Source organism: Streptomyces sp. NPDC052040, assembly GCF_044548405.1.
GTDB lineage: Bacteria > Actinomycetota > Actinomycetes > Streptomycetales > Streptomycetaceae > Streptomyces.
The window spans coordinates 1-55,963 of record NZ_JBIUBV010000019.1 but is presented as its reverse complement, the minus strand read 5'-3'; the positions used below and the strand labels follow the sequence as shown (position 1 = coordinate 55,963).

53 protein-coding genes, 2 tRNA genes, 1 other RNA gene and 2 pseudogenes (1 of these 58 cut by a window edge) are annotated in these 55,963 nt (G+C 70.9%); 33 read left to right on the top strand and 25 right to left on the bottom strand.

The window, feature by feature from the left end; all coding sequences use genetic code 11:
* From ACIHAA_RS28055 to ffs, 4 genes are all read right to left on the bottom strand, one after another.
* Window positions 1–688 carry the beginning of a hypothetical protein gene (locus ACIHAA_RS28055; RefSeq protein WP_399822035.1) on the bottom strand. It extends 1,184 nt beyond the left edge of the window, so the window shows 688 of its 1,872 coding nt (coding positions 1–688); the start codon lies at window positions 686–688; its stop codon lies off the left edge, out of view.
* Window positions 689–1,117: 429 nt separating this feature from the next.
* A complete protein-coding gene (gene purD, locus ACIHAA_RS28050) occupies window positions 1,118–2,383 on the bottom strand; it encodes a phosphoribosylamine--glycine ligase (RefSeq protein WP_399821941.1) in 1,266 nt (421 codons plus the stop codon).
* A gap of 139 nt (window positions 2,384–2,522) precedes the next feature.
* The gene (locus ACIHAA_RS28045; protein WP_399821939.1) at window positions 2,523–4,943 is read right to left on the bottom strand and encodes a DNA polymerase III subunit gamma and tau; all 2,421 of its coding nucleotides are present in this window, start codon (window positions 4,941–4,943) and stop codon (window positions 2,523–2,525) included.
* Window positions 4,944–5,045: 102 nt separating this feature from the next.
* Window positions 5,046–5,142: signal recognition particle sRNA small type (ffs, locus tag ACIHAA_RS28040), an RNA gene on the bottom strand.
* Between the two features lie 98 nt (window positions 5,143–5,240).
* Between ffs and ACIHAA_RS28035 the strand changes: the two genes are divergently transcribed.
* A tRNA-Ser gene (locus ACIHAA_RS28035) sits at window positions 5,241–5,328 on the top strand.
* A gap of 320 nt (window positions 5,329–5,648) precedes the next feature.
* Here the strand turns inward: ACIHAA_RS28035 and ACIHAA_RS28030 are convergent.
* The 5 genes and pseudogenes from ACIHAA_RS28030 to ACIHAA_RS28010 form a co-directional block, all read right to left on the bottom strand.
* Window positions 5,649–5,840 carry a mobile element transfer protein gene (locus ACIHAA_RS28030; protein ID WP_399822033.1) on the bottom strand — a complete coding sequence of 64 codons (192 nt, stop codon included), beginning with the start codon at window positions 5,838–5,840 and terminating at the stop codon, window positions 5,649–5,651.
* A 143-nt stretch (window positions 5,841–5,983) separates the two neighbouring features.
* A pseudogene (locus ACIHAA_RS28025) lies at window positions 5,984–6,088 on the bottom strand (SpdA protein); the annotation flags it as partial.
* A gap of 173 nt (window positions 6,089–6,261) precedes the next feature.
* The gene (locus tag ACIHAA_RS28020; RefSeq protein ID WP_399821937.1) at window positions 6,262–6,675 is read right to left on the bottom strand and encodes an arsenate reductase ArsC; all 414 of its coding nucleotides are present in this window, start codon (window positions 6,673–6,675) and stop codon (window positions 6,262–6,264) included.
* A complete protein-coding gene (gene arsB / locus ACIHAA_RS28015) occupies window positions 6,668–7,765 on the bottom strand; it encodes an ACR3 family arsenite efflux transporter (protein ID WP_399821935.1) in 1,098 nt (365 codons plus the stop codon). Before arsB ends, ACIHAA_RS28020 begins: the two co-directional genes overlap by 8 nt.
* The gene (locus ACIHAA_RS28010) at window positions 7,762–8,169 is read right to left on the bottom strand and encodes an ArsR/SmtB family transcription factor (RefSeq protein ID WP_399821934.1); all 408 of its coding nucleotides are present in this window, start codon (window positions 8,167–8,169) and stop codon (window positions 7,762–7,764) included. Before ACIHAA_RS28010 ends, arsB begins: the two co-directional genes overlap by 4 nt.
* Before the next feature lie 79 nt (window positions 8,170–8,248).
* On the opposite strand from ACIHAA_RS28010, the gene ACIHAA_RS28005 reads away from it, so the two are divergent.
* The gene (locus tag ACIHAA_RS28005; RefSeq protein ID WP_399821932.1) at window positions 8,249–8,719 is read left to right on the top strand and encodes an ArsI/CadI family heavy metal resistance metalloenzyme; all 471 of its coding nucleotides are present in this window, start codon (window positions 8,249–8,251) and stop codon (window positions 8,717–8,719) included.
* A gap of 317 nt (window positions 8,720–9,036) precedes the next feature.
* On the top strand, window positions 9,037–11,805 hold the full coding sequence (locus tag ACIHAA_RS28000) for a SpoIIE family protein phosphatase (protein WP_399821930.1): 2,769 nt from the start codon (window positions 9,037–9,039) through the stop codon (window positions 11,803–11,805).
* Window positions 11,806–11,845: 40 nt separating this feature from the next.
* Here ACIHAA_RS28000 and ACIHAA_RS27995 read toward each other — a convergent pair whose 3' ends face one another.
* The 5 genes from ACIHAA_RS27995 to ACIHAA_RS27975 form a co-directional block, all read right to left on the bottom strand.
* The gene (locus tag ACIHAA_RS27995; RefSeq protein ID WP_399821928.1) at window positions 11,846–14,224 is read right to left on the bottom strand and encodes a copper resistance protein CopC; all 2,379 of its coding nucleotides are present in this window, start codon (window positions 14,222–14,224) and stop codon (window positions 11,846–11,848) included.
* 125 nt (window positions 14,225–14,349) lie between these two features.
* Window positions 14,350–15,114 carry an SDR family NAD(P)-dependent oxidoreductase gene (locus ACIHAA_RS27990; protein WP_399821926.1) on the bottom strand — a complete coding sequence of 255 codons (765 nt, stop codon included), beginning with the start codon at window positions 15,112–15,114 and terminating at the stop codon, window positions 14,350–14,352.
* Window positions 15,111–15,590: a cupin domain-containing protein gene (locus ACIHAA_RS27985; protein ID WP_399821924.1), complete on the bottom strand. Its 480-nt coding sequence runs from the start codon at window positions 15,588–15,590 to the stop codon at window positions 15,111–15,113. The genes ACIHAA_RS27990 and ACIHAA_RS27985 overlap by 4 nt, the downstream gene beginning before the upstream one ends.
* A gap of 10 nt (window positions 15,591–15,600) precedes the next feature.
* Entirely contained in the window at window positions 15,601–16,215 is a 615-nt protein-coding gene (locus ACIHAA_RS27980; protein WP_399821922.1) for a GNAT family N-acetyltransferase, read from the bottom strand.
* The gene (locus ACIHAA_RS27975; protein ID WP_399821920.1) at window positions 16,205–18,493 is read right to left on the bottom strand and encodes a penicillin acylase family protein; all 2,289 of its coding nucleotides are present in this window, start codon (window positions 18,491–18,493) and stop codon (window positions 16,205–16,207) included. The genes ACIHAA_RS27980 and ACIHAA_RS27975 overlap by 11 nt, the downstream gene beginning before the upstream one ends.
* A gap of 138 nt (window positions 18,494–18,631) precedes the next feature.
* Here ACIHAA_RS27975 and ACIHAA_RS27970 point away from each other — a divergent pair.
* The 4 genes and pseudogenes from ACIHAA_RS27970 to ACIHAA_RS27955 form a co-directional block, all read left to right on the top strand.
* Window positions 18,632–19,219 (top strand): annotated as a pseudogene (locus ACIHAA_RS27970) (HhH-GPD-type base excision DNA repair protein); the annotation flags it as partial.
* Window positions 19,220–19,363: 144 nt separating this feature from the next.
* Complete coding sequence (locus ACIHAA_RS27965) at window positions 19,364–20,044, top strand: HdeD family acid-resistance protein (RefSeq protein WP_399822031.1); 681 nt, start codon at window positions 19,364–19,366, stop codon at window positions 20,042–20,044.
* Between the two features lie 190 nt (window positions 20,045–20,234).
* Window positions 20,235–20,573, top strand: coding sequence for a hypothetical protein (locus tag ACIHAA_RS27960; RefSeq protein WP_399821918.1), 339 nt, complete (start codon window positions 20,235–20,237; stop codon window positions 20,571–20,573).
* Window positions 20,574–20,624: 51 nt separating this feature from the next.
* Entirely contained in the window at window positions 20,625–20,771 is a 147-nt protein-coding gene (locus tag ACIHAA_RS27955; protein WP_399821916.1) for a hypothetical protein, read from the top strand.
* Between the two features lie 92 nt (window positions 20,772–20,863).
* Here the strand turns inward: ACIHAA_RS27955 and ACIHAA_RS27950 are convergent, their stop codons facing one another.
* Window positions 20,864–22,459 (bottom strand): helicase HerA-like domain-containing protein, encoded by a 1,596-nt coding sequence (locus tag ACIHAA_RS27950; protein ID WP_399821914.1) that lies wholly within the window; start codon window positions 22,457–22,459, stop codon window positions 20,864–20,866.
* A 105-nt stretch (window positions 22,460–22,564) separates the two neighbouring features.
* Here ACIHAA_RS27950 and ACIHAA_RS27945 point away from each other — a divergent pair, with 105 nt between their 5' ends.
* Both ACIHAA_RS27945 and ACIHAA_RS27940 read left to right on the top strand, forming a co-directional pair.
* A complete protein-coding gene (locus ACIHAA_RS27945; RefSeq protein ID WP_356693026.1) occupies window positions 22,565–22,858 on the top strand; it encodes a type II toxin-antitoxin system VapB family antitoxin in 294 nt (97 codons plus the stop codon).
* A gap of 132 nt (window positions 22,859–22,990) precedes the next feature.
* Window positions 22,991–23,632 (top strand): LytR C-terminal domain-containing protein, encoded by a 642-nt coding sequence (locus tag ACIHAA_RS27940; RefSeq protein ID WP_399821911.1) that lies wholly within the window; start codon window positions 22,991–22,993, stop codon window positions 23,630–23,632.
* A 59-nt stretch (window positions 23,633–23,691) separates the two neighbouring features.
* Here ACIHAA_RS27940 and upp read toward each other — a convergent pair whose 3' ends face one another.
* Window positions 23,692–24,327 (bottom strand): uracil phosphoribosyltransferase, encoded by a 636-nt coding sequence (gene upp, locus ACIHAA_RS27935; protein ID WP_399821908.1) that lies wholly within the window; start codon window positions 24,325–24,327, stop codon window positions 23,692–23,694.
* Between the two features lie 171 nt (window positions 24,328–24,498).
* On the opposite strand from upp, the gene ACIHAA_RS27930 reads away from it, so the two are divergent.
* The 8 genes from ACIHAA_RS27930 (at window position 24,499) to ACIHAA_RS27895 (ending at window position 29,201) form a co-directional block, all read left to right on the top strand.
* Window positions 24,499–24,684, top strand: coding sequence for a hypothetical protein (locus ACIHAA_RS27930; RefSeq protein ID WP_399821906.1), 186 nt, complete (start codon window positions 24,499–24,501; stop codon window positions 24,682–24,684).
* 285 nt (window positions 24,685–24,969) lie between these two features.
* On the top strand, window positions 24,970–25,506 hold the full coding sequence (locus tag ACIHAA_RS27925) for a hypothetical protein (RefSeq protein ID WP_399822029.1): 537 nt from the start codon (window positions 24,970–24,972) through the stop codon (window positions 25,504–25,506).
* A gap of 66 nt (window positions 25,507–25,572) precedes the next feature.
* A complete protein-coding gene (gene tadA, locus ACIHAA_RS27920; RefSeq protein ID WP_399822026.1) occupies window positions 25,573–26,001 on the top strand; it encodes a tRNA adenosine(34) deaminase TadA in 429 nt (142 codons plus the stop codon).
* Between the two features lie 68 nt (window positions 26,002–26,069).
* Window positions 26,070–26,157 (top strand) — tRNA-Ser (locus tag ACIHAA_RS27915).
* 204 nt (window positions 26,158–26,361) lie between these two features.
* Complete coding sequence (locus tag ACIHAA_RS27910) at window positions 26,362–26,538, top strand: hypothetical protein (RefSeq protein ID WP_399821904.1); 177 nt, start codon at window positions 26,362–26,364, stop codon at window positions 26,536–26,538.
* 46 nt (window positions 26,539–26,584) lie between these two features.
* Entirely contained in the window at window positions 26,585–26,878 is a 294-nt protein-coding gene (locus ACIHAA_RS27905; RefSeq protein ID WP_399821903.1) for a Dabb family protein, read from the top strand.
* A 223-nt stretch (window positions 26,879–27,101) separates the two neighbouring features.
* Window positions 27,102–28,043 (top strand): RNA polymerase sigma factor SigF, encoded by a 942-nt coding sequence (locus ACIHAA_RS27900; RefSeq protein WP_399821898.1) that lies wholly within the window; start codon window positions 27,102–27,104, stop codon window positions 28,041–28,043.
* 246 nt (window positions 28,044–28,289) lie between these two features.
* Window positions 28,290–29,201, top strand: coding sequence for an RNA polymerase sigma factor SigF (locus ACIHAA_RS27895; RefSeq protein WP_399821896.1), 912 nt, complete (start codon window positions 28,290–28,292; stop codon window positions 29,199–29,201).
* A gap of 427 nt (window positions 29,202–29,628) precedes the next feature.
* On the opposite strand, the gene ACIHAA_RS27890 is transcribed toward ACIHAA_RS27895, so the two are convergent.
* Window positions 29,629–29,823: a hypothetical protein gene (locus tag ACIHAA_RS27890; RefSeq protein WP_399821894.1), complete on the bottom strand. Its 195-nt coding sequence runs from the start codon at window positions 29,821–29,823 to the stop codon at window positions 29,629–29,631.
* A 245-nt stretch (window positions 29,824–30,068) separates the two neighbouring features.
* Between ACIHAA_RS27890 and ACIHAA_RS27885 the strand changes: the two genes are divergently transcribed.
* From ACIHAA_RS27885 to ACIHAA_RS27870, 4 genes are all read left to right on the top strand, one after another.
* A complete protein-coding gene (locus ACIHAA_RS27885; RefSeq protein ID WP_399821892.1) occupies window positions 30,069–30,572 on the top strand; it encodes a MarR family winged helix-turn-helix transcriptional regulator in 504 nt (167 codons plus the stop codon).
* A gap of 21 nt (window positions 30,573–30,593) precedes the next feature.
* The gene (locus ACIHAA_RS27880; protein WP_399821890.1) at window positions 30,594–33,152 is read left to right on the top strand and encodes an MFS transporter; all 2,559 of its coding nucleotides are present in this window, start codon (window positions 30,594–30,596) and stop codon (window positions 33,150–33,152) included.
* A 111-nt stretch (window positions 33,153–33,263) separates the two neighbouring features.
* Complete coding sequence (locus ACIHAA_RS27875) at window positions 33,264–34,085, top strand: YceI family protein (RefSeq protein WP_399821888.1); 822 nt, start codon at window positions 33,264–33,266, stop codon at window positions 34,083–34,085.
* A 51-nt stretch (window positions 34,086–34,136) separates the two neighbouring features.
* Window positions 34,137–34,610: a PPOX class F420-dependent oxidoreductase gene (locus ACIHAA_RS27870; RefSeq protein ID WP_399821886.1), complete on the top strand. Its 474-nt coding sequence runs from the start codon at window positions 34,137–34,139 to the stop codon at window positions 34,608–34,610.
* A gap of 154 nt (window positions 34,611–34,764) precedes the next feature.
* Here ACIHAA_RS27870 and ACIHAA_RS27865 read toward each other — a convergent pair whose 3' ends face one another.
* From ACIHAA_RS27865 to ACIHAA_RS27840, 6 genes are all read right to left on the bottom strand, one after another.
* Window positions 34,765–35,535 (bottom strand): TetR/AcrR family transcriptional regulator, encoded by a 771-nt coding sequence (locus ACIHAA_RS27865; protein WP_399821884.1) that lies wholly within the window; start codon window positions 35,533–35,535, stop codon window positions 34,765–34,767.
* A 128-nt stretch (window positions 35,536–35,663) separates the two neighbouring features.
* Window positions 35,664–37,925: a glycosyltransferase family 39 protein gene (locus tag ACIHAA_RS27860; protein ID WP_399821882.1), complete on the bottom strand. Its 2,262-nt coding sequence runs from the start codon at window positions 37,923–37,925 to the stop codon at window positions 35,664–35,666.
* The gene (locus ACIHAA_RS27855) at window positions 37,922–39,442 is read right to left on the bottom strand and encodes a glycosyltransferase (RefSeq protein WP_399821880.1); all 1,521 of its coding nucleotides are present in this window, start codon (window positions 39,440–39,442) and stop codon (window positions 37,922–37,924) included. The genes ACIHAA_RS27860 and ACIHAA_RS27855 overlap by 4 nt, the downstream gene beginning before the upstream one ends.
* Window positions 39,443–39,456: 14 nt before the next feature.
* A complete protein-coding gene (locus ACIHAA_RS27850; protein ID WP_399821878.1) occupies window positions 39,457–41,121 on the bottom strand; it encodes an ATP-binding protein in 1,665 nt (554 codons plus the stop codon).
* Window positions 41,118–41,858 (bottom strand): response regulator transcription factor, encoded by a 741-nt coding sequence (locus ACIHAA_RS27845; RefSeq protein ID WP_399821876.1) that lies wholly within the window; start codon window positions 41,856–41,858, stop codon window positions 41,118–41,120. Before ACIHAA_RS27845 ends, ACIHAA_RS27850 begins: the two co-directional genes overlap by 4 nt.
* 159 nt (window positions 41,859–42,017) lie before the next feature.
* Window positions 42,018–42,902, bottom strand: a complete 885-nt coding sequence (locus ACIHAA_RS27840; RefSeq protein WP_399821874.1) for a DUF2797 domain-containing protein — start codon at window positions 42,900–42,902, stop codon at window positions 42,018–42,020.
* A gap of 172 nt (window positions 42,903–43,074) precedes the next feature.
* Between ACIHAA_RS27840 and ACIHAA_RS27835 the strand changes: the two genes are divergently transcribed.
* The 9 genes from ACIHAA_RS27835 (at window position 43,075) to ACIHAA_RS27795 (ending at window position 52,044) form a co-directional block, all read left to right on the top strand.
* Entirely contained in the window at window positions 43,075–43,896 is an 822-nt protein-coding gene (locus ACIHAA_RS27835) for an alpha/beta fold hydrolase (protein WP_399821872.1), read from the top strand.
* Between the two features lie 56 nt (window positions 43,897–43,952).
* Entirely contained in the window at window positions 43,953–44,666 is a 714-nt protein-coding gene (locus tag ACIHAA_RS27830) for a GntR family transcriptional regulator (RefSeq protein WP_399821870.1), read from the top strand.
* Window positions 44,667–44,863: 197 nt separating this feature from the next.
* On the top strand, window positions 44,864–46,093 hold the full coding sequence (locus ACIHAA_RS27825) for a helix-turn-helix domain-containing protein (RefSeq protein WP_399821867.1): 1,230 nt from the start codon (window positions 44,864–44,866) through the stop codon (window positions 46,091–46,093).
* A gap of 280 nt (window positions 46,094–46,373) precedes the next feature.
* Window positions 46,374–46,589, top strand: a complete 216-nt coding sequence (locus tag ACIHAA_RS27820; protein WP_399821865.1) for a hypothetical protein — start codon at window positions 46,374–46,376, stop codon at window positions 46,587–46,589.
* 227 nt (window positions 46,590–46,816) lie between these two features.
* On the top strand, window positions 46,817–47,638 hold the full coding sequence (locus ACIHAA_RS27815; protein ID WP_399821863.1) for a hypothetical protein: 822 nt from the start codon (window positions 46,817–46,819) through the stop codon (window positions 47,636–47,638).
* A gap of 15 nt (window positions 47,639–47,653) precedes the next feature.
* The gene (locus ACIHAA_RS27810) at window positions 47,654–48,013 is read left to right on the top strand and encodes an ASCH domain-containing protein (protein ID WP_399821861.1); all 360 of its coding nucleotides are present in this window, start codon (window positions 47,654–47,656) and stop codon (window positions 48,011–48,013) included.
* Between the two features lie 449 nt (window positions 48,014–48,462).
* The gene (locus tag ACIHAA_RS27805) at window positions 48,463–49,635 is read left to right on the top strand and encodes a dsDNA nuclease domain-containing protein (RefSeq protein WP_399821859.1); all 1,173 of its coding nucleotides are present in this window, start codon (window positions 48,463–48,465) and stop codon (window positions 49,633–49,635) included.
* Window positions 49,628–50,152: a hypothetical protein gene (locus ACIHAA_RS27800; RefSeq protein WP_399821857.1), complete on the top strand. Its 525-nt coding sequence runs from the start codon at window positions 49,628–49,630 to the stop codon at window positions 50,150–50,152. Before ACIHAA_RS27805 ends, ACIHAA_RS27800 begins: the two co-directional genes overlap by 8 nt.
* Entirely contained in the window at window positions 50,149–52,044 is a 1,896-nt protein-coding gene (locus ACIHAA_RS27795; RefSeq protein ID WP_399821855.1) for a hypothetical protein, read from the top strand. The genes ACIHAA_RS27800 and ACIHAA_RS27795 overlap by 4 nt, the downstream gene beginning before the upstream one ends.
* 105 nt (window positions 52,045–52,149) lie before the next feature.
* Here the strand turns inward: ACIHAA_RS27795 and ACIHAA_RS27790 are convergent, their stop codons facing one another.
* Window positions 52,150–52,620 (bottom strand): NUDIX domain-containing protein, encoded by a 471-nt coding sequence (locus tag ACIHAA_RS27790; RefSeq protein WP_399821852.1) that lies wholly within the window; start codon window positions 52,618–52,620, stop codon window positions 52,150–52,152.
* Window positions 52,621–52,622: 2 nt separating this feature from the next.
* Window positions 52,623–53,366, bottom strand: coding sequence for a helix-turn-helix domain-containing protein (locus ACIHAA_RS27785; RefSeq protein WP_399821849.1), 744 nt, complete (start codon window positions 53,364–53,366; stop codon window positions 52,623–52,625).
* Between the two features lie 107 nt (window positions 53,367–53,473).
* On the opposite strand from ACIHAA_RS27785, the gene ACIHAA_RS27780 reads away from it, so the two are divergent.
* The 3 genes from ACIHAA_RS27780 (at window position 53,474) to ACIHAA_RS27770 (ending at window position 55,310) form a co-directional block, all read left to right on the top strand.
* Window positions 53,474–53,716 carry a hypothetical protein gene (locus ACIHAA_RS27780; protein ID WP_399821847.1) on the top strand — a complete coding sequence of 81 codons (243 nt, stop codon included), beginning with the start codon at window positions 53,474–53,476 and terminating at the stop codon, window positions 53,714–53,716.
* Window positions 53,717–53,960: 244 nt separating this feature from the next.
* Window positions 53,961–54,404: a hypothetical protein gene (locus tag ACIHAA_RS27775; protein ID WP_399821845.1), complete on the top strand. Its 444-nt coding sequence runs from the start codon at window positions 53,961–53,963 to the stop codon at window positions 54,402–54,404.
* A gap of 69 nt (window positions 54,405–54,473) precedes the next feature.
* Window positions 54,474–55,310 (top strand): protein kinase, encoded by an 837-nt coding sequence (locus ACIHAA_RS27770; protein WP_399821843.1) that lies wholly within the window; start codon window positions 54,474–54,476, stop codon window positions 55,308–55,310.
* Window positions 55,311–55,963 lie beyond the last annotated feature (653 nt).

The window sequence follows — 55,963 nt, the reverse complement described above, 5'->3', positions numbered from 1 at the left end:
TGCCCGCCACGACCGGGGCGAGGACGGCGCGCAGCTCACCGACCCGCATCCACCACAGGAACGGCGAGCCTATGACCAGCACGGGCGCGGTCGGGGCCCGGTGGGACCGGGACGGGGCCAGGCCGCGTATGCCCCGGCCGGTGTTCGTGCCCCGGCCGGAGTTCGTCCCTCGGCCGGTGTTCGTCCCTCGGCCCGAGTGTGTGCCCCGGGCGGAGTGTGCCCCCGGGCTGGAGGGTGCCCCCTGCCCGGAGTGTGTTCCCTCTCCGCCGCGGGTCGGCGGGGAGTGGGCGCGGTGGGTGCGGTCCTCCAGCCAGCTGTCGCAGTCGGGGGTGAGGGCTATCGCGGAGGGCGCGGGCACGTCCAGGCGGTCGGCCAGGTCGCGGACCATCCGGTAGAGGTCGGGGGCCGACTCCTCCGCGATCGGGACCGTCGGGCTGACGGCGGGCCGGGCGCGGGCCACCAACAGGGCGAAGGCGGCGGCACAGAGCAGGACGAGGGCGGCGAGGGCGGTCGTGATCCAGCGGGCGATGTCCCAGTGGCGGCCGGGGAGGTGGCCGGTGGCGCCGCCGACGAGCAGCACGACGGCGACGGCGGCCGGGAGCAGGGCGACGGCCAGTGCCCTGCTGCGGATCCGCAGCACGGCCAGCGCCCGTGCGCGCGCGGCCTGCGCGCCCGCCTCCACACCCATACCGGTCACGACCGGACGTCACCCCCTCTGTCCCGCCTCTGTACAGCCCGCTTCCGCCCGGCGCCCCATGCGCCGTAACGGCTTTCGTCGTGTCCGCCGGGGACCTCGCCGCCGGACGACCGTGCGTTGCTCACTCCCCCACTGTGGCACCCCCCACTGACATCGCAATGCCGGTGGGCCAAGTGCCGGAACGGCTTGCGCCGCACACTAGTTGGGGCCCCGGCCGCCGTCAGCCGGATGGGTCACCGGTCACTCGATGGAATGGCTTTGGGGAAAGCTGGATGACGTGGGACGGGCGCCACGTTCCGGGGACGTGGACCAGTACGGAGGGCCTGGCACGGGGGTCACCCCCGTGCCAGGCCCTCGGATGCTCGGCCGTTCGAATGTTCGACTGCTCGGCTGTTTTGGCCCTGGATGTTTGGTGGCGGCTCAGCTCCGGCTGCCGGAGTCCTCCGCCGCCCGGGCCGCGATGTCCGTACGGTGCTGGGAGCCGTCGAGCCGGATGCGGGCCACTGCCGTGTAGGCGCGGCGGCGGGCCGCGGCGAGGTCCGGGCCGGTGGCCGTGACGGAGAGCACGCGGCCGCCCGCGCTCACCACCGCGTCGCCCTCGCGCCGGGTGCCCGCGTGCAGGACGTAGGCGTCCGGTGCGTCCTCGGCCGCCACCTCGTCGAGGCCGGTGATCGGGTCGCCGGTGCGCGGGGTGCCCGGGTAGTTGTGGGAGGCCACGACCACGGTGACCGCCGCGTCCTCGCTCCAGCGCAGGGGTTCGACATCGGCGAGGGTGCCGTTCGCCGCGGCCAGCAGCACCCGGGCGAGCGGGGTCCTGAGCCGGGCGAGCACGACCTGGGTCTCCGGGTCGCCGAAGCGGGCGTTGAACTCGATCACCCGCACACCGCGCGAGGTGATCGCCAGGCCCGCGTAGAGCAGCCCGGAGAAGGGCGTGCCGCGGCGGCGCATCTCGTCCACCGTCGGCTGGAGAACGGTCCGCAGGACCTCGTCCACCAGCTTCGGGTCGGCCCACGGAAGCGGCGAGTACGCGCCCATGCCGCCGGTGTTCGGCCCCTCGTCGCCGTCCAGGGCGCGCTTGAAGTCCTGCGCGGGCTGGAGCGGGAGAACCGTCTCACCGTCGGTGACGGCGAACAGGGACACCTCGGGACCGTCGAGGAACTCCTCGACGACCACCCGCTCGCAGTGGGCCGCGTGTGCCCTCGCGGTGTCGAGATCGGCGGTGACGACGACGCCCTTTCCGGCGGCGAGGCCGTCGTCCTTGACGACGTAGGGGGCGCCGAAGGCGTCGAGCGCCTCCTCGGCCTCATCGGCGTTCGTGCAGACGTACGAACGCGCGGTGGGAACGCCCGCCGCCGCCATCACGTCCTTGGCGAACGCCTTGGAGCCCTCCAGCCGCGCGGCCTCCCGGGAGGGGCCGAAGACGGGGATGCCGGCCGCGCGCACGGTGTCCGCGACACCCGCGACGAGCGGGGCCTCGGGGCCTACGACGACCAGCCCGGCGCCGAGTTCCGCGGCCAGCGCGGCCACGGCGTCTCCGTCGAGGGCGTCGACCTGGTGGAGTTGGGCCACCTCGGCGATGCCGGCGTTGCCGGGGGCGCAGTGCAGCGCGGTGACGTCGGGGTCGAGGGACAGGGAACGGCACAGGGCGTGTTCGCGGGCACCGCTGCCGATGACGAGGACCTTCACGAGGTCAGCCTAACGGGACGCCGGACCGGACCCTTGTGGGGGCCACCGAAGGGAGGCGGGACCAGCGTTTGTCGCTTCCTCCAAGAAGGGCCATCGGTTCTCCGGGATGGGCCCGGGAGCGGCCCCATCCCGGTGCGCGTCACTCGTTGGAGAACTCGTCCACGACGGTGGCGCCCAGCTCCCGGACGATCAGGTCGTGCCCGGAGAGGGCCGACTCGTCGAGGTCGGGGTCGTCGTCCTCCGGCATGTCGTCCTCGGGGGCGACCACATGGCGGGGCGGTGCGGAGGGCTCCGTCGGGGCCGGGCGGGACGGCGCCGGGGACGCCGACGTGGGACGCGCGGCCGGGGCCGACCCCGACTGCTGGGGTGCGGGGCCCGGGGCGGACGGTGCTCCGCCGCCATGGCCACCGGTGCCGCCGCCGTAGCCGCCGCCTCCGTAGCCGCCGCTTCCGCCGCCGTAGCCGCCGGGGCTGCCGCCACCGGGGCTGGGGGTGCCGCCGCCGAAGCCGCCGGAGGCCGGTGGGGCCGAGCCGCCCGACGGGTCGACGATGGCCTCGATCTTCCACTGCACGTTGAACTGCTCGGCCAGGGCCTGCCGCAGGACGTCCTCGCTGCCGCTGCTCAGGAAGTTGTCCCGGGCGCCGGGGTTGACGAAGCCGACTTGCAGGGTCGTCCCGTCGAAGCCCGCCACCTGCGCGTTCTGGCTCAGCAGGATCCAGGTGAAGCGGCGGCGGTTCTTCACCGCCTCCAGGATGTTCGGCCACAGCATGCGGGGGTCGAGACCACCCGCGGCCGGGGAGGCTGCCGCGGAAGCGGCCGGGGCCGCCGCTGCGGGAGCCGCGGGTCCGGGGGCGGGCGCGGACTGAGCCTGGGCCTGTGCCCCGCCCGCGGACGCCGCGGTGGGCCATCCTCCGGGCCGCCGGCCACTGCCCGCGGCCGAGGCGGTGGGCCAGGCACCGGGTGCGGCAGCGGTCTGCGGCTGCGCAGGGGCGGCCTGGGGCTGAGCGGGGGGCTCCTGCTGCGCCGGAGCGGTGGGGGGCGTCTCCTGGGCCACGGGCTGCGGGGGGGCGGACTGCGGAGCGGCAGGCTGCGGGGCCGCAGGGTGCGGCTCTGCGACAGGCGCCGCACCGCCGCCGTGGCCGCCGGGGGCACCGGCGGCAGGGCCCGGCGCGCCGCTCGGCCCCGGCATCCCGGCACCGCCCGGCGCCGCGCTCCCGGCCCCGCCCGGGCCCACGCTCCCACCGGTCCGTACCGCCGCGCGGGCCGCCGCGAGACCGCCGCCGGGCGGAACGGGCACCGTGTCCGTGCCCTGGGGGGTTCCCGGCTCCCCGGCCACCGCCGCGTGCGCACCAGGTCCCGGGACATAGCCCATGGCGGGGGCCGCGCCGCCGCCGGAGAAGTTGACGCCCCGCTCCAGCCGGTCGAGACGGGCCATCACCGAGCGCTCGTCGCCGTAAGCGGCGGGCAGCATCACCCGCGCGCAGATCAGTTCGAGCTGGAGCCGGGGCGAGGTCGCGCCGCGCATCTCCGTAAGCCCCTCGTTGACGAGGTCGGCGGCACGGCTCAGCTCGGCCGGGCCGAAGACGCCCGCCTGGGCCTGCATCCGCTCCAGCACATCGACCGGGGCGTCCAGGAGCCCCTTCTCCACGGCGTCGGGCACGGCGGCGAGGATCACCAGGTCCCGCAGCCGCTCCAGCAGGTCCGCGACGAACCGGCGGGGATCGTTGCCCCCCTCGATGATCCGGTCCACGACCTCGAAGGCGGCCGCCCCGTCCCCGGAGGCGAAGGCCTCCACGACGGAGTCCAGGAGCGAGCCGTCGGTGTAGCCGAGCAGGGAGGTGGCCATGGCATACGTCACACCGTCGGCGCCCGCGCCCGCCAGCAGCTGGTCCATGACGGACATGGAGTCACGCACGGACCCCGCGCCCGCCCGCACCACGAGCGGCAGGACCCCGTCGTCGACCGGGATGGCCTCCCGCCCGCAGACCTCGGCCAGGTAGTCCCGCAGGGTCCCCGGCGGCACCAGGCGGAAGGGGTAGTGGTGGGTGCGCGAGCGGATGGTCCCGATGACCTTCTCCGGCTCGGTGGTCGCGAAGATGAACTTGAGGTGCTCGGGCGGCTCCTCGACGACCTTCAGCAGCGCGTTGAAACCGGCCGACGTGACCATGTGGGCCTCGTCGATGATGTAGATCTTGTACCGGCTGCTCGCGGGCCCGAAGAAGGCCTTCTCCCGCAGGTCGCGGGCATCGTCCACACCACCGTGCGACGCGGCGTCGATCTCGATGACATCGATGGACCCCGGTCCGTTCCGCGCCAGGTCCTGGCAGGACTGGCACTCGCCGCACGGCGTCGGCGTAGGGCCCTTCTCGCAGTTCAGGCAGCGCGCCAGGATGCGGGCGCTGGTCGTCTTGCCACAGCCGCGGGGCCCGCTGAACAGGTACGCGTGATTGACCCGGTTGTTCCGCAGCGCCTGCTGCAACGGGTCGGTGACATGCTCCTGCCCGATGACCTCGGCAAAGGACTCCGGGCGGTAGCGGCGGTACAGCGCAAGAGACGACACGCTTACGAGGTTATAGGCGCCCACCGACAACACGCCCCGGCCCGAGCCGCTCCCCCACGCCTCCCGCGGGAGTCAGCCCCGGAGCCCCGGAGGCCCTGGGAACAGAAAGACCCCCCACGCACCCGCCAGAGCCAACCTACCCTTGCTGCCTTCCGGCCCTGGGGGAGTTCAGTCAGATAGCGCCGCGTGAGGGGCTGAGCCCCAGCCTACCCGATCGCCGGGCCCGCGAACGAGCCCGATCACCGGGCCTCCGAACGAGTTCGCAAGCACTCCCCGACGTCATGTAATGTTTCCGGCGGAGGATTCGCCTAGAGGCCTAGGGCGCACGCTTGGAAAGCGTGTTGGGGGCAACCCCTCACGAGTTCGAATCTCGTATCCTCCGCCAGTGCCTCACCGGGCACGATGTCGAAGGGCCCCACTGCTCGCAGTGGGGCCCTTCGACGTTGTCCGTCTCAGTTTCCGTCTCAGTCGGGCTTTTCTTCGGCGCCGGGCAGCTCCCAGAGCGCGTCGCCGACTTGCTGAGCGACCTTGCGGAGCATGACTCCCGTCACATGCATGTACCGGGCCGTACGGCTCGGCGATGTTCTCGACCCAGTGCTCCAACCAGGCCTGCACGGTCCAGCTCTTGCCGACCTTCCGGAGCTTCTCGTCCCGAGCCCGCTCCCTCGAAGACGAGCGGGAGCGAGACGGTCACCGGAGGGCTCCTCAGCGGGCGGCGCAGCGGTGGGTGCGGGCGGCCAGCTCGGCGGCGGCGCGGCTGGCGTAGTCCGCCGAGAAGCCGCAGCGCGGGGCCGTGCATCCGGCGGTGTGTTTCTCGCGGCCCCGGCCGTCGTAGTACGTGCCGACCTGGACAGGGCCGATACGGACGACATTGCGGAAGCGGCGGTTGGCGGGCATCAGTCGATCTCCTTCGTCGGCTGCGAGGAGCACCGGTTCTGCGATCAGCACGGCTTCGGTCAGGTGGTTCTGCCGGGTCAGCTCGACGGCGCGTTTCAGCGCGCGGAGCGTGGAGGGGCGCATGGACGGAAGTTCCTCCGGGATCAGCTCAGTTCGGTTGCGATGGCCTCGGCCAGCGGCAACGGGATGCCGAGCCGGGCACGAAGGGTCGAGGTGTCGATGACGGTTCCGGTCCGGTTCCGGTGTTCTTAGGCGACCTTGCGGCGTCGTGGCGCACATCATCCGCTGCGGCCGCACCAGAGTTAGTTCTAGCCGCCGCGGCCAGAGCGCACATCTGAACAGCACGCGAGCCCACGGATGATCTCCGATGGGCTCGCGCATGCGTATTTCACTGCGAAGTACTCGCAAAATCTGGGCTTGGTCAAGCCTGCGGGGCAATCTCGTCGACCAGGCCGCGGATGCGCTTCTCGATCTCGTCGCGGATCGGGCGAACCGCTTCCACGCCCTGCCCGGCCGGGTCGGGGAGTTGCCAGTCGAGGTAGCGCTTGCCGGGGAAGACGGGGCAGGTGTCGCCGCAGCCCATCGTGATGACGACGTCGGACGCCTGGACCGCCTCCACCGTGAGCACCTTGGGCACCTCGGTCGCGATGGCGATGCCCACCTCCGCCATGGCTTCGACGACGGCCGGATTCACGGTGTCGGCGGGGGCGGAGCCGGCGGAGCGGACCTGGACGCGGTCGCCCGCGAGGTGGGTGAGGAAGGCGGCGGCCATCTGTGAGCGTCCGGCGTTGTGGACGCAGACGAAGAGCACGGACGGGGTGGCGGTGTCAGACATGGGTGGGGTCCTCTTGGGGCGCGGGGACGGCGGGGGCGGTGAAGTAGCGGCGGGCGTACAAGGCGACGTACACCAGGCCGATCAGGGCCGGTACTTCGATGAGGGGGCCGACGACGCCGGCGAGGGCCTGACCGGAGGTGGCGCCGAAGGTGGCGATGGCGACGGCGATGGCCAGCTCGAAGTTGTTGCCCGCGGCGGTGAACGCCAGCGTCGTGGCCCTCGAGTGGTCGAGGTCGACCGCGCGTCCCAGGGCCATGGACCCGGCCCACATGACCGTGAAGTAGACCAGCAGCGGCAGGGCGATGCGGGCGACGTCCAGGGGCTGTGAGGTGATCGCGTCGCCTTGCAGGGCGAAGAGGACGACGATCGTGAACAGCAGCCCGTACAGGGCGAAGGGGCCGATGCGCGGGATGAGTTCAGTCTCGTACCAGGTGCGGCCCTTGGTCTTCTCGCCGATGCGTCGGGTGAGGTAGCCGGCCGCGAGCGGGATGCCGAGGAAGATGAGCACGCTGCGGGCGATCTCCCACACGGACACGTCCAGTCCGGTCTGCTCCAGGCCGAGCCAGCCGGGCAGGACGGAGAGGTAGAACCAGCCCAGCGCCGAGAAGGCGATCACCTGGAAGACGGAGTTCAGGGCGACCAGGACGGCGGCGGCTTCCCGGTGGCCGCACGCGAGGTCGTTCCAGATGATGACCATGGCGATGCAGCGGGCCAGGCCGACGATGATCAGGCCGGTGCGGTAGGCGGGCAGGTCCGCCAGAAACAGCCAAGCCAGGGCGAACATGAGCGCAGGGCCGACCATCCAGTTCAGCAGCAGCGATGGCAGCAGCAGGCGGCGGTCGCGGGTGACGGTGTCGAGGCGGTCGTAACGGACCTTGGCCAGCACCGGGTACATCATCACCAGCAGGCCCAGGGCGATCGGCAGGGACACCCCCGTCACGGTCACCTTGGCCAGCGCGTCACCCAGGCCAGGGACCAGGCGGCCCAGGCCAAGACCCAGGGCCATCGCCGCGAGAATCCAGACAGCCAGGTAGCGGTCGACGAAGGACAGGCGTCCGGCCACGTTCCCTTCGGGTACGGCAGTGCTCACGAGGCGGCTCCGGCCGGCGCGGCGCGCTCGGGCAGCGGCTCACCAGCCGGACGGGTCAGGATCCCGGCGAGCCGGTCGGTCATCTCCGGGACGAGCCAGTAGTAGACCCAGGTGCCGCGCCGCTCGCAGTCGATCAGGCCCGCCTGCCGCAGCAGCTTCAGGTGATGCGAGATCGTCGGCTGGGACAACTCGAAGGCCGGGGTCAGGTCACAGACGCACACCTCGCCGCCCGCCCGGGAGGCGATCATCGACAGCAGGCGCAGCCGCACCGGATCGCCCAGCGCCTTGAACACCTTCGCCAGCTCCACGGCCTGGCCCTCGTCCAGGGGGGCGGTCAGCAACCCAGGGCAACACGCTCCCGCCTCATCGCTCTGACCGAGCACCACCAGCTCTTGATTCGACATGCCTCTACGTTGACAGTCTTCGATGCACCACGCAATCTTGCATCGACAGACATCAATTCAGCCAGATGGGAGTCATGTCATGCCCCGTGCCCAGCTCGCCCTGCGCGTCAGTGACCTGGAAGCGTCGATCACCTTCTACTCGAAGCTGTTCGGCACCGAACCGGCCAAGCGGCGCGAGGGTTACGCCAACTTCGCCGTCACCGAGCCCCCGCTCAAGCTCGTGCTGATCGAGGGTGAGCCCGGCGAGGAGACCCGCCTCGACCACCTCGGCGTCGAGGTCGAGTCCACCGACCAGGTCAACGCCGCCGCCACCCGGCTCAAGGACGCAGGTCTGGCCACTTTCGAGGAGAACGACACGTCCTGCTGCTACGCGCTTCAGGACAAGGTGTGGGTTCACGGCCCTGGCAAGGAGCCGTGGGAGGTCTACGTCGTGAAGGCCGATGCCGACACCCTCGGAAAGAGCGCCGACCCCAATGCCACCGGCGACGGATGCTGCACCAGCCAGACCACCGAGGAGACCCCGGCAACGGCCGGATGCGCCTGCGGCTAGGGATCCGAACGGCCTGGTCAGCCCGCGGCCGTCCGTCTCAGTTTCCGTCTCATTCAGCGACGGTCACCACCGTTCAGGCGAGTCCGGTCGATGGCTGCCGCTGAACAGGCGGACGGATATGAACCCAGGTGAACGGTCGCGCCGCGAACAGGAGGGGCGGCAGGCGTTTGATCACGGACGTTCCGCCGCACGCTGCGCCTTGCTGGGGCATGACCCGGGCGGGTGCTGTGGTTGCGTACGGCCCTGTGCGGCCCGCAGTGCCATGCAGTGCTATCAAGGGAACATGGAGGTGCTGTCCGACGGCATCGGAGGCCGTCGTGTCTTCTGACCCGCGGCCGGACGCCGGTCGTCGCGTCTCCCTGCTGAACCTGCGCACGGCCGCGGGTCAGGTCTTCTTCGTCCAGTCCCTGATCGTGGTGCTGCTGGTGCTGGCCGCGGTGGCGGCCGTGGCGCTCCAGGCGTCCCGGGACGCTCTGAAGGAGGGGCGGCGGGAGTCGGTCGTCGCGGCGCACTCCTTCGCCAGCGCCCCCGGTGTCGCCCCGGCCTTCGGGAGCCCCGACCCGAGCGCGGTGCTCCAGCCGCTGGCCGAGGAGGCGCGCAGACGGGCGGGCATGGACTTCGTGGTCGCCATGAGCACCGCGGGGATCCGCTACACGTACCCCCTCCCGCAGGAGATCGGGAAGAAGTTCGTCGGCACCATCGGGCCCGCGCTGAAGGGCCAGACCGTCGTCGAGCAGGTCGGCGGCCCGCGCCTGCCCTCGGGCGGCCACACGGTGGTGCAGGCGGTGGTTCCGGTGACCGACGCGCACGGGACGGTCGTGGGGCTGGTCTCGGCCGGGATCACGGTCAACTCCCTGGCCGGGCGCTGGACCGCGCAGCTGCCGATCATCCTCGGGACGGGCGCGGGCGCGTTCGCGGTGGCCACGGCCGGGAGCCTGCTGGTGGCCCGGCGGCTGCGGCAGCAGACCCGGGGCCTGGCCCCCGCCGAACTCGCCCGGCTGTACGAGCACCACGACGCGGTCCTGCACGCCGTACGGGAAGGCGTGCTGATCACCGATGCCGGCGGTCGCCTGCTGCTGGCCAACGAGGAGGCGCACCGGCTGCTGGGCCTGGCGGAGGACGCGCGGGGGCGGCCCGTGCGGGAGCTGGGGCTGCCGGAGCAGCTCACCGGGCTGCTCCTGTCGCCGGGGGCCGTCACCGACGAGGTGTATCTGGTGGAGGACCGGCTGCTGGCGGTGAACAAGCGGCCCACCTTCCCGGACCCGGCGTCCGGCGGCTCCGTGGTGACACTGCGGGACACCACCGAGCTGGCGGCGGTCACCGGCAGGGCGGAAGTGGCCCGGGAGCGCCTCAAACTGCTGTACGAGGCAGGGGTGCGGATCGGGACCACCCTGGACGTGGTGCGCACCGCCGAGGAGCTGGCCGAGGTGGCGGTGCCGCAGTTCGCCGACGCCGTCACGGTGGACCTGCTGGACTCGGTGCTGCGCGGCTGGGAGCCGACGGCCGAGGGATGGCGGCATCTGCGGCGCGCGGCGATCAGCGGCGATGTGCGGATGATGCCGATGTATCCGGTCGGGGAGCTGATCACCTTCTCCCCCGAGGCCCCGCAGATGAGGACCTTGCAGCAGGCGCGGGGGGTGCTGGAGCCGGATCTGCGGGAGTCGCCGGGCTGGCAGGCGCAGGATCCGACCCGCGCCCGCAAGGCCCTGGAGTGCGGGCTGCGCTCCCTGGTGTCCGTTCCCCTGACGGCGCGGGGAGTGGTCCTGGGGGTGGCGAACTTCTACCGGATGGCCGGTGCCCCGGAGTACGAGCCGGACGATCTGTCCTTCGCGGAGGAGCTGGCCATGCGGGCGGCGGTGGCCGTGGACAACGCCCGCAGGTTCACCCGGGAGCACAAGATGGCGGTCACGCTCCAGCGGAGTCTGCTGCCGCGCGGCCGGCCGGAGCAGGACGCGCTCGATGTGGCCTGGCGGTACCTCCCGGCCGAGGGGCGGGGGGTGGGCGGCGACTGGTTCGACGTCATCCCGCTGTCGTGTGCGCGGGTGGCCCTGGTGATCGGGGACGTCGTCGGACACGGGCTGCACGCGGCGGCGACGATGGGGCGACTGCGGACCGCGGTGCACAACTTCGCCACCCTGGACCTGCCCGTGGACGAGGTGCTCGGGAACCTGGACGACCTGGTCGTCCGCATGGACAACGAGGAGCGGTCCGACGGCGGACCGGACGGCCGCGAGGTGGAGGGGGTGACGGGCGCGACCTGCCTCTACGCGATCTACGACCCGGTGACGGGGGCGTGCACCATGGCCCGTGCGGGGCATCCGGGCCCGCTGGTGGTGGCCCCGGACGGGACCGTCAGCAGCCCCGAGGTCCCGGCCTCGGCGCCGCTGGGCCTGGGCGGCTACCCCTTCGAGACCACACAGATGCGCCTGCCCGAGGGGTCCGACCTGGTGCTCTACACCGACGGCCTGGTGGAGGACCGCGACCGGGACATCGACACCGGGACGGGGGCGCTGCGCCGGGCCCTGGAGGGCGCCGGGGGGCGCGGCCCCGAGGAGACGTGCCGGGCGGTGGTCGACGCGCTGAAGCCGGACCGCCCCCGCGACGACATCGCCCTGCTGGTGGCCCGCACCCGGCTGTTCCCGCCCTCACGGGTGGCCGAGTGGGACGTGGCACCGGACCCGGCGGCGGTGCCGGCGGTGCGGGCGCAGTGCCGGGAGCGGCTGCGGCAGTGGGGTCTGGAGGAGACCGCGTACACCACCGAGCTGATCCTCAGCGAGCTGGTCACCAACGCCATCCGCTATGGCGCGCCGCCGGTCAGGGCGCGGCTGCTGTACGGGCGCACGCTGATCTGCGAGGCGGCGGACTGCAGCAGCACCTCGCCGCGGCTGCGGCGGGCGGCGACCACGGACGAGGGCGGCCGCGGAATGTTCCTGGTGGCGCAGTTCGCGCAACGGTGGGGCACCCGGTACACCTCCCGCGGCAAGGTGATCTGGGCGGAGCAGCATGTGCACGACGGTGCGGGGGCGGACGTCGCCTCCCGGCCGGTCGACGCGCTCCTCGAACAGTTCGGCGACATCGCCCCCTGAGCGGGGCGGCTGGCGGCCGCGCCCTGAGCGGGGGCGGCCGCTAGCCGATCGAGACCGTCTTCTCCACGGTGACCTGGTCGATGTCGGTGGTGCGGATGGTCGCCTTCATGGTCCAGGCGCCCTTCAGCGGGAGGTTCACCGTGTCCGCGGCCCAGTAGCCGCCGCGGTTGGTGACCCCCGCGTCCAGGGGGCCGAGGCCGCGCGCCCGGAAGGTGAAGCTCAGGCGGAGTTCGGGAACGGTGGCGACACCGCCGTCCGGGCCGAAGACGACCGCCTGCACGGCGTTCTCGCCCACCCGGCTAGGGGTCAGCTCGATCTGCACCGTGCCGCGTCCGCCGCGGGTGCCCACGTCGAAGGGGAGCATCGTGGTGGAGCCCAGCGACTGGTCGGCGGCGGCCGCGGCGGCCGCCGACTCCTCCGCCGCACGGCCCGGCTGGGTGCCGGTGAGCAGGGTCGTCAGCACCAGCACCACGACCCCGATCGCGATCTCCGCCAGCACCGAGCGGCGCAGGGCACTCCGGCCGGGGCCGGGGTCCGGTGCGGTGCCCGGGTCCGGCGCGTCGCCCGGGTCCCGCTCGGCGGCGGGGTCCCGCTCGGCGGCGGGGCGCGCACCGTCCCGGTCCGCGCGGTCCTGCACCGGGGCGCCGCCGTCCGCCTTCGTGTGCGCCCGCGCACCGTCACCGGCACGGTCACCGTCCCGGTCCGCGCGGCCGCCGTCCGCGGCGCGTGCGCCGCCCGCACGGCTCGCGGCCCGCGCCCCTTCCGCCTGGCCGTCGTTCCCGTCCCGGTCGCGGTCCCCGTCCCCGTCCCCGGCTCCGGCTCCGGTAGCGACTACGGCTCCGGCAGCGGCTACGGCGCCGGAGCCGCCGTCCGCGCAACCCCTCGCCCGCACGCCGTCCTCGCCCCCGTCCACAGCCACGACCACGGAGGCGGCATCCGCGCGCCCCCTCACCCGCGCCCCTTCCGCCTGGCCGTCGTTCCCGTCGCGGTCCACGGCCACGACTACGGCGCCGGAGCCGCCGTCCGCGGCATCGGAGCCGCCATCCGCAGCAGCGGTGGCCGGGCGGCGGTCTCCGCCGGGGCCGGTCTCGCGGGGCCCCTCGTGCGGTGCGAGGCGCCCCCGATCCTCGCCAAGCGGTGCGGGACGCTCCCGACCCTCGCCAAGCAGCGCGAAGCGCCCCCGCCCCGCTGCAACCGCGGCCGGGCGCGTCGCCAGGCGGCCCGTCCAGCGGCGTGAGTACGCCGCCGCCGTCAGCAGGAACACCACCGCGACCAGCTTGGCGGCCAGCAGTCTGCCGTAGACCGTGGTGGTGAGCGCGTCGAGGGAACCGAGGCCGCGCCAGGACTGGTAGACGCCGGTGGCGACCAGGACGGCGACCGCGGTGAAGGCCAGCCGGGAGAAGCGGACGACCGCGCGGGCCGGGAGGCCCCCGGGTGCCCGGCGGTCCGCGGTGAGCAGGGCCGTGAGGCCGCCCAGCCACACCGCCATCGCCAGCAGGTGCAGCACCGCCGAGGTCATCGCCAGCGGCACCTGGATCCCGGCGGCGGCATGCTCGGACACCGCCCAGGTGAGGGCCAGCGCGACCGCCAGGGCACCCACGGCCGCGCACCGGAGCCGCCCGCGCCGCATCGCGCCCGGGCGGCCCCCGACCACCGCCGCCACCGCCAGCAGCACCAGCCGCGCCAGCAGTGCCAGACCCGGCCGACCGGCCAGGGTGTCCCGCAGGAGCGAGGGGTCGAGGGCCGCCGCCGGGCCGCTGCCCCGCTCGTAGGGGCCTCGGAGCAGCAGCAGCGCGCAGGTGGCGCCCAGCAGGGTCCACCAGCCGCCCACCAGCAGCCCCCGGGGCCCGTTCACACCGGTCACCAGCGCGAAGACGGCGGTACCGAGCAGCAGGGCGAGGCCGCCGTAGGCGATGTAGCGGGCGATGTCGTAGAGCGCGGTGGAGACGGCGTCCTGGGGGTCGTCCACCGGCACCGCCGCGGTCGTCGCCGAGGGCTTGCCGACGGAGAAGGTGAAGGCCCCGCTCACCGGGTGGCTGTCGGCGGACACCACCCGCCAGGCCACGATGTAGGTGCCGTCGGGCAGGCGCGGCAGGGTGACCCGCGCGGTGTCGGACCGGCCGTCCGCGTGCTCCTGACGGCCCGTGTGCACCCGGCGGTTGGTCGGATCGAGGACGCGGATGGAGTCGTCCAGCAGACCGACCGACTCGCCGAAGGTCAGGGTGATGGCCTTCGGCGAGGTCTTCAGCACGCTGCCGTCCGCCGGGTCGACACCCTCCAGCGCGGCATGCGCGGAGGCGGAACCGGCGGCCGCGAGCAGCACCAGGGGGAGGGCGGCCAGCACCAGGGCAAGCCGCCGAAGCCCCCGGCGCAGTCCGCCCGTGTCCGGACCCCGTCCGCTCACCTGTGCTTGGCCCACGTCATGTCTCCCGTATCCGCCGTTCCCGGGTCCTGGTCACATACGGACGCGGCGCACGCCCTGCTCAGCGCCGGGCGCGACCGGAGGTCCGTACGCGGGTGGGGCCATCATGACCGGCGGCCGCCTCACCAGGTGGGCCGGGCCGACACACCGCCGTCCACCACCAGGTCGTGGCCGCTGATCCAGGAGGCGAGCCGGGAGGCCAGGAACACACAGGCGTCGCCGATGTCCTCGGGGCGGCCCAACCGGCCCGCGGGCACCGCCCGTTGCCAGCGCTCCACGCCCTCGGGCCAGTCCTCGGCCAGGCCCGCGCGGTCGACGAGACCCGGCGAGACCGTGTTGACGCGGATGCCCCACGGGCCGTACTCCAGGGCCGCCGAGCGGGCGTGCATCACCACGGCCGCCTTGGCGGCGGCGTAGTGGGCGTGCCCGGGTGCCGGGTGCGTCGCCTCGATGGAGGCGATGTGGGTGACGCTGCCGCCGCCGGTCTCCCGCATGACCTCGGCCGCGGCCCGGGTGCAGGCGAAGACGCCGGAGAGGTTGGCGTCGAGCACGGTCCGCCACTCGGCCGCCGTCATCCCGGCGAGGTCCCGCACCGGCTGGACCCCTGCGTTGTTGACCAGCGCGGTGAGCCGGTCCCCGCCCCACTCGGCCGCTTCCCGCACCAGCCGGCCGCAGGCGTCCTCGTCGGTCAGGTCGGCCCGCAGGACGACCGCCCGGCCGCCGCGGCCCCGGATCCGCCCGGCCACCTCCCGGGCCGCCGCCACCGAGGTCCGGCAGTGGACCGCGACCGCGGCGCCCTCCTCGGCGAACCGCAGCGCGATACCGCGCCCGATGCCGCCGCCCGCCCCGGTCACCAGGGCCACCTGCCCCGCCAGCAGTCCGCTCATGGCCGGCACAGCCCCGCGATGCGGTCCGCCTCGGCCGGATACCGGGCGCGCAGCACGGCCGGGTCGCCGTGCTCGTAGCCCTCGTCGGTGTAGCCCGGGGCCATCGTGCACCCGAAGAGCGCCCAGGCCCCGCCCTCGGCGACCCGCCCGCCCATCCAGGTGCCCGCAGGCACGGTGAACTGGATGTGCTGGCCGCCGAGGACGTCCGGCCCGAGGACGACGGTGCGGGCACCGCCGTCCGGGGCGAGGAGCAGCAGCCGGAGCGGGTCCCCGAGATAGAAGTGCCAGACCTCGTCGGCGGGGAGGCGGTGCAGCGCCGAGTAGTCGTCCGGTTCGGCGGTCAGCAGCGCGACGATCGCGGTGCCCTCCGGCCGCCCGTCGGGGCGGGGCGGCCCCGACCAGGTCCGGCGGAACCGTCCGCCCTCGCGCGGAATCGGTGCCATGCCGAAGTGGGCGATGAGGTCGTCGGGGGTCATGGCGGGAAGGTTAGGCCGTGAGGACCGCCGCCCGGTCGAGGAACGCCAGCCGGGCGCGCTTTTCGGGCAGATACACGTCCGGGAGGTCCACCTCGGGCAGCACGACGAGCGGGCCCTCGGCGAAGCCCTGGCGCAGGAAGCGGGAGACGGCCTTGGTGTTGCGCTCGTCGGGGTCGACCACGACCCGCTGCCGCCCGAGCTTCTCGAAGACGTACGAGACGGCGGTGACCAGCAGCGCCGAGGTCCAGCCCGGCTGGGCGCCGCCGGGTCCGGCGGGCGCGAGCAGCAGATGGACGCCGATGTCGCCGGGCTCGACGGGGTAGCACTCGCCGACCCGGTCGGCCTCCGGCTCATAGGTCTGGAGGAGCGCGGCCGGTTCCCCGTCCTTGACGATGAGGAAGGCGTGATGGGTGTCGAGGGTGTCCATATGGGCGTATATCTCGCCCACTTCCTGTCTGGACAGCCCCTTCATGCCCCAGAAGGCGGCGCGTTCGGCGTCCACCCAGGCGTGGATCACGTCCGCGTCGGCCCAGGCGTCCAGGGGCACGATCCGCACGGTGCCGAAGCCGTCGACCCGGCGTTCGTGGACGGTGGTGCGGTCGGGGGCGTAGGGCTCAGTGGTCATGGGTGCTCTCCTTCGTCAGTAGCTCCCAGCCGGTGACGACCGGGGCGAGCTCCCCCTCCAGCCACAGGGGGAGTTGGTCGCGGTGGTGGGCCGAGCCCGGCACGCCCGAGGCCCCGAGGGGGACCACCCAGAGGCTGTCCTCGCGGCGGGCCAGGTCCCAGATGTAGCGGGCGGCCGGGGCGCGCGCGCTCAGATGGGTCAGGCCGGGGACGGCGGAGGCGCACAGGACGCAGTCGTGGTCGCCGGACAGCCCCGGTTCCTCGTCCCGCTCCTCGCCCTCCGGGTCCTCCAGCGCCCGCCAGGGGGCCAGCCGGTGGGTGTCCCCCCAGGTGCCCTGCGGCGGATGCGCGGCGGTCTCCTCGACGGCCTCCCGCAGCACCGCATCGCGGTCGATGCCGAACAACTCCTCGGCCCGCAGCAGGTGTTCGAGCGCGTAGCCGATACGGGCCGTCAGCACCAGCCAGGGCCGGAAGACGTCCGGGTGGGCGGTCGGGGTGATCAGCGGCGCGAAGGCGGGCTGTGCCGCCAGCCGCCGTACGACCTGGTCGCGCACCGCCGCGTAGACCGCCGCGTCCGCGCTGTCCGCGTCCATGTGCCGGTCCCAGCGCAGCAGTCGGTCGCGCAGCGCGTCCGCCGCGGGGGTGAGGGCGTCGAGCGCCGCGAGGCGCTCCAACAGGGGTGCGGCGGAGGCGAGACGGGTGTCCATGTGGACGGCCGCCATGTCCGGCGCGGACCACACGTCCCCGCCGTCCAGCAGGGTGCGGATGCGGTCGGCGCGGTGCGCGGGGGCGAACTCCACGCCGAGGGGGGCGGCGAGGCCCCGCTGGTTCGCCATCACGGCGAAACCGCCCTCGGTGGTCCCGCGCGGCATCGGCTGCCATCCCCGCCACTCGTGGCCGGGCTCCCAGGCGGGGACGGGCCGGGTGCGGTTGGCCTCGGCCCGCAGCGGGACGGTACCGGCGACGCGGTGCAGCACACCGCCGTGGACGTCCGCCGCGAGCACCACGTTGACCGGTTCGGCCCAGCGGTCGAGCGCCCGGTCCACCTCGTCGACGCTGCGCGCCCGCAGCAGGGGGAGCAGGGCGCCGAAGCCCAGGTCGGCGGTGACCCGGGCGGGGTAACGGAGGGACAGGGCCGGGGGGAAGCCGGGGGTGGCGGTCCCGGTGTCGTCGGTGAAGGTCTGCTCCCGGGTCGGGTCAGCGGGGGTCTGCTCCCCGGTCGGGCCGACGGGGGTCTGGTCCCCGGTCGGGCCAGTGGGGGTCTGCTCCCGGGTCGGGCCGACGGGGGTCCGCTCCCCGGTCGGGCCGGTGGGGGTCTGATCCTGGGGCGGGCCGACGGGGGTCCCGGCGGCGGGCCGGGGGCCGCCGCTGACCACCGGGCCCCTCGGCGTCTCGATCACCTCCACTTCCACCGGTTCGGCGCCCGCCACCTCGACCGTCTCCAGGTGCCGGGACACCGCACGCCACTGCCCGTCCGGGTCCAGGGCCTCCACGCCGCCGTCCGCGGTACGGCGCAGCCGCTCGTGGTAGAGGTCCTGGTAGTCGGCCATCGCATTGGTGATCGCCCAGGCCACCGGGCCCGCGTGGGCGAAGTGCGCGGTCCCGGGCACGCCCGGCACGGCGAGGCCGACGACGTCGAACTCCGGGCAGGCCAGGCGGATCTGCTGGTAGACGCCCGGCTCCTCGATGAAACGGTGCGGGTCGCCCGCGATGAGCGCCTGCCCGGTCGCGGTACGGGAACCGTCGGCCAGCCAGCCGTTGCTGCCCAGGATGCCGGGTCCGTCGGCGGCGAAGAGGCCGACGGCGTCCTCGCCGAGGTGCCGTACGACCTCCTCGCGCCAGAACTTGGCGGGGAAACCGGCGAACAGGAGGTGGGTGGCGAGCCAGACGCCGAGCGGGTGCCAGGGCTCCCAGCGGCCGGGGGCGAGACCCGTGCGCGCGAACTCGGGGGAGCGCCGGGCGCCTTCCGCCAGCCCCTCGTTGACGCCCTCGGTGTAGGCGCGGACCCAGTCGGCGGTCTCCGGGTCCTGCCGCTCCAGGGCGGCGAGGCAGCGGCGTGCCGAGTCCTCGACGCGGGCCCGCCGCGCCAGCAGGTCCCAGGGCAGGGAGCCCGGACCGAGGAAGGCGGCGGAGGTGCCCTGCGCCCGGTGCCGTTCGACCTCCAGCTGCCAGGCGCGGTCCAGCGCGGTGACCCGTCCTTGGGCGCGGGCGAGGGACAGTGCGTCGTCGGCCCGCAGATGCGGGATGCCCCAGGCGTCGCGGTAGGTCTCGGTGGTCACCCTGCACCCCATCGTGGTCGGTTCTCTACGGCGTCGCGGCCGGTCTTCCCCAGCCTTTTTTAGGTAAGCCTTGCCTAAGCAGCTAGGGCATCGTACGTGAAGGGTGCGGGCGGCGTACGGCGGGGCGATCATCGGGGCATGGACGTCACGCTGCACCTCGCCCAGGACCCCGACGCCGACGCGCTCCTCGGGCGCAGTCCGCTCGCCGCGCTCACCGGGATGCTGCTGGACCAGCAGATCCCGATGGAGTGGGCGTTCAAGGGACCGTGGACCGTCGCACAGCGGCTCGGCGCCGACGACCTCGACGCCCATGAGATCGCGGCCCACGACCCGGAGGCCTTCGCCGCGCTGCTCTCCGAGAAGCCCGCGGTGCACCGCTACCCGGGCTCGATGGCGGGGCGCATCCAGCAGCTGTGCCGCTATCTCGTCGAGCACTACGACGGGGACGCCGAGGCCCTGTGGCGGGGCGTGGACAGCGGTCCGGAACTGCTGAGGCGGCTCCAGGACCTGCCCGGCTTCGGCAAGCAGAAGGCGCAGATCTTCCTCGCCCTGCTCGGCAAGCAACTGGGCGTACGGCCCCGGGGCTGGCGCGAGGCCGCGGGGGCGTACGGCGAGGACGCGTCCTACCGCTCGGTCGCCGACATCACCGGGCCCGACTCCCTGGCGAAGGTCAGGGCGCACAAGCAGGAACTGAAGGCCGCGGCGAAGGCGGCCAAGGCGGCCCGGGCCGAGGGCGCGCAGCCCCGGGCGCGCAGCCCCGGGCGCGCAGCCGATGTCCCACCCGGCCCCACCCGGCCCCGCCCGGCGGCGGGTCAGCCGATCGGGGTAACCCGGGTGGCGGCGGCCGCGGAGCCGGTCCAAGCATGGACCATGACCGACGCACCGAGCGGCTCCCCGTGGGGATCCGAGTACGACGACGACCGCCGTGTCCACGCCACCCGCGACCCGCACGCGCCCAGGCCCCCGGGGGACGGCCTGGAGCCGCCGGTCGAGGGCGTCCTGCATCTGCTCTCCCGCAGCGCCTGGCAGGTCGTCCTGGCCACCGGTGCCGCCTCACTGATCCTCGGGATCGTGATCCTGGCCTGGCCCGGGCCCTCCCTGCTCGTCGCGAGCATCCTCTTCGGGCTGTACCTCATCATCAGCGGCGTGCTCCAGGTGGCGTCCGCCTTCGGCACGCACCGGGCGACCTCGCTGCGGGTCCTCGCCTTCCTGAGCGGCGCCCTGTCGATCGTCCTGGGGCTGTTCTGCTTCCGGGGCCCCCTGGAGTCGCTGCTGCTGCTCGCGCTGTGGATCGGCATCGGCTGGCTGTTCCGCGGGATCGCCCAGACCGTGGCGGCCGCCCATGACCCGGCGGTACCCGGGCGCAGCTGGCAGATCATCCTCGGGATCGTCACCTTCATCGCCGGGATCGTGCTGATCGTCTCGCCGTTCCGCTCGATCGCCCTGCTGGCGTGGGTCGCCGGGTGGTGGCTGATCGTGGTGGGCGTGGTCGAGCTGATGACGGCCCTGCGGATCCGCGGCCGCGCCGAGCACATCCCGCGCACCGTGTGACCGACTGAGCCCCGCTCCGCCCCACCACGCACCGCACGCCGGACGTCAACCCCGCGCCGCGCCCGCCCCGCACGGCGAGCCCGTCCCACCGCACGCCAGGCGTCAACCTCGCGCCGCGCATCTCACTCGAGCGGGCGATTCTCGCGTCCATTGCGATGAACCACGCCGTGTCGGCGGGCAGATGACCCTCGTGAGCACCACCCCGCGCCCTGCTCGTACCGCTCGGCGGTATGCCTGGCTGCGGGTGCTCCTGGTGCTGGTGGCGCTGCTCGCGGCCGGGGCGCACGCCGAGGCCGTGACGGACGAGAACGACACGGTGGCCGCGGCCCAGGCCTGCGACACCGAGCACGAGGTGCTCGTCGCCGGGCTGCGGCCGGCGAACCCGCAGGGCCCCCGCGCCCCCGTCCCGCTGCGCCCGGTGCCACGCACCGGAGTCCCGGCGGGCACGCAGGACCCCGCCGCCGGCGCCGCCCGCGCGCTCCTCTTCCCCGCCCTGTCCGCCCTGAGCACCGTGGTTCTGCGCTGCTGACCGGTCCGGCCCCCGCACCGACACCGGCTCATCGCAACGCAAGGACACGTCATGCCCAGAGATCCCTACGCGGCCCTGCTCGCCCTGTTGCGGGCCGAGGCCGTCCGCAGCACCAAGCCCCGGCCGAAGCCCGAACCCGACCCCGACCCCGGCGAGGACCCCCCGTCGGCCCTCGCCCGCGAGGGTGAGCGCGAGTAGCACCCGGCGGCCGCCCGGCTCCCCGGGCGGCCGCCCTGACGTCCGGACCTACCGCCACTGCTGTCCGGACCTACCGCCCCTGCTGTCCGGACCTACCGCCTGCGGCGGGCCGTTCCGAAGAGCGAGCGGGTGATCTCCCGGCCCAACTGGGTGCCGAGCGAGCGGGCCAGGGATTTGAAGGCCCCGCTGGCCACGACCTGTTCCACCAGCGACGGTTCCTCCCGCGCGGGCTCGCGCCCGGCCCCGGCCGCCGCCCCGGCCGCCTCCTCAGCGGTCGAGGCGGCGGCCTCCCGCGCGGCGAGCATCTCGTACGCCGACTCCCGGTCCACCGCCTGCGCGTACCGCCCGTGCAGCGGGGACAAGGAGACCGCCCGCTCCAGGGCATCCGCGTCCACCGGACCCATCAGGGACTCCGGCGCCCTCAGCCGGGTCACCGCGACCGGGGTCGGCGCGCCCCGCTCGCTCAGCACCGTCACCACGGCCTCCCCCGTACCGAGACCGGTCAGCACCGCCTCCAGGTCGTAGGCGGAGTCGGGGAAGGTGCGCACCGCGGACCTCAACGCCTTCTGGTCGTCCGGGGTGAAGGCGCGCAGCGCGTGCTGGACGCGGCTGCCGAGCTGGGCCAGGACGTCCGCGGGCACGTCCCGCGGGGTCTGGGTGACGAAGAAGACGCCGACCCCCTTGGAGCGGATCAGCCGCACCGTCCGGGTGATCGACTCCAGGAACGCCCGGGAGGCACCGTTGAACAGCAGATGCGCCTCGTCGAAGAAGAAGACCAGCTTCGGCCGCTCCGGGTCGCCGACCTCCGGCAGATCGTGGAAGAGGTCGGCCAGGAGCCACATCAGAAAGGTGGAGAACAGCTGCGGCTTGTCCTGGACCGCGGGCAGTTCGAGCACGGACAGCACGCCCCGGCCGTCCGGCGCGGTGCGCAGCAGCTCGCTCGTGTCGAACTCCGGTTCGCCGAAGAAGGGCGCCATCCCCTCCGCCTCGAACGCCGTCAGCGCCCGCAGGATCACCCCGGCCGTCGCCGTCGACAGGCCGCCGATCTCCTTCAGTTCGGGCCGTCCCTCGTCCGACGTCAGGAAGGCCACCACCGCCCGCAGGTCCTTCAGGTCGACCAGCTCCAGGCCCTTGGCGTCCGCGTAGTGGAAGATCAGGCCGAGCGACTGCTCCTGGGTCTGGTTCAGCCGGAGCACCTTCGACAGCAGCACCGGGCCGAAACTCGTGACGGTGGCGCGCACCGGGATGCCCCGGCCGAGGCCGCCGAGCGCGTAGAACTCGGCCGGGAAGGCCCGGGGCGTCCAGTGCTGCCCCACCTCGGCCGCCCGCGCGCGGACCCGCTCGTCCTCCTGCCCGGGTGCCGAGACACCGGAGACGTCCCCCTTGATGTCCGCCAGGAACACCGGCACGCCCTGCGCCGACAGCTGCTCGGCGATCAGCTGGAGCGTCTTGGTCTTCCCGGTGCCGGTCGCGCCCGCGACCAGGCCGTGCCGGTTGAGCACCGACAGCGGGACGCGGACCGGCGCGGCGGGCAGGCACCGCCCGTCCCACACCAGGGCGCCCAGGTCGAGGGCCGGACCCGCGAAGTCGTACCCGGCCGTGATCCCCCGGGCCTCGGAGGGGAGCGCCGGGGCGCTTCCCGGGGTCTCGGGCGCGGCGGCCCCGGGCACCTGCCGGCTGTCGCTCATCACAAAGCACCTGTTCCGTTATGCACCCGTTTACTGCATCTTTTCCAGCGTCGCACTCCGTCGCCATGGCTGCGCCCGGAACGTCGGGCCCGGTAGGCTTTCCGTGTGATCTTCAAGCGCATCGGAAACGGCCGGCCGTACCCCGACCACGGCCGGGAAAGCACCCGGCAGTGGGCGGACGTCGCGCCACGCCCGGTCCGCCTCGATCAGCTCGTGACGACCAAGCAGCAGCTCGACCTGGAGACCCTGCTCGCCGAGGACTCGACGTTCTACGGGGATCTCTTCGCGCATGTCGTGAAGTGGCAGGGCGATCTGTATCTGGAGGACGGCCTGCACCGCGCGGTGCGCGCGGCGCTCCAGCAGCGCCAGGTCCTGCACGCGCGCGTGCTCGAACTCTAGGGAATGCCGGACGCCGCCCCGGTGGCGTCCTCGTGGCCGTCCGTTCACCCCGATGACCCGTTCGGGTTGGACCGGGGGCCACCCAATGATCATCTAGTAGGCATTGCCGCCCGCGCGCACTACGCTGCGCCCATGAGCATGCTGACTCCCCCCGGCATGGGCGGCCAGTACCGGATCACGGGGGGCAAGTACCCGAGGATGCGACGGCCCCGCCGCCGCGGCAGGCTCGTGGCCGCCGCCGTCGCGTCGGTGGCCGCCGTAGGTCTGATCGGCTGGGGAACTGTGCAGCTCATCGGCATCTTCGGCGGTGGCGACCGGACCCTGGCGGCCGGTTCCAAGGCGGGCTGCGCGATCAGCGCGAGCGCCTCACCCACGGCCCCCGCCCCGGCCGCTCCCGGCCGGATCACCGTCAACGTCCTCAACGCCACCGACCGCACCGGCCTCGCCAAGGCGACCGCGGACGAGCTGAAGAAGCGCGGCTTCCGCATCGGCACCGTGGGCAACGCGCCCGAGGGCTACGACAAGAAGGTCAAGGGCACCGGCGTCCTGGTCGGCCCCAAGGCGGCCCTGGACACCACGCTGCCGGTGCTGGGCACCCAGCTCTCCGGCGCCGAGCGCCGCACGGACGCCCGTACGGGAACGGACCTCGACCTCGTTCTGGGCGACGGCTTCACGTCCCTGGCGGACAAGCCGGCCGCGGACAAGGCACTGGCCGCCCTGACCGCACCCTCCGCGTCGCCGTCCCCGGGCAGGCACGGCAAGAAGAGCTGCTGAACGGCCGTCCCCGCCGCCCCCGAAGGAAACCGGCGGGGAGCAGCGGGGACCGGTGTCTGCTACTCCGCCGCCCCGTACAGCCGGTCGCCCGCGTCGCCGAGGCCCGGCACGATGTAACCCAGCTCGTTGAGGTGGTCGTCGACGGCGGCCGTGACCACCGTCACCGGCGTGCCCGCCAGTTCGCGCTCCATCACCTCGACCCCCTCGGGCGCGGCGAGCAGCACCACGGCCGTCACATCGCGCGCGCCGCGCGCGATCAGCTCACGGATCGCCGCCACCAGGGTGCCGCCGGTCGCGAGCATCGGGTCCAGGACGTACACCTGGCGTCCCGACAGGTCCTCCGGCATGCGCGTCGCGTACGTGGAGGCCTCCAGGGTCTCCTCGTTGCGGATCATGCCCAGGAAGCCCACCTCGGCCGTCGGCAGCAGCCGGACCATGCCGTCCAGCATGCCGAGACCGGCGCGCAGGATCGGCACGACCAGCGGGCGGGGGCGGGACAGCTTGACGCCGGTGGTGACGGCGACCGGGGTCTCGACGTCGATCTGCTCGGTGCGCACGTCCCGCGTGGCCTCGTAGGCGAGCAGGGTGACGAGTTCGTCGGCGAGCCGGCGGAAGGTCGCGGAGTCGGTGCGGCGGTCGCGGAGCGTGGTGAGCTTGTGGGCGACCAGGGGGTGGTCGACGACGTGGAGACGCATGTCCCTAACAGTAACCGGGCTTTCCGCCGCGGCCGCCGCGCGCCCTCCGCCCCGGCCGCCGTCGCCCCCCGCCCACACGCCCCGCGCGGCGGCCGCCCCGGTCCGGCCGCCCTGGCATCGAACCCCCCATCAGGGGGAAAGTGGGAGGGACGGAACTGGGGTGGTGTGCGTATGACCGACCGGGAATCCCCCGAGCAGCCCGAGGCACAGGAACCGGACGTCGAGCGCAGGCGGCGCCGCGCCCTGTTCCTGCGTGAACTCGCGGAGGCCCGGGAGTTGCGCGACCGCGTCCAGCCCCGCCGCGCCAAGGCCGCACGCCTGCGTCACGCCATGCGTATGCGCACCTTCCGCTGGTAGCGGCCGGTCCCGACGCGGCCGCCGTGGGGGTGGCCGTGCCGCCACACCGCCCCGGGCCGCGTACGATCCGCTGGTGGCGGCAATGAGTGCGCTGGTGAGTGGTCGGCTTTCGATCGGAGCATCGGCGGTCGAAACGGCCAGACACAGGGGGCAGAAGACATCCCCTGGACGCCTTGTTTCTGCCACGATTCCGAGTGGGTGGGGCTCGGAGAGAACGCTCCCCGCCCACAACCTCCGCCGGGGGGAACCCCAACCGGCACGCCTATGACCAGTGGGAGAGTCACGGTGTACTTCGCCGCACTGCTCGCGCGCACCGAAGACGGGTGGGAAGCGAGCGACACAGAGCTCGACGATGTGGAGACCCTGTCGGATCTGATGGACCTGGCCCGCGACGCCTCGGTCGACGAGGACACGGTGCTCGTACTCATCGAGCAGGAGGACGCGTGGTTCGGCGTCGTCCGCGTGGACGGCGAGGAGGACCCTCGTATCTACGTCTCGGACGCCTCCGCCGCCGCCCGCAGCTCGTACGGCGAGATCCTGCTCACCGACGAACTGCTCGGAAGGGAGCCCGGTGACGACGTCGCCGACCTGGACTCCCTCGACCTCGACGGAACCGAGGACGGTGAGCCCGACGACGACGAGGAGGAGGGCTCCGGCCCGGCCTCGGACGCCTCGGTGCCGCACGGCCCCGTGGGCGACAGCGAGATCCTCGACGACCTCGGTGTCGGCGAGCGGGAACTGCGCCTCCTGGACGCCGATGACGCGCTCAACTCGATCGCCGAGTCGCTGGGCGCCTCGGAGGTCCTGGAGACCGTCCGCTAGGAGCACCGGGTGACCGAGGAGGGGACACCGGCCCCCGATCCGGTGCGCGACCGGTGGCGGGCCGCGATGCGGCTCGCCCTGGACGAGGCCGGCCGGGCCGTCGCGGGCGGCGATGTGCCCGTCGGCGCGGTCGTGCTGTCCGCGGACGGCTCCGTGCTGGCCACGGGGCACAACGAGCGTGAGGCGACGGGCGATCCGACGGCCCATGCGGAGGTCCTCGCGCTCCGCCGGGCCGCGAGCGCGCTCGGCGAGTGGCGGCTGTCCGGCTGCACACTCGTCGTCACACTGGAGCCCTGCACGATGTGCGCGGGCGCGCTCCAGCAGTCCCGGGTGGACCGGCTGGTCTACGGCGCCCGGGACGACAAGGCCGGTGCGGCCGGGTCGCTCTGGGACCTGGTGCGCGACCGGCGGCTCAACCACCGCCCCGAGGTCATCGGCGGGGTGCTCGCCGACCGGTGCGCCCACCTGCTGACGGACTTCTTCCGGGACCGCTGATTTCGCGGCCCTGGGGGCCGCGGAATCGGATTTCAGACCATGGCCCGTCGTGGGGTAGGGTCTCTCTCGGTAGCGTGTCCGAGCGGCCGAAGGAGCTCGCCTCGAAAGCGAGTGTGGCGTAACCCGTCACCGTGGGTTCAAATCCCACCGCTACCGCCGGAGAAGGGCCCCGTCGTCAGACGGGGCCCTTCGTGTTTCCGCGGCGGGGCCTTTCGCCTGTCCGGGACGGGGCGCTCCGGGGGCGGGACGGTGTGGACCCGGTGCGATTCGTGATCTTTTGCGGGCTCCGAACACCTGGCCGGGATACACTCGCCGCCGGCGAACGGGCCCATGGGGCGCACCAGACGGGGGGAGGCCGCGGTGGCGGTACAGGGAAAGAAGATCGCACTGTCCGCACTCGTGGTCTTTGTGCTCTACGTGATCATCACCGACCCCGCCAAGGCCGCCGGCTATGTCCAGATAGGCTTCGAGGGCATCTCCAATGCCGCCAAGGCCGTCGGCCACTTCATGACCTGGGTCGCCGACGGAGCCAAGTGAGGCTCCCCCCGGCCGGGCGGCCGCCGTCACACCCCTGGGAGCGCGCGTGATCCGTCACCTGGTCCTCTTCAAGCTCAACGAGGGCGTCCGGCGCGACGACCCGCGCGTCGTGGAGGGGGTGCGCGCCTTCGAGAGCCTCGGCGGCCGGATCGACGACCTGCGCTTCTGGGAGTGCGGCTGGAACGTCACCGACCGGCCCATCGCCTACGACTTCGCGATCAACTCGGCGGTCGAGGACACCGACGCCCTGCGGCGCTATCTGGAGCACCCGGCGCACCAGGCGGGCGTCGCGCTCTGGCGCGAGTTCGCCACTTGGGTGATCGCGGACTACGAAATCTGAGCGACACCGCGCACGGATTCCGCGCGACACCCCTCACAGAGCCCTCCATCGGAACGGTGGGGGGCTCTCCTGTGCCATGTGCCCAACTCTGTCGTATACCCCAACTCTCCCTCAACACGGCGTTATGCGGTGCTTGCACACAGTGTCCATTTCTTGTGATGCTATGACCGCTTTTGACGGTGAGTTGACAGAGGCGTTGACGGATGAAGAGGTGGCGTTGACCGTGACGGCCAGTACAGCGCCGCCTCAGGACGAGGCTCCAAGCCCTGGTCCCGGCCGGCACCGGACGTCCGACACGGCCCCCGCCCCCCAGGAACCCGACAGCGCCCCCGACCGGCCGCCCGGGAGCACCGCCGACGACCCCGCCGCCTCCCCGGACCCCGCCGACACCCCCCAGAAGCGCCGCGGCGCCGACACCCGGGCCCTCACCCAGGTGCTCTTCGCGCAGCTCAAGGATCTGGAGCCGGGCACCACCGAGCACCATCGCGTCCGCAGCGCGCTCATCGAGGCGAACCTCCCCCTGGTGCGTTACGCGGCCGCCCGCTTCCGCTCCCGCAACGAGCCCATGGAGGACGTGGTCCAGGTCGGCACCATCGGCCTGATCAACGCCATCGACCGCTTCGACCCGGAGCGGGGCGTGCAGTTCCCGACCTTCGCCATGCCGACCGTCGTCGGCGAGATCAAACGCTACTTCCGGGACAACGTCCGCACGGTCCATGTCCCGCGCCGGCTGCACGAGCTGTGGGTGCAGGTGAACAGCGCCACCGAGGACCTCACCACGGCCCACGGGCGCTCCCCGACCACCGCCGAGATCGCCGAACGGCTGCGCATCACCGAGGAGGAGGTGGTGTCCTGCATCGAGGCGGGGCGCTCGTACCACGCCACCTCGCTGGAGGCCGCCCAGGAGGGCGACGGACTGCCGGGCCTCCTCGACCGGCTCGGCTACGAGGACCCCGCGCTCGACGGGGTCGAACACCGCGACCTCGTACGCCATCTGCTCGTCCAGTTGCCGGAGCGTGAACAGCGGATCCTGCTGCTGCGCTACTACAGCAATCTGACCCAGTCACAGATCAGCGCCGAACTCGGCGTCTCCCAGATGCATGTGTCAAGGCTCCTCGCCAGGAGCTTTGCCCGACTGAGATCCGCAAACAGGATCGACGCCTAACCCGGCGGAGCGAAACGCCGACGCGACTTCTTCTCGACATTTTCGCGCTGAGAGTCCCTCAGAACCCTTCCCACCAGGGCGCATTCACCCTTTCCTTGTCGACATGTCACTACAGCGTGTTGCCGACATGTGACATTCTTCCGGGAGCGCGTTTGCCGCAGCCTCGTGGCCGGTATTCAGGTGGAGGCTGCGTTCCCTACGACGGGAGCGCCCGCCGCGACCGTCCCGCGACCCAAAGGGGGTGGCATGTCCGCAGAACAGGGCAGCTCAAAGGTGCTCACGCTCACGCAGAGCGACTCCGCGCCCGACGCGCTCCAGGACCTTCAGGCCCCTCAGGACCTCCCGGACGCCGGGGTCCTCCCGGCTCCCGAGGCCCCGGACCTTCCGCCCACGGGAGCCATCGACACCCGCACCCTGTCCCGCTCCCTCTTCCTGCGGCTCGCCACCCTCGACGAGCACAGCATCGAACGCGCCTACGTCCGGGACACCCTCATCGAGCTGAACCTCCCGCTCGTGCGCTACGCGGCCGCCCGCTTCCGCAGCCGCAACGAGCCGATGGAGGACATCGTCCAGGTCGGCACCATCGGGCTGATCAAGGCGATCGACCGGTTCGACTGCGAACGGGGCGTGGAGTTCCCGACCTTCGCGATGCCGACCGTCGTCGGCGAGATCAAGCGCTTCTTCCGGGACACCTCGTGGTCGGTGCGGGTGCCGCGCCGCCTCCAGGAGCTGCGGCTGGCCCTCACCAAGGCCAGCGACGAGCTGTCGCAGAAGCTGGACCGCTCCCCGACCGTCACCGAACTCGCCGCTGTGCTCGGTGTGTCGGAGGAGGACGTGGTCGACGGCCTCGCGGTCGGCAACGCGTACACGGCGTCCTCGCTGGACTCCCCGGCCCCCGAGGACGACGGCGGCGAGGGCTCCCTCGCGGACCGCCTCGGCTACGAGGACTCGGCCCTGGAGGGCGTGGAGTACCGCGAGTCCCTCAAGCCGCTGCTGGCCAAACTCCCGCCCCGCGAACGGCGGATCATCATGCTGCGCTTCTTCGCCAACATGACGCAGTCGCAGATCGGCGAGGAGATCGGCATCTCGCAGATGCATGTCTCCCGGCTGCTCACCCGCACCCTGGCCCAGCTGCGGGACGGCCTGATCTCGGACTAGCCCGCACCCCGGGGACGCCGGTTCCCCGCCCGCACCGGCTCGTTCGGCGGCGGGCGGAGACGGGCGGAGGCCCCGGTGCGCCCTCCGTACGGCCGGGCAGCACCGAGTCCGGTCAGGGGTGGGGGAGTTCGCGCGGGGGCGGCGGCATGCCTTCGCGTGCGGTCGGCGGCACGGCTGCCCGGGGGAACGCCAACTGCCGGGCCGGGGTGGCCTGTACGGCCGGGCAGCCCATGCGGGGTCGGCAACTGACCTGCGGGGACAGCCCGTACCGCCAGGCAGCGCCCGAGGGGTCGCCAAACGCCCGGCAGGGACGGCCCGTTGGGCGCGCCGCGTCGGGCGTAGGCCATCGGGCCCGCGCGCGGGCGCGGGCTCCGGACGGGGATGCGGGACGGCGGCGGTGTGCTTACGGACTCCGGCCGCCGGCGGGTTACTTCAGCGCGAGCCAGGCGACCGCGGCGACGATCACCACGGCGGCGATCACCCCGACGATCAGTCCGACGCGCGGTCCGGACGGAGCGGGCGCCTGCTGCCTGGCCTGCGGCGCCTCGTCGACGAACGCACGGAACATCTGCGTGCTGCCGGCGGGGTCGTAGTTGCCCTGGGGGCCCTGGGTGTTAGCCATGGCCCGAGACCCTAGCGAATGCGCGAGTGCCGCCCAAGTGGGGGACCCGGTCTCACACCTGCTTCCCGCCTTCGCCACCCCGTCCGCAGCCGGGCGGAAGCCCCTCTTCGGGCATCTCACCTCGCAGTTTACATTCGCCAATACTTGCCTTTGCCAAGTTTTTGCCAGAGAGGAGGTGAATTCATTTGCCTGCGGCAACCAATATCTCTACGGTTGCTCCAGGCAACGAATTAGAGGGAGGTGCGATGGCCGAGCGAGCCCAGTACGAAGAGCTGGCGCGTCAGCTCAGCGCCGTCGGTGCCGTGAAGAGGGACATGGGGCGGATCCTGCCGCCCGACTGCCCGGGCGGTTCCGCCGCCGTGCTGACCCTGCTCGGCCTGCACGGCGACATGCGCATGAGCAAGCTCGCGGAGCTGCTCGCCGTGGACATGTCGGTCACCAGCCGCCATGTCGCCCATGTCGCGGAGCGCGGCTGGATCGAGCGCTCCCCCGACCCCTCGGACAAGCGCTCGCGCATCCTGCGCCTGACGCAGCCGGGCCGGGACCGGCTCGACGAGCTGTCCCGGCGCAGCACCGAACTGCTGGCCGAACGGCTCGCCGACTGGTCCGACGACGACGTCGGCCACCTCAACCAGCTCATGGCACGGCTGCGGGAGAGCTTCGGCGACTGCCGCTCCGCGCCCCGGCTCACGTACTCCGCCCCCGCGGCGGAATCCGTTGCCGACCGGACCACCCGTACACCCGCATAAGCACGTAAGAGAAGGAAGCCCATGGCAACGACCACACCAGCCGGTGTGCGGGCTCACGCCAAGCACGGGGGAGGCTCCCCGGACGGCGCTCCGATGACGCACCGGCAGATCATGGAGGCCCTGTCCGGGCTGCTGCTCGGCATGTTCGTGGCGATCCTGTCGTCCACGATCGTCTCCAACGCCCTGCCCCACATCATCGGCGACCTCGGCGGCGGCCAGTCCGCCTACACCTGGGTCGTGACCGCCTCGCTGCTGGCGATGACCGCGACCACCCCGCTCTGGGGCAAGCTCGCCGACCTCTACAGCAAGAAGGCGCTCGTCCAGATAGCCCTGGTCATCTATGTCCTGGGCTCGATGGCGGCGGGCCTGTCGCAGAACCCGGGCATGCTGATCGCCTGCCGTGTCGTCCAGGGCGTCGGCGTCGGCGGTCTGTCCGCACTGGCGCAGATCGTCATGGCGGCGATGATCTCCCCGCGTGAGCGCGGCCGCTACTCCGGCTACCTCGGCGCCACCTTCGCCGTCGCCACCGTCGGCGGCCCGCTGATCGGCGGTGTCATCACCGACACCTCCTGGCTCGGCTGGCGCTGGTGCTTCTACGTCGGCGTGCCCTTCGCTGTGATCGCGCTGATCGTGCTCCAGAAGACCCTGCACCTGCCCGTGGTGAAGCGGGACGTCAAGGTCGACTGGGCGGGCGCGTTCTTCATCTCCGCGGCCGTCTCCCTGCTGCTGGTCTGGGTCACCTTCGCCGGTGACAAGTACGACTGGCTGTCGTGGCAGACGTACACCATGGTCGCGGGCTCCATCCTGCTCGGCGCGATCTTCGTCTTCGTCGAGACCAAGGCCGCCGAACCGATCATCCCGCTGCGGCTGTTCCGCAACCGCACCATCACCCTGTCGTCGCTGGCCTCACTCTTCGTGGGTGTCGCGATGTTCACCGGCACGGTGTTCTTCGCCCAGTACTTCCAGCTGGCCCGCGACAAGTCCCCGACGATGTCGGGTGTGCTGACCATCCCGATGATCGGCGGCCTGTTCGTCTCCTCCACCATCTCCGGCCAGATCATCACCCGGACCGGCAAGTGGAAGGCCTGGCTGGTCGCCGGCGGCGTGCTGGTCACGGCCGGTCTGGGCCTGCTCGGCACCCTGCGCTACGACACGGACTACTGGAAGGCTGCCGTGTTCATGGCCCTGATGGGCCTCGGCATCGGCATGATGATGCAGAACCTGGTGCTGTCCACGCAGAACCAGGTGGCGGCGAGCGACCTCGGCTCCGCCAGCTCCACGGTGACCTTCTTCCGGTCCCTCGGCGGTGCGGTGGGCGTCTCCGCGCTCGGCGCCTTCATGGCCCACCGGATCACCCACTACTTCTCCGACGGCCTCGCCGACCTCGGCCCCCGTTACGCCCGGCTGGCGGCGACGTCCAGCTCCGACGGTGCCATCCCGGACCTGGCGAAGATGCCGACGCCGCTGCGCACCCTCATGGAGAGCTCCTACGGCCACGCCATCGGCGATGTCTTCGCCGTCGGCGCGTGCCTGGTGTTCCTCGCCTTCGTGGTCACGCTGTTCATCAAGGAGGTCCCGTTGCGGACACAGGGCGGACTGGCACAGGCCGCCGCGGCCGAGGCCGAGGCGGAGGCGGAGGCGGAGACCGAGGCCCCCGTGGCCATCGCGACCGCCGCCGCCGGACTCACCGTCCCGGCCGAGGAGAAGGTCCCCGCCTGGGCCGTCGCGAGCACCGGGTCCCCGGCCGACGGCACGGCCGTCCAGCAGCAGCACGCCGCCGTCGCCACCCTCGCCGCACCCGGCGACGTCCCGGCGGCCGGCGGCACCCCGGTGCGCGGCTACGTCCGCGGCGCCGAGAGCGCCGCGGTCCCGGGCGCAGCCGTCACGCTGATCTCCCTGGCGGGCAGCCAGCTCGGCCGTTCGGTCGCGGGCGGCGACGGCTCCTACACCGTCAACGCGCCCGGCACCGGCTCGTACGTCCTGATCGCCTCCGCCGACGGCTACCAGCCGCAGGCGTCCACGATCGTGGTCAACGAGGAGCCGCTGGCGTACGACATCCTGCTCAGCGGCACCAGCGGTCTGACCGGTGTGGTCCGTGCCGCCGAGACCGCGCTGCCGGTCAAGGACGCCATGGTGATCGTCACCGATGTCCGCGGTGATCTGCTGGCCACCGCCATCACCGGCGAGCAGGGCGACTTCGCCCTCGCCGAGCTGGTGCCGGGTGCCGTCACCGTCGCGGTGAACGCCGTCGGCTTCCGGCCGCGCGCCCTGCCCGTCGAGGTGGGCGGCACCGGGGTGACCCGGGTCGAGATCGACCTCGACTCCGGCGCCCAGGTCCAGGGCGTCGTACACGCCCCGCACGGCCCCCTCGCGGACGCCCGGGTGACCCTGGTGGACGCGGCGGGCAATGTGGTCGGCACCGCCACCACCGGCGCGGACGGCGCGTACGCCTTCACCGACCTGAACAGCGGTGAGTACACCGTCATCGCCACCGGCTACCCGCCGGCGGCCACGGCGGTGACCGTGAGCGGCCGCGGTATCGACGACCACGACATCGCACTCGCCCACCCGGGCGAGTAGGCCGGACCCCGGTCCGCGGGGGGCGCGCTCTGAGCGGAGGTGCGCCCCCCGCGGACCGGATTTTTTGAGCCTTCTACGGGGATATTCAAGGATTTAGAGGGAGACCACACGATGGCACTGACCGCACGGATCCGTACCCGCGACGGATGGGCCGTGTCGCACGCGGTCGTCACCGTGACCGACATGACCGGTACGCAGGTGCTGCGCGCCGAGGCCGACCCGGAGGGAGCCGTCCGCGACACGACCACGCTGGCGCCCGGGGCCTACACGGTGATCGTGACCGCGATCGGCTACGCCCCCGCCGCCTCCAGCGCGATCGTCACGGCGAGCGGCCGGGCCGAGATCGGCACCGTGACGCTGGCCCGCCAGGGCGGCGCCGAGCTGCCCCCGCCCGGGCCGTGGACCATCGACCCGGTGCACTCCTCGGTGGGCGCGGTCGCCCAGCACCTGGGCATCTCGAGCGTGCACGGGCGGTTCACCGAGTTCTCCGGGCGGATCGAGATCGCCCCGGACGAGGTGGAGAAGTCCCGGGTCGAGGCGGCCATCAGCGCCGCCTCCATCGACACCGGCAACGGGATGCGCGACACCCATCTGCGGTCGGCCGACTTCCTGGACGTGGAGGCCTATCCGCAGATCACCTACCACTCGACCGGTGTGACGGCCGCGGGCTCCGACCGCTGGACGGTCCACGGCGAGCTGTCCATGCGGGGCATCGTCCGCCCGGTCGATCTGAACCTGGCCTACCTCGGCACCGGCGCCGACCCCTGGGGCGGCACCCGCGCGGCCTTCCGCGCCACGGCCGAACTGCGCCGCGAGGACTTCGCGATGAACTACAACCAGGTCCTCCAGGCGGGCATCGCCGCGATCGGCACCACCCTGCGGGTGGAGCTGGACATCCAGGCGGTGCAGGGCGAGTCACTTCCCCAGGCGTAGGCACGGCAGGGACACCCGCACCGGCCCGGTGACGCCCTAGGCTTCCGTCCCATGGCACCGAACATCGCGACGAACACCGCCGTATCGCGGGACGGACTGCTGGACTTCGTCCGTCCCCGGCACCGTGCGATCCTGCTCACCCGGCGCGCCGACGGAAGCCCCCAGGGGTCCCCGCTGACCTGCGGGGTCGACGACTCGGGCCGGATCGTGGTCTCCACGTACCCGGAGCGGGCCAAGGCCCGCAACGCCAAGCGGGACGAGCGGGTCAGCCTGATCGTGCTCAGCGACGAGTGGAACGGCCCCTGGGTCCAGATCGACGGCACCGCCGAGGTCCTCGACACCCCGGACTCGGTCGAACCGCTCGTCGAGTACTACCGGAACATCGCGGGCGAGCACCCGGACTGGGACGAGTACCGGGAGGCCATGGCCACGCAGGGCAAGTCGATCATCCGGATCACCCCGCTGAAGTGGGGCCCGGTGGCCACCGGCGGCTTCCCGGCCCGCCTGGCGCCCGGCCAGGAGTGACCGCCGACGGGGCGGACCGTCAGGACCATCCGGGCCGCCCCGCCGGAGACCGTCCGGGGCTGCCCCGTCGAGGCCGTCGAGGCCGTCGAGGCCGTCGAGGCCGTCGAGGCCGTCGAGGCCGTCGAGGCCGTCGAGGCCGTCGGAAGCCGCCCCGTCAGCCGCGGGCGACCATGGCCTCGATCCCCGCGATCAGCGTCTCCAGCGCGAAGGCGAAGTCGCGGTCGCGCGCCTCCTCCACCGTCCCGGCGCTGCGGGCCTCGATGAGGTCCGCGGAGCGGTGCGCGACCTCGCTGTGCTCCGGGCTCTCGGTCACCGCGCTCAGCGCCTGGCGCACATACTCGTCCTGGGTCGTCCCGGCCGCCGCGCAGCGCTCGATGAAGTGGCCCTCGATCGTGCCGAATCCGTACACGAACTGGAAGACCGCAGCGATCGCGCCCATCAGGCCGTGCGGGGGCAGTCCGGTCAGCCGGATCGTGCGCTGCACGGTGAGCGAGAAGGCCACGGCGTGCGGGCCGATGTTGAGGAACCGCCCGGCCAGCGGCGACAGCCAGGGGTGGCGCACCAGCAGCGCCCGGTACTCCGCGGCGAGCGCCCGCAGTTGCTCGCGCCAGTCCCCGTCCGCGTCCTCGGGCGGCAGCCGCAGCTCCCCGAAGACCGCGTCCAGCGCCAGCTCCAGCAGATCGTCCTTGGTGTCGACGTACCAGTAGACGGACATCGCCGTGACGTTCAGCTCCGCGGCCAGTCGGCGCATCGAGAAACCGGCCGGTCCCTCCGTGTCCAGCAGCCGTACGGCCGCCCGGGTGATCCGGTCGCGGTCCAGTCCGGAAGGCTGGCCGCCCTGGCGCGAGGCGCCGCGTGGTGCCTTGCCCTCCAGCCAGACGCTGGTCCGTGCCGGCCGACCGGTCCGCTGGGCTGTCCTCGTCATGGCGCACCTTCCTCGACACTCCGACCGTTCCCGCAGTCTTCCCCTTCCGCCGCCGGGAAAAGCGGTGGGCCGGACACCTGCCCGGCCCACCGTGTCGGGGTCCGCCCCCGTGACTGCCCGGCCGGCCGTCAGCCGCCGGTCCGCTGTGTGAGGTCGTAGAAGGTGGCCGAACCGACCGTCACCTTCGTGAAGTTCTTCTCGACCCACGAGCTGATCTGCGAGGAGATGTCCGAGCCGCCGCTGCGGCCGCCCCGTTCGCCGCCGCCGGGACCGCCGCGGAAGCCGCCGCCGGAGACGAAGTAGTGGATCCTGCCCTGCGCCACGTCCTTCTGGAACTGGGCGAGGGTCGGGGACGGGTCGCTGCCGTTGAAGCCGCCGATCGCCATCACCGGGTCCCCGGTGGCGAGCTGGTAGCTCGCGGCGTTCTGGGAGCCCACGGACGCGGCCACCCAGGTGTACTTCCCGGCCTCCTTCTCCAGCAGCTTCCTGGCCGCCGAGTCGACCTTGGCGCCGTCGAGGAGACCGCCCATGCCGCCGCCCTCGCGCCACCGGCCGCCACCGGGGAAGCCCTGCTGCCCGTTCTGCCCGGTGCCGTTGCCCTGCTGCCGGTTCTGGCCCTGGCCGCCCCCGCCCGGCATTCCGCCGCCGGGGAAGCCGCCGGTGCCGGCGCCCGGGAAGCCGTTGCCCTGGGGGCCGCCGTTCTGGGCGCCGCCGCCCGGGAAGCCGTTGCCGTGCTGCCCGTTCCCGCCCCGCGTCCGGCCGCCGAAGCCGCCGTGCATGCCGCGGAAGCCGCCGGGACCGCCCATCCGGCTGGCGCCCGCCGGACCGGCCGTGACGATCGAACCGGTGTGGCCCTGGTCGACCGTGGACAGGGTGTACGCGGCCGGACCCGCGAGGGAGGCCGCAAAGCCCAGGCCCACCGTCGCGAGGGCGAGGCGCCGTCCGAGCCGGGCCACGAAGACCAGGCCGAGGGCGGCGGTCAGCCCGCCGACCAGGACCAGCCACTTCAGCCAGGGCAGATAGTCCGGCGTGCGGTTGAGCAGCACATACCCCCAGGCCGCGGTCGCGGTGGCGGTGGCCGCGAGGGTCAGCGACGCCCAGGTCCTGGACCGCTCCTCCCACAGGATCGTGACGCCCATGCCGACCAGGGCGGCGAGATACGGGGACAGGGCCACCGTGTAGTACTGGTGGAAGATTCCGGCCATGTAGCTGAAGACACCCGCGGTCATCAGCAGCGAACCGCCCCAGACCAGGAACGAGCTGCGCGTCAGGTCCGCCCTGCCGCCCTTGCGGGACAGGACGAGACCCGCGACCAGCAGGATCAGCGCGGCGGGCAGCAGCCAGGAGATCTGGGAGCCGACCTCGTCGCCGAACATCCGGCTCCAGCCGGTGGAGCCCCACTGGCCGCCGCCCGGTCCGCCGCGCATGCCGCCGCCGACACTGCCGGTCTCGTCGCCGTTGATCCGGCCGAAACCGTTGTAGCCGAAGGTCAGTTCCAGGAACGAGTTGTTCTGGGAGCCGCCGATGTACGGGCGCGAGGACGCGGGCCACAGCTGGACGACCGCCACCCACCAGCCGCCGGAGACGACCATCACGACCGCCGCCAGGCCCAGCTGCGCCAGCCGCTTCCTGAGCCGGACCGGCGCGCAGACCCCGTAGACCACCGCCAGGGCGGGCAGGATCAGGAAGGCCTGGAGGGTCTTGGTCAGAAAGGCGAGACCGACCGCGGCCCCCGCCCACAGCAGCCACTTGGTGCGGCCGTCCTCCAGGCCCCGCAGGACGAAGTACACGGTGAGCGCCATCAGCAGCGCGAGCAGCGCGTCCGGGTTGTTGAAGCGGAACATCAGCGCCGCGACCGGGGTGAGCGCCAGTACTCCGCCCGCGATCAGACCGGCGGCGGGGCTGAAGCGGCGCCGCACGGCCGCGTACACCACGGCGACCGTGAGCACGCCCATGACGACCTCGGGGACCAGGATCGCCCAGGAGTTCAGCCCGAAGGCCCGCACCGACAGGGCCATCGGCCAGAGCGAGGCCGGGGGCTTGTCGACGGTGATCGCGTTGCCCGCGTCCAGCGAGCCGAAGAAGAACGCCTTCCAGGACCTGCTGCCCGCCTGGACCGCCGCCGAGTAGAAGGAGTTGGCGTAGCCGGAGGCGCTCAGGCCGTACAGGTAGAGCAGCCCGGTGGCGAGCAGCAGGGCAAGGAGGGCGGGGCGGACCCAGCGGGGGTCCTCGGGCCGTCCGCGCCACAGCCGCCGGGCGAGCGGCTGCCGGGGCTCGCCCGCGCCGGGCGCGGCCGGGGCGGCCTCCCCCGGCGGGACCGCGGTGGGCGGCCCCCCGGAGCCGGGACCCTGCCCCTCGTGCCGGGTCGACTGCTCGTACTGCGTGGTCATCGGTAGTCCCTGGGGTCGGTGTCCTGCGGACGCACCGGTGCGGTGACGTCCGTGCGGGCGGCGCGGTCCACGTCGGCGGCGGCGCGGATCCGGGCGGTGGGGATGTCGTACGGGGAGTGCGGCGCCGCGGGCCGCGGCAGCCCGGGGAGGTCACCCCGGAGCTCGTACGGGTACGGCGCGTCCGGCGCGTCCCGCGGTCCGCGCCCGGGCCGCGAGGACGGGGCGTGGGCGGCGGCCGGGCCGTGCGCGGCGGCCGGGAAAGGCGTCCGGTCGCCCTCGCGCCGGTCCGGGAAGACCCAGGCGCGGAAGAGCAGGAAGCGCAGCACGGTCGCGGCGAGGTTGGCGGCGATCAGCACCGCCAGTTCCGTGGAGTGCGCGGGGTTGCCGACGGCCTCGTGCAGGGCGGCGAGGGAGCCGCTGGTGAGGACGAGCCCGATGGCGAAGACGGCCAGTCCCTGCGCCTGGTGCCGGACGGCGCCGCCCCGCCCGCGCACCCCGAAGGTGAGCCTGCGGTTGGCCGCGGTGTTGGCGACGGCCGAGACCAGCAGGGCGAGCGCGTTGGCGGTCTGCGCCCCGGAGAACTGCCGGAAGAGGCTGTAGAGGACCAGATAGAAGAGGGTGGACAGGCCGCCCACCACACAGAACCCGACGAGCTGCCGGGCCAGTCCCCGCGGTACGTCCTGGATGTCCCGGTCGCGCGGGTCGTCGCCGAACGGCCGGGCGAGCCGGTCCAGCGGCAGCGAACCGGTGGCCAGCGCCCGGCCGATCCGCCACACGCCCTTGAGGTCCTCGGTCGCCGTCCGCACGATGTGCACCGTCGAGTCGGGGTCGTCGACCCAGTCGACCGGGACCTCGTGGATCCGCAGCCCGGCGCGCTCCGCGAGGACCAGCAGCTCGGTGTCGAAGAACCAGCCGGTGTCCTCCACCAGCGGCAGCAGCACCTGGGCCACCTCGCGGCGGATCGCCTTGAAGCCGCACTGGGCGTCCGAGAAGCGGGCCTGGAGCGAGCCGCGCAGGATCAGGTTGTAGGCCCGGCTGATGAACTCCCGCTTCGGGCCGCGCACCACCCGGGAGGTGCGGGCGAGCCGGGAGCCGATCGCCAGGTCGGAGTGGCCCGAGATCAGCGGTGCCACCAGGGGCAGCAGCGCGTTGAGGTCGGTGGAGAGATCCACGTCCATATAGGCGAGGACGGGGGCGTCGGAGGCCGACCACACGGTCCGCAGCGCGCGGCCGCGGCCCTTCTCCTCCAGTCGGCGGGACCTCACCTCCGCGACCCGCTCCGCCAGCCCCGCGGCCACCTCGGGGGTGGTGTCCGTGGACGCGTTGTCGGCGATCGTGATGCGGAAGGCGTACGGGAAGGTGCGGCGCAGATGCTCGTGCAGTCTGAGCACACAGGGCCCGAGGTCCTTCTCCTCGTTGTAGACGGGGATCACTACGTCCAGGACCGGCGCACCGGCTCCGGCGGCCGGGAGGTGCTCCCGCGCCGGCAGGGTGCCGGGAGAGGAATCGGTTCGCATGGGACCGACTCTTCTCAAGTCCCCTGTCGCACCCGTGTGGTGACACTGTGGTGTGCCTGTGAGTATGGCGGCGCGCCCTCCCCGGGGACGGCCGGGAGCCCGTCCGTGGCGGCCGCGGGCACCTGCACGGTGAATACCGTCCGCCCGGGGGCGCTCTCGACGGTCACCGCGCCGCCGTGCGCGGTGACCACGGCCTGCACGATGGCGAGCCCGAGTCCGGTGGAGCCGGTGGCCCGGGAGCGCGCCGAGTCGCCGCGCGCGAACCGTTCGAAGACATGGGGCAGCAGCTCGGGCGGGATGCCCTGGCCGTCGTCCTCGACGTCCACACACAGCAGGGCCCCCCGCCGCCGGACCCGTGCGGTGACGGTGGTGCCGGGCGGGGTGTGGGAGCGGGCGTTGGCGAGCAGATTGACGAGCACCTGCTGAAGGCGTGCGGCGTCCGCCAGGACGAGCGCGGGCTCGTCCGGCAGTTCGAGCCGCCAGTTGTGGTCCCGGCCCGCCGCGCGCGCGTCGCTGACCGTGTCCACGACGAGCGGGACGAGGTCGGTCCGCTCGAACCGCAGCGGACGGCCCGCGTCCAGCCGGGCGAGCAGCAGCAGGTCCTCGACGAGCAGGGTCATCCGCCCGGCCTCGGACTCGATCCGGCCGAGGGCGTGCCGGGTGTCGGGCCCGGTCTGCTCGTGTCCCCGCCGGGTCAGCTCGGCGTAGCCGCGGATGGAGGCGAGGGGGGTGCGCAGCTCATGGCTGGCGTCGGCGACGAACTGCCGTACCCGCATCTCGCTCTGCTGCCGTGCGTGCAGGGCGCCGTGGATGTGGTCGAGGAGCCGGTTGAGTGCGGCACCGACCTGGCCGACCTCGGTGCGCGGGTCGGTCTCGGACTCCGGCACCCGCTCGTTCAGGGTGACCTCGCCGGTGTGCAGGGGCAGTTCGGACACCCGGGTGGCGGTCGTGGCCACCTTGCGCAGCGGCCGCAGGGCGAGCCCCACCAGCACGGACCCGGCGATCCCGGCGGCGACCAGACCGGCGGCGGTGACACTGACCTCGACCACGACGAGGGTGTCGATGTTGTCGGTGACGTCGGAGGTGGGCAGCCCGATGTAGTAGTTGCCGCGGGTGCCCTCCAGATACGTCACCCGGTATGCGCCCCGGCCCGGTATGTCCACGGTGTGGATGCCCGTCTTCGGCACGGCGGCGAGCGCGGCCACTCCCGCGGAGTCGAGCCGGGTGGGGACGATGCCCTTGAAACCGCCGCTGCTGTCGTTGCGCAGATCGGCGACGGCCGCCTTGACGATCCGGCCGTCGGAGTCGGCCACCGCGGCGACCGTCCCGGCCTGCGCCCCTCCCCGGGTGACGATGAAGTCGAGTTTGTCGTCCGTCGAGACGAGCTTCGGCGAGTCCGGCAGGGCGGAGGCCCCGGGCGGCGACACCCCGGGGTCGTCGGGGCCGGGCGGCACCGCCTCCGGTGCCCCCCTGGGCGCTCCGGCGGCGCGCCGGGCGGCCTCGACGACCTGGGCGTTCTTCTGCTGATACAGGTGCTGGCTCAGCGCTATGGTCGTCACCGTGCCGATCACCGCGCACACCACGGCGATCAGGGTGACCGCCGAGACGACGAGCCGGGTCCGCAGCGAGCGCGGCTGCCGTCCCCGCCGCTGCGTACGCGGGCGCCGCCGCCCGTTCACGACACCGCTGGCTTGATCAGGTAACCGGCTCCGCGCCGGGTGTGGATCATCGGCTCGCGACCGGCGTCGATCTTGCGCCGCAGATACGAGATGTACAGCTCGACCACATTGGCCTGGCCGCCGAAGTCGTAGGACCACACCCGGTCGAGGATCTGCGCCTTGCTGAGCACCCGGCGCGGGTTGCGCATCAGAAAGCGCAGCAGCTCGAACTCGGTTGCGGTCAGGTGGATGTTGTCCCCGCCCCGGGACACCTCGTGGCTGTCCTCGTCCAGGGTGAGGTCGCCGACGACCAGCACGGACTCCGAACGACGGTCCGCGGCACCGGCGCGCCGGATCAGCCCGCGCAGCCGGGCCACGACCTCCTCCAGACTGAACGGCTTGGTGACATAGTCGTCCCCGCCCGCGGTCAGGCCCGCGATCCGGTCCTCCACCGCGTCCTTGGCGGTCAGGAAGAGCACCGGCACCTCGGGCAGTTCACGGCGCAGCCGCCCCAGGACGCTGAGGCCGTCCATGTCCGGAAGCATCATGTCCAGCACCACGGCGTCGGGCCGGAAGTCCCGCGCGCTCTGGATCGCCCCCTGCCCGTCCCCCGCACTGCGGATCTGCCACCCTTCGTACCGCAGGGCCATGGAGAGCAGTTCGGTGATCGACAGCTCGTCGTCCACCACCAGCACACGGACGGGGCTCCCGTCCGGCCTCAGCAGTTCGGTGCGCCCCTGGGGCGAGGTCGTGGTCATGGTGGACACCTTGTCCGCACCCTCTGAGAGAGCCCTTTCACCCGTCTGTGTTTTCCCTGAGAAACACACAGGCACCTCTCAGGAAAGTCCTGGGAGCAGCCCGGACGCACCCCCGTCCCCACCCGAAGCGCCCCTGTCCGCACAGCCCCTGAACGCCCCTCAGAACAGCCCGTCCTGCACCCCCGTTTCCCCCTTCTCCACCGCCCCTCCGACCTCCCGGACCGGCACGGTCAGCTCCCCGTCGGCCGCCCCCGTCAGCTCCCACCCGCCGATCAGCCGCGAATCGAGGACGACGACCCCGCGCCCGGTGGCCAGATGGAGGTCGGGCCCGGCGACGGCCAGCAGCTCACCGCTCACCGCCCCGCCGGGGACCAGCTCGCTCACCACCCCGTCGATCCGCACCGGCCCCGCCAGCCCGAACACCTCGCCGTGGTCGACCGCCCGGAACGGCGCCCGCTCCAGCGACTCGGGCCAGCCGGCGAGCGCCACCGCCCGCGCATGCAGCTCCGCCACCTCGGCGGCCCGCTCCCCGGCCGGGGGCAGCGCGGCCCGCACCGCGCGCTTGTCGGCGTACGGAATCCGGTCCGGGACCCCCAGCGCGGCCCGCAGCAGCTCCTCGGTGCGGCGCGCCGCCATCAGGGGCCCGCACCCCAGCCAGCTGAAGCAGACGGCGCCCTGCTCCAGCAGCCGCGCCGACTCCCGCTCGGCCGCGGTGATCCCGACCTTGACCATGCCGGGCCCGAACCAGGCCAGATACACCCGGTACGGCCGCGGATCATCGGCCGCGGTGTCGGCGGCCACCGAGTGGGCCCGGTCGAGCCGCGCGCACTCCTCGCACCGCGCCCCGGTACTCCGCCCCGAAACCCCGGCCCGCAGCGGGCAGTCGTTCCCCCGCGCCCCCACACAGGTCCGGGCACTCCCCGCCGGGACCGCGAAGGCGACCCGCCTCCCCCGCTCAAGGCCACTGCGCCGCCCCCCTTCCCATCGCAGCACCGGCCCGCCGCCCCGCCACGACAGCCCCGCACATCTCCACACCCGACTCATCACCACCGAGCGTAGGGGGCCGGACTGACAGTCCAGAGACGGCCGGGACGTCGTCGTCCGGCCGACCGCACATCTGATATCTCAGATTCTATAGTTGGTATCTCACCCCTGATCAACGCGTCATGGTGGGACGCCACTCTCCCCCCACGCGACCGAGCAAGGAGTCGAGCCGATGACGAACTTCGAACCGATCACAGGCCGCTATGTCATGGTCAATGACGCGCGCACCTATTTCGACGAGGCCGGGGAAGGCACCCCAATCGTGCTGATTCACCCGGGGGCCACGGACTCCCGGATCTACAGGCATCTCCTGCCGCTGCTCGCCGAGCGCGGATACCGCGCGATCGCGCCCGACCTTCCCGGGCACTGCCGTTCCTACCCCGCACAGTGGAAGCCCGGGGCGTCCATACACGACCATGCGGAATTCGTGGACGCGTTCGTGAAAGCGGTGCTGCCCGGAGAGTCGCCCTTCGTGCTCGGCGCCTCCGTGGGAGGCCTCACCGCCCTGGATCTCGCCGCTCACCACGGTGAGCACTATCGAGGTGTCGTCTCGATGCAGGCGGCGTCGTGGACACCGCTGTCGGCCGAGGCCGCCGCAATGCTGTCCGGCCGGACGGCCGCGCCCGACGCAGGGTGGACCGATCACCTCGAGCATGCGGCGGTGGCCTCGGCGAGCAAGAAACTGACCCCCGAGCAGGAAACAGAGCTGAGGTGGCTGCAACGCAGCACCTCCCAGCAGGCCGGGAAGCTCGACGGCCAGGCGTGGGCCTCCCACGATCTGCGCGGGCGGCTCGGCGATGTGCGGTGCCCGGTCCTGATCGTCCAGGGCACCGACGACTTCCTCGTACAGGACGAGCTGGTCGATGCCACGGTCGCGGAGATGGGCCCGGTGGCGCGACTGCTGAGGGTGCCCGACATCGGCCATTACCCGCCGTTCGAGAACCCGGAGTGGGCTGCACAGATCACGGACGATTTCATGAAGGCCCATTCCTGAGATCTAAGAGAAAGGTTGTAAGATCACAGACTGCTAGAATGAACTAAAATGAAGGGGTGAAGTATCTCCCGGCCATCCTCAGCACGAGCCACTCCGGCCTGAACGCCACCGAACGCGCATACCTTGCGATCAAGCGGCGGATCATCGAACTGGAGATTGAGCCGGGCGCCCATGTCACCAAGACGGAGCTGACACAGCTGGCGGGGGTCGGCGCGATGCCGGTGCGGGAAGCCCTGACCCGGTTGCAGCGCGACGGGCTGGTCCAGGCGCTGCCCCGCTCGGGTTACCGCGTCCTGCCCGTGACTCTGAAGGGGGCGCGGGATCTCTGCGCCTTCCGGCAGCTGCTGGAAACCGAAGCCGCCGGGCTGGCGGCGGAGCTAGGCTGCCCGGACGACGATCTTGCCCGGATGGAAGAACTCCTCACCATGACTTACGAGTTGGGGAACGCGGAGAGCGTCAACGCCTTTCTCCGCTCCAACTTCGAGTTCGACGCCATCATCGCCAACAGGTGCGGGAACGACATGCTGGCGCAGTCGATCACTCAAGTCTTCGACGAGCTCGAACGCATCGTGCGGATCACCTTGAAGTCGCTCGCCTTCTCGACATCGGCAGCGCAGGAGCGGCAGGCGATTCTGGACGCCATCCGGGAGCGTGATCCTGCTGCGGCCCGGAAGGCCATGGAGATCCGGACCCGGGCCTCACAGAGCCAGATCATCGACGCGCTCATTTCCAGCGCGTCGATCGCCGAGGCCAGCATCCGGGTCTCCTGAAACCGCCGAAGAGCGGTCTCCTGCCCAGGAGGGCCGTCGGCGTCCTTGCCTCGTACGCGCTACCGTGCTGCTCACCTCCAGCTCTCCACATCCGGCACGCAGCCTGGGTACCGTCACAGCAGAAGCCTCGACGGATGGAGCACGATGCCTCGCCGCCTGCTGGACCGCTGGCGCCCCACTTCTGAGGGGGCGCGCTGATGCTGGAAGAAGCCGAAGAGATCGGCCGTCGCGTACGCCGCGCGCGGCTCCGTCTAGGGATGCCCCAGGCCGACCTCGCCGCCGCCCTCGGCAAGACGCAGGGCTGGGTGTCCAAGATGGAACGCGGACAGATCGAGCTGGACCGCGTCGGCCTGCTCAACCTGATCGCCTCGGAGTTGCACGTACATCCGAACGATCTGATCGGGCGGCCCTACAACAGCTCTCCCGCCGAGAATCAGTGGCAGGCCGCTGCCTCGGCGATCCTGCGTGAGCTGCGCCGGTACGACCTCACCCCCGTCTTCGACGGCCCCCCCCGTCCCACCCAGCAGTTGTGGCAGGAGACAACCCGGCTTCACCGGCTCCGTGATGCTGCTGCCAACGTGGCGATCATGGAGGTGCTTCCCGACCTGTTCCGCGAGACGCGCGCTCTGGCCGAGGTCTCCACGGGGCACGAGCGGGAGGAGGCATACGCGATCTACGCGGTGTGCTGCAAGTTCGCCCATACGGCCGCACACGCCCTCGGTCACCCTGAGCTTGTCGCCATGGCGTGTGAAAGGGCCGCCTGGTCCGCCCGTCAGTCCGCAGATCCCGTGATGCCCGCCGTCGCCGACTGGATGCGCGTCTGGGACATGTGGGCCACGGCCGACTGGGACGACGCCCTCGCCCTCTCCGACAAGGCCATCCGCAGCGTGCAGCAGGAATACGAGCGGGGTGATCCACTCGCCGTGCGGGCGTGGGGAACGCTCCAACTGCGCGCCGCCGTTTCCGCCGCGCGAGCTGGCCGCCGCGCGGAGGCCCGGGACCGTATCAAGCACGCGTGGACCGCGTCCGGCCGGATGTCGCAGACCGAGAGTCCTCCGGTGTACGACCGCCACAGCCTGACGTTCTCGCCGGGCAACGTGCAGATCCACGCGATCAGCGTCGCCCTGGAGATGCACGAACAAAGGCGGGCTCTGTCGATAAACCGGCGCATGCACCCGGCGGCGATCGAGGCGCTTCCCAACTCCCGCCGCAGTCACCACCACATGGACCTGGCGCGAGCCTGGCTGTGGGACGGGAACCGCGACAAGGCGCTGAGCGAACTGGAGATGGCCGAGCGCATCGCCCCCCAGCTCATCCGTAATCACCCCATCGCCCGGTCAACCCTGCGCAGCGTCGTGTACGCCGAGCGAACGAGCACCCGCGAGAAGCTGCGCCGCATGTCGGACCGCTTCCACCTGGACGGCTGAGGGTCGTATTCCTGCGGCTCATATTCGGCGGGGAAGACCTCCCTAACTTCGGAGCATGGCCGAACGAACCGCGAAGCAACTACCCACACGGGGCGTCCAGTTATTCGCTGGCGTCCCGTTCCACCCCCGCCTGGGTGACCTCGCTCTCGACCTTGCGCGGGACGGCGAGATCGGAGTGGTCGTCGCCCTCCCCAGCGATGCGTCAGCGTCGTACCAACTGCGACCTCCTGGTGGCGGCGCGGACTGGCGGGCCAGGTCCGACGGAAGCACGCTGCGTACGGTGCCTGTCCCGGTCACGCACGTCACGCCGATGAGGCGCGATGCCCTATACGACCATCGTGCGCAGCAGGCCGGTCTGCCCGTCACCGTGCACTACGAGGACGGCGGCACCTGCGAGACAGTGCTCGTCCTCACCCCGGCGCAGGTTGAGCTGTACTCCATCCAGTTCACACAGCTCATCGCCGCGAGGGAATCGGCACGGGAGCTCGCGCGGTGAGCCCGGCCGTGCTGATGCCCGCCCCGCCGCTTCTGCACGTGTCTCGATGCGGTCACCCATGACCTTCCGCTGTGAAGCGACCGCCCACAACCTCAGCGGCACCCGCGAGACCCACTCGCCACGTTGTCGTGGCCGTTCTCCGCGCCTCGCCGCCCGTTGGGCCCCGCGCTGAAGCACACCCGCCGCTCTGCGGCGCTGCCCTGCCCATCTACCGAGGGGAAGACGCGGTGATCACCCATCCCGTATCGCCGAACACCGTGCTCGCCAACGCGCTCACGAGTGCGGAAGACCTGCTCAGGCCGCACATCGTCAACGCGGAACCCGAGCGGATCGTGTTCACGGTGGGAACGCAGATCAACGGAGCCCCGCACATCGGAACGTCCCTGGTCCAGGCGCTCACCTTCGCCACGGCGGCCCGCATCCGGGACCGGTTCGGCGTCCCTGCCGTGGTGCAGTTCGGTGCTCTCGACAACGCCCCGTACGCCATCGTCACCGACAAGGCGAGCGGTCACCGCTACCAGCGCGCCTACGCTCACGCCCTCGGCGCGGCCGGCATCGCCGAGCAGATCGACACGCTTTACCGACCCCTGTTCACCGCCCTTTCTGAGCGGCTGAAGGTGCCGTTCTCGGTCGAGACGTACACCCAGCAGCAAGCGGCCCAGCGCTTCCGGCGCACCTGGCTGCGCGTCCTGCCCCGCATGGACGCTGCCCGCTGGTACCTGTCCCCGTCGTCCGGCATCCTCGTCGACGGTGCCCTACAGGCGGTCGGCCTCACCCGCGGGCAGTTGCCCGCCCGGCTGTTCTGCCCCCAGGTGGTCGCGGACACGGGCGCGAAGCTGTCCAAGTCCCTGATCCGCGAGGGGCGCGCACCATTGCCCGACGGGGCGGCCCCATGGATGCTCGACACCCGGGAGTGGCCTGGCTCGTTGGCTGACTACGTCGACTGCTTGCTCGGTGTGACCGACGTGTTACTCGCGGACCCTCGTCACTTCTACCGTTCGTACTCGGCCGGTGAACTCGGCCGACTCATCTCCACTACAACAAACTAGGAGCGCTCCCGCCCGATGACGGAAACAGCCGCCGCGCGCGTTCACGAACTGAACCTCTACCGCCGGTACTTCGACCTCGTCGCTGCCGGTCAGAAGACGATCGAAGTGCGGGTGAAGTATCCCCACCTCGAAGACCTGGCCGCCGGAGACGTCATCCGCTTCCGCATCAAGGGCACAGACGAGACGTGTGACGTCCTGGTGAAGCAGGTCACGGAGTACAAGACGTTCGAGGAACTGCTCGACGAGGAGGGTCCAGCGAACGTCAATCCGGCCTCCTCCCGCGAGCAGCAGCTCGCCAACATCCGCGAGATCTACCCCGCGGAGAAGGAAGCCCTCGGCGCACTTGCCATCGAAGTCGAGCTGCTGCCCCAGTAAGGCCCCCGAAGGGCCCGGTGGCTGACCGAACTGGCCGGCATCCGCCAGAGCTGCGCGCAGGGCAAGGACCCGAAGCGCGCCACGGGACGACAGCAGTGCTGTACGACCTTGAAATGCCAGAGGCCCCGGATCTCTCCGGGGCCTCTGATCTGATGTGCACTCGGCAGGATTCGAACCTGCAACCTTCTGATCCGTAGGATCGGGCGGGCTCATCTGCAGGGCTTCCGTAATCGTCCGCCGTGATCGCTGACAGTTGTGCTGGACAGCCTGTGCGTGTCGCCGTTGCCGTCAAGGCTGCCGTCATCCCTAAGCCGCAGCCATCGCCAGAACAGTCCTCAGGGCAGGCATGGCAGCAACAGATCAAAGAGTCTGCTGAACCAGTTCCTTGCCAGATGCTCCACAGATACGCTGCGTCCTACACGATCAGCAGCGGGTGACCTGGAGGTTACGTGGCGGACCCCATAGACACGGACGCTCCAGATGACTCCGGCTCAGTCACCGTGGAGCGCTTCGAGTACCAGGCGCACGCCACCTTGCGTTCGGTGCTCCAGATGCTTGCCGGCACTGGTGTGCTCCACGTTACATGCGAACACATTGAGGACATCGTTGTAGCCACGACTCCGCCTGGCACTCCCAACGGAGATGTGCACTGGGATTTCCAGCAGATCAAGACACGCGAGAGCCCCGACCCGTGGGGTCTATCCGCAGTTCTCGATGCAAAGCCGCTGGCAAGCCTCTGGCGGACTCATAAGGCAGTACGCGACTTGGGGCTCACGTACTGTCTCACTGCCGGCCTGGAAGGCCTAATGGACCCCGGCGACGAGGATGTCCAGGCGCTGGCTCGTGGACGCGGAGCCGAAAAAGAGGCCCGCCTCAAGCGAATAGCAAGGCGAGTGAAGATTACGCCAGAAGAGGCGGCCACGTTCCTGCCACTGGTGCGCATTCAGCAGCTACCTCGGCGCATCGACATCGAGAGCAGAAACATCTCAGCACTTGGCGAGCTGGGCCCGCAACTCGTAGGCGCTGAAGTTAAGGCGCTTTATGACGAGCTTACCCGACGTGCCCGCGAAGCCATGCAGGGAAAACTAGGCCCCCGCTGGCCATCGCTAATCACTGCGCCAGAACCTGAAGAAAGAGTTCTACAAAAAAGGATCACAGCGTCCAGCGTCGCAGACATTCAACGTCGGCTGCTGAGACCAGATCACGTACTATTGCAGCGAATCACACAAGACCTTACACAAATCCAGACGCCACTTGTTCGAAAAATGCGGGCCGGAGTAGCATCTGCCGGAATCATCGAAAACGCCCAACTTCTACGCGCAAACGCCGATAGTTACAGACTGACTGAAGAAGCAATGGGAACCTGGAAAGGCGACGACAAGCTAGAGGAAGACTTGGACCAGCGACTGCTGATTGCCGCACGGACAGTTGTTGCTCTCCATAGCGGGGTCCGTCCCAGCCCCGCTGACACCATCTTCTCAACCTTGCTGGATAAACTTACCAGCCAGGCTGAATCCTACGATCGCAACCCTCTGTATGGTAAAGACGGAATGCTCTTGATGGGGCGCGCCTGCTCTCTTTCCGACGCATGCAACTTCGGATGGGGAAGCGTCAATGACTAGTTCAATTACCGCCCCCTCTGCGGACGCACAAGCACGACTCCTGCTGCTCATTGATGTGTTCTCCGGGACTCGCGGGACCGAGGCACTTGAGGGCAGAATGAAGCTTGCAAAACTCGACTTCCTGCTGCGTTACCCAGATCGCCTAGAACAGTTGCTGCGCAACCGAAAGATCGACATCGATCTCGGTGATAACCCTTGGCTAACAGGCGCTATCGAGCAACGAATGATCAGATACAGATACGGCCCATGGGATCCAACCTACTATGGCCTCCTTGGTGCTTTGATGGGTAAAGGCTTGATTGAAGCAACAATGGAAAAGGGAAACGCTGCGTATCGCACAACAGAATCTGGAAGGGAAGTCTCCAGCGCTCTAGATGATACAGACAGCTGGCGTCCCGTAAAGGCTCGAGCTCGACTCCTCAAACGCCACTTGAACTACTCCGGAGTGAAGCTTCGCGACCTGATCTACGAAAACTTTCCAGATATCGTTGACGCCGAGTTGGGAACGCCGCTATGAGACTTGCAGTCGAGAACCTAACGCTCGTCGGCACTACGCGATCTGTCGATTTCAGCCCTGGCATGAACGCCATTACAGGTGGCATGAGCGGCGGCAAGACTGCTGCGGTGAGTTGTCTTCGAGCCTTGCTCGGTGGAAAGGTTGATGTCGTTCCCGAACTCGAAGGCCGAACCGTGGGCGGCACCGTTCGGATCGGGGATCGAAAATTCCGCATCATTCGGCGTCTTGTGACGACACCGACCGCCAAAGTTGAAATCGCCGAGATTGGTTCACAGAACGCTTGGCGACTCCCAGTATCACAACTGGAACCTGGCTACGATCTGACCTTCCGCGACTGGCTATTGGATCAGCTCGGCCTACCACGAGTTCGCGTCCCGAAAGCGCCCACCAAAGACACCAGCGATCTTACGCCAGTCTCAATCAGCGACTACTTGATGTACTGCCTCTTGCGTCAGCAAGAGATCGACACGTCAGTTTTCGGAACTCCGGACAACTACAGTAAAAACATCAAGCGCAAATACGTCTTCGAGATCCTCTACGGCCTCTACTCACCCAAATCCGCAGAGCTGCGCGAACAGCTTCGAAAGGTCATTTCTCAACTAAACGCTCTAACTGTGGATGCGGATACGTTGGAACGTATTCTGGCAGAGACCCCATTTGCCTCACGTGCGCAATTGGAGATGGAGCAGACCGACACGGTGAGCCGGCTCGAACGCGTGCGAGCATCTAGCCGCACGCTGTCAGCAAGCAGTACTGACCCACGAACTGTGCAACTGCGACAGTCAGTCGCTCAAGCAGATGCTCAGCTCAGCGCAATTGATGAACGCGTTCAGGCAGAGACTGCATCACTGGAATCCTTGACGAACCTTCGGGATCAACTGGTAGCCCAGAGTCGTCGTCTGACTCGCGCCCTGATCGCAGAACGGCTGCTCAACGACTTTGAGTTCCACAGTTGCCCTCGTTGCGGTGCTGCGGTGCCAGAACGCGGCGATGACGACACTTGTCGCCTCTGCTTGCAAGAACCACCTCGCAAACCATCGCCAAGCACACTTGCTGCGGAGCAGGACCGTGTGATCGAGCAAGTCGCAGAGACCGAACGGCTAATTGAGCGTAGCGAGGAGCGCTTGAAGCAACTTGGCCAGGCTCGTATTCATCAAGCCGAGATCAGGAGAAAGGCGGGAGAGCAGCTTGACCAGGCAGCCTCGTCATTTTTGACGGACTACGCCGATACAATCAGAAGTCAGGCCGCTAATGAAGCTCGCCTCGAAGAGCACCTCGCCGGCATCGAAGACGCCTTGAAGCTACATTTGCGCCTCGCAGACCAGACCGAACGCGTCGCCAGACTTGAGCGTCAACGGGATCAGGTAACGAGCGAAATCGAAAAGACTCGTCACAGCGATCCTGCAGTAGCCGCACGACTGGTCCGACTCGATGAGGCTTTCGAAGCTGTTCTACGCGAATTCGATGTACCCCGTTTCGACAATAGCGCAGCCTCATACATTGATCGAAAGACTTACCTGCCAGTCGTAGATGGACGCCCGTTCAATAAACTGCAATCTCAAGGCGTCTCCGTTCTAGTAAACGTCGCCCATGTTTTGGCACATCAAATGGTTTCGCTGGAAGATTCGGACAGTCTCCTACCCAACATCCTCATCATTGACGGTGTGGGGAGCAACGTAGGACATGAGGGTGTCGATCTAGAAAGACTCCGTAACGTCTATCGAACCCTCTACCAGGCAACGCTTGATCATCCCGACGAGCTTCAGATCATTGTCACAGACAATGATCCGCCACCGATTGATGGTGTCCATATCGCACTACAGCTCTCGGATACTGAGCGGTTCGTACCTGCCACGCAGGAAGATGAACTGGCCGATCCTGAGTCACCATGACGAGCCTTCTGGATGGCGCGGTCCTGATCACACGACAGCCACACCACCCGTAATCACAGTCACAGCATGCGTTCACACCACAGACTGCCGGTTGTACCGTGCGCATCAGCCGAGGTACGGCACATCACGATGCTCCAGGAAGTGACCGATCCGCAGCCGCTGCGTGTGGTGCATCGGCAGTTGCTCAATCTCCTCCGGCGGGACGAACCGCAGCTCCGTTGACTCCTCCGAGATCGCGAGTTGGCCGCCGACCACGCGGGCGGTGAAGCAGACGTTGAACTGTCTGCGCACCTCGCCGTCCGAGTAGGCGATGACGTGGCGAGGGTCGGTGTACGTGCCCACGAGCCCGGTGATCTCCACGTCCAGACCCGTCTCCTCCTTCACCTCCCGGACGGCAGTGCCAGGAAGTGAGTCGGCCATCTCCATGCCGCCGCCGGGGAGAGCCCAAAGGTCGTTGTCCCGCCGGAGCTGCAAGAGCAGGCGCCCTTCGTCGTCGGTAACCACGGCGGACGCGGCGACCACCATGCTGTTTGGCTCAGGTGCCGCCGGGTCGTCGTAGTACTCGGTCCGTGCCACGGTCACTCTTCCCTTACTGGTGTTGCGGTGTCCCATACAGCGTCGAAGCTGCTGGCGTAGGTGTCGAACATCCCGCCCGGTTCGCTGCGGCGGAGGTGCCACACCGGGGCGCCGTAAGCGTTCACGCCCCACACGTGGGCGTTGACCAACGCCTGGTCATCCGCACGATAGATCGAGTTGTAGAGCGTGGTCGCATGAGTCCGCACCTCGATGCCAGGTACCCCGGCAAGGGGGCGGTAGTGCATGAGTGCAAGTCGGCATCGGGACTCGATTCCGTGCCCGAACCGCTCCTCCTCGCCGCGCTGTTGCACGTTTGGACTGTCCGGGTCACCGATCGCGATTCGCACTGCACACCCGTCCGCAGCTCGCTCCCGCAGCAAGTCATTGAGCCGCGGATACGCCTCATGCAGGAAGACGGCTGCGTACACCAACACGTCAATGTGCGCGCGGGCTTGGGCCAGCATGTCCACAAGGGTGGACACGGGGATGTCCGCCCGCTTGTCGTACAGAGCCACCAGTTCCGGACTGACAGCGCGGGCAGGGCGAGCCTGCCGGAGCGCGGGCCATAGAGCGTGCACGTCTTCCCCTAGCGTTTCCGCTGCCAGCATGGCGGTTGCACGACGTGGTGTTCGCCCCTGGTTGACCCATCGTTCGATCGACTTGGGATCGACTTCGACCTTGTCCGCGAGGGCGCTATACGTCCAGCCGCCAGCTGCCATGGCAGCTCGTAACCTCTCGTTCGGCATTTCAATCTCTCCTAAGACCTGGGGACGGCACCAGGGACGTTCTACCCGATGCGGGACGTCCCCAACTGGTGTTCTGCGGTGGTTCCGACGTCCCGATGAGCGGCAGGATGCTCGTTCGCATGGCGAGCAACCAGCAGACCAGACCAGGCATCGGTGAACTGGCGAAGGACACTGCCACCGGCCGTATCGGCGTCGTCATGGCGGAGGTCGGCGCCCGGGTGCAGATGAGACCCGTTGGTGGCGGCATCGAGTGGGATGCCATGCCGGACGACGTGGTGGCACCGCCTGCAAGGGAGGAACTGAGCGCCCGACTTGCCATCAAGAACGGCAACAGCCGGGGCGGGCTGTGATGCGCGCCATCGGCCGGTACGCGGGGGTTCTGTTCGTCATCGTGATCAGCGGGTCGTGTGGCCTGGTGATCGGCATGGCCTTCGGTATCAGCCAGTAGACCGGCCGCCCCGAATGGGGTGCCACATCCCTTGGCTCCCCTTCCCCGTTCGGGGGGTCTTCTAGGCCCCGCCTGTCAAAGGCCACGCCTCGACGACCGGTGCGGGCGCAAGTACCAGACCACAGAGACAATCAAGGAGCATTCGCATGACGGCAACGGCCAACGACCAGAAGACCGGGCGCATGGTGGCCGGTGAGGAGCTGTTCGAGAGCCTCACGCACTTCGTGGTCCTCCACAACGGGCAGTCCTCCGACCGGGCAGAGCGGATCGCGGACCAGGCGGTGGCCTTCGTGGTCGCCGCCGCGACCGCAACCGTCCCCATGGTCCCGTCGGACGACGTGGACCTCGGTCTGCACGCGCTCATCCTGCATACGAAGGAGTACGCCGACCTGTGCCAGCGGTTCGCCGGCCGCTTCCTCCACCACAACCCGAAGCCGGGCGGTGGCGGGCGTGACCCGGAGATGGTCGCCGCCTCCGCGCACGCGATGAAGGCGGCCGGGTTCATGGTCTTCGACGACCTCTGGACCGTGGACGGCACCAACCTCGCACAGTGCGACTCGGACTGCGGCCGTCCGTACGGTCAGGCGTAGCGACACGACACCAGCGGCGCGGTCGACCTCAATTGGGGTCGGCCGCGTTGCCCGGAAGGAGAACTGACGTTGTCCGGGACACCCCCTGAACTGCCGATCGTCGTGGCCGATGCGCTCATGCCCAAGGCTCAGCGCCTGGTTGTCAATCGCCGGGGCTCCATGGTCTGGGAGGTTGAGAGCCATCGAGGGCAATACGCCGTGAAGGTCGGATATCCGATCGAGGCTACGGCCGACTGGCCCGCCCAACCCTGGACAGCGCTGGCCCCCGCACGCGAAGGCGCCGTGCTGTATCGGATCGGCTTCAACGACTTCGCGTACGGTGAGTGGGAGCGGGGCACCTGGAACTTCCAGCCGTGGCGCGAGGGGCCCGACCTCTACGAACTCTGGAAGCCCTGTCGTGAGCCGGACTCTCGTACTGAACCGCACATCAGCGTGGCCCTCGGCTGCGTAGAGGCACTGGCCGAACTGCACGCCAAGGGCTGGGCCCACGGCGACGTTCAACCCGCGCACTTCATCATCGGACCGGAGCGCACGCACCTCATCGACCTGGCTTTGGCCCGGGGTGGGCACATCCCCGAGTGGTACGACTTCCCGTTCCGCGGCTGCCTCGTCCACTACGAAGCGCCGGAGATCGCGCGCAGCGTGCTTGCGACCGGAGAGGCCGAGGCGACGCAGGAAGCCGACGTGTACGCGCTCGGCGCGTCCCTGCTCATTTCCGCTACGGGCTGGCGAGCCGTCGAGTACCCGGACGACGCATCCCGCCCTGAGCAGAGACGAGCCGTTGCGAGTGGCAAACGCCGACCAGTGCGGGTGCACGGCGAGCTGGGCGAACTGATCGACGCCATGCTCAGCTCGGCGCCCGAAGACAGGCCCACGATCTACGAGGTCGGTAAGGCCCTCAGCTAAGCCTTAGACCCACAAGCAGAAGACCGGACCACCCCTCCGCCTGGACAGCATTCAGGGTGGCCCGGTCGCGGAATCCCTGTTCAGGACCCCGGTGCCGATGGTACCGGGGCGGTTGGCGTGCTCGAATTCGGGTGTTGCTGCAACCTCGGCTCCGAGTTGGAGAGGTGTTCTGGCCTGAGCCACCGAAAGTCAGCCACGACGGCGGGTGCGCCGAACGAGCACTCGTCACGTGTGTCTCCAGCAACCCCCCGCCGGTCTCAGCCACGCCTCGTCCACTCGTCACGGCCCTCGGCCCTCTCCCGGCCTGGGCGTTGGCGACCAGAGTCTTGGAGCATCGGCGTGCCTGCGGCTTTGAGTTCTGTCGGCTGCGGAGCGTGGGTCGGTCGGGGTGGCAGGGTCTCGCTTGGTCGGTGTCGGCCTGGTTCTGGCGCTCGGACTGGTCGGGTTGCTTCCTGCTCTGGCTGTCCGCATCGGCGGTGCTGCGCGCTGAGCGGGTGGGGGCCGCCGGAGCGGTGGCGGAGACAAGGAGCGGCGGCGGCCCCAGGCCGCCCCCGCGCGCGGGCCCCCCGAGGCGGGGCGCCGGTTTCACCGGGGACCAGGCCAACAAAAACCTAGGGGGGCGGGGCACCCCCCGCGCCCCCCTAGCCCCCCGC

What these genes read in the sequence shown, in the direction of transcription:
- ACIHAA_RS27865 (WP_399821884.1), bottom strand. Translation starts at nt 35,535, where the DNA reads ATGACGAGGACAGCCCAGCGGACCGGTCGGCCGGCACGGACCAGCGTC.
- ACIHAA_RS28020 (WP_399821937.1), bottom strand. Translation starts at nt 6,675, where the DNA reads ATGTCTGACACCGCCACCCCGTCCGTGCTCTTCGTCTGCGTCCACAAC.
- ACIHAA_RS27825 (WP_399821867.1), top strand. Translation starts at nt 44,864, where the DNA reads ATGCTGGAAGAAGCCGAAGAGATCGGCCGTCGCGTACGCCGCGCGCGG.
- ACIHAA_RS27810 (WP_399821861.1), top strand. Translation starts at nt 47,654, where the DNA reads ATGACGGAAACAGCCGCCGCGCGCGTTCACGAACTGAACCTCTACCGC.
- ACIHAA_RS27930 (WP_399821906.1), top strand. Translation starts at nt 24,499, where the DNA reads ATGACCGACCGGGAATCCCCCGAGCAGCCCGAGGCACAGGAACCGGAC.
- ACIHAA_RS27840 (WP_399821874.1), bottom strand. Translation starts at nt 42,902, where the DNA reads ATGAGTCGGGTGTGGAGATGTGCGGGGCTGTCGTGGCGGGGCGGCGGG.
- ACIHAA_RS27980 (WP_399821922.1), bottom strand. Translation starts at nt 16,215, where the DNA reads ATGACCACTGAGCCCTACGCCCCCGACCGCACCACCGTCCACGAACGC.
- ACIHAA_RS28010 (WP_399821934.1), bottom strand. Translation starts at nt 8,169, where the DNA reads ATGTCGAATCAAGAGCTGGTGGTGCTCGGTCAGAGCGATGAGGCGGGA.
- ACIHAA_RS27880 (WP_399821890.1), top strand. Translation starts at nt 30,594, where the DNA reads ATGGCAACGACCACACCAGCCGGTGTGCGGGCTCACGCCAAGCACGGG.
- ACIHAA_RS27835 (WP_399821872.1), top strand. Translation starts at nt 43,075, where the DNA reads ATGACGAACTTCGAACCGATCACAGGCCGCTATGTCATGGTCAATGAC.
- ACIHAA_RS27785 (WP_399821849.1), bottom strand. Translation starts at nt 53,366, where the DNA reads ATGCCGAACGAGAGGTTACGAGCTGCCATGGCAGCTGGCGGCTGGACG.
- ACIHAA_RS28005 (WP_399821932.1), top strand. Translation starts at nt 8,249, where the DNA reads ATGCCCCGTGCCCAGCTCGCCCTGCGCGTCAGTGACCTGGAAGCGTCG.
- ACIHAA_RS27795 (WP_399821855.1), top strand. Translation starts at nt 50,149, where the DNA reads ATGAGACTTGCAGTCGAGAACCTAACGCTCGTCGGCACTACGCGATCT.
- ACIHAA_RS27890 (WP_399821894.1), bottom strand. Translation starts at nt 29,823, where the DNA reads ATGGCTAACACCCAGGGCCCCCAGGGCAACTACGACCCCGCCGGCAGC.
- ACIHAA_RS27950 (WP_399821914.1), bottom strand. Translation starts at nt 22,459, where the DNA reads ATGAGCGACAGCCGGCAGGTGCCCGGGGCCGCCGCGCCCGAGACCCCG.
- ACIHAA_RS27940 (WP_399821911.1), top strand. Translation starts at nt 22,991, where the DNA reads ATGAGCATGCTGACTCCCCCCGGCATGGGCGGCCAGTACCGGATCACG.
- upp (WP_399821908.1), bottom strand. Translation starts at nt 24,327, where the DNA reads ATGCGTCTCCACGTCGTCGACCACCCCCTGGTCGCCCACAAGCTCACC.
- ACIHAA_RS27985 (WP_399821924.1), bottom strand. Translation starts at nt 15,590, where the DNA reads ATGACCCCCGACGACCTCATCGCCCACTTCGGCATGGCACCGATTCCG.
- ACIHAA_RS27895 (WP_399821896.1), top strand. Translation starts at nt 28,290, where the DNA reads ATGTCCGCAGAACAGGGCAGCTCAAAGGTGCTCACGCTCACGCAGAGC.
- ACIHAA_RS27780 (WP_399821847.1), top strand. Translation starts at nt 53,474, where the DNA reads ATGCTCGTTCGCATGGCGAGCAACCAGCAGACCAGACCAGGCATCGGT.
- ACIHAA_RS27885 (WP_399821892.1), top strand. Translation starts at nt 30,069, where the DNA reads ATGGCCGAGCGAGCCCAGTACGAAGAGCTGGCGCGTCAGCTCAGCGCC.
- ACIHAA_RS27800 (WP_399821857.1), top strand. Translation starts at nt 49,628, where the DNA reads ATGACTAGTTCAATTACCGCCCCCTCTGCGGACGCACAAGCACGACTC.
- ACIHAA_RS27990 (WP_399821926.1), bottom strand. Translation starts at nt 15,114, where the DNA reads ATGAGCGGACTGCTGGCGGGGCAGGTGGCCCTGGTGACCGGGGCGGGC.
- ACIHAA_RS27875 (WP_399821888.1), top strand. Translation starts at nt 33,264, where the DNA reads ATGGCACTGACCGCACGGATCCGTACCCGCGACGGATGGGCCGTGTCG.
- ACIHAA_RS27775 (WP_399821845.1), top strand. Translation starts at nt 53,961, where the DNA reads ATGACGGCAACGGCCAACGACCAGAAGACCGGGCGCATGGTGGCCGGT.
- ACIHAA_RS27965 (WP_399822031.1), top strand. Translation starts at nt 19,364, where the DNA reads ATGACCGACGCACCGAGCGGCTCCCCGTGGGGATCCGAGTACGACGAC.
- ACIHAA_RS28030 (WP_399822033.1), bottom strand. Translation starts at nt 5,840, where the DNA reads ATGCCCGCCAACCGCCGCTTCCGCAATGTCGTCCGTATCGGCCCTGTC.
- ACIHAA_RS27860 (WP_399821882.1), bottom strand. Translation starts at nt 37,925, where the DNA reads ATGACCACGCAGTACGAGCAGTCGACCCGGCACGAGGGGCAGGGTCCC.
- ACIHAA_RS27955 (WP_399821916.1), top strand. Translation starts at nt 20,625, where the DNA reads ATGCCCAGAGATCCCTACGCGGCCCTGCTCGCCCTGTTGCGGGCCGAG.
- ACIHAA_RS27845 (WP_399821876.1), bottom strand. Translation starts at nt 41,858, where the DNA reads ATGACCACGACCTCGCCCCAGGGGCGCACCGAACTGCTGAGGCCGGAC.
- ACIHAA_RS27870 (WP_399821886.1), top strand. Translation starts at nt 34,137, where the DNA reads ATGGCACCGAACATCGCGACGAACACCGCCGTATCGCGGGACGGACTG.
- tadA (WP_399822026.1), top strand. Translation starts at nt 25,573, where the DNA reads ATGCGGCTCGCCCTGGACGAGGCCGGCCGGGCCGTCGCGGGCGGCGAT.
- ACIHAA_RS27855 (WP_399821880.1), bottom strand. Translation starts at nt 39,442, where the DNA reads ATGCGAACCGATTCCTCTCCCGGCACCCTGCCGGCGCGGGAGCACCTC.